General features: G+C 60.0%; 52 protein-coding genes and 1 pseudogene (2 of these 53 only partly in view). 22 read left to right on the top strand and 31 right to left on the bottom strand.

Translation table 11 applies throughout. The features are described from left to right. Window positions 1-124 carry the 5' end (the start) of an IclR family transcriptional regulator gene (locus tag I8E17_RS30810; protein WP_229002269.1) on the bottom strand. The gene continues 662 nt to the left of window position 1, outside the view, so 124 of the gene's 786 nt are visible here — the first part of the coding sequence; it begins with the start codon at window positions 122-124; the stop codon falls past the left edge of the window. A gap of 140 nt (window positions 125-264) precedes the next feature. On the opposite strand from I8E17_RS30810, the gene I8E17_RS30805 reads away from it, so the two are divergent. The 7 genes from I8E17_RS30805 (at window position 265) to I8E17_RS30775 (ending at window position 10,755) form a co-directional block, all read left to right on the top strand. Further along, window positions 265-1,461 (top strand): aminotransferase class V-fold PLP-dependent enzyme, encoded by a 1,197-nt coding sequence (locus I8E17_RS30805; RefSeq protein ID WP_069615299.1) that lies wholly within the window; start codon window positions 265-267, stop codon window positions 1,459-1,461. Between the two features lie 32 nt (window positions 1,462-1,493). Beyond that, complete coding sequence (locus tag I8E17_RS30800; protein ID WP_069615298.1) at window positions 1,494-3,326, top strand: ABC transporter ATP-binding protein; 1,833 nt, start codon at window positions 1,494-1,496, stop codon at window positions 3,324-3,326. 152 nt (window positions 3,327-3,478) lie between these two features. Continuing rightward, a complete protein-coding gene (locus I8E17_RS30795; protein WP_069615297.1) occupies window positions 3,479-4,480 on the top strand; it encodes a LacI family DNA-binding transcriptional regulator in 1,002 nt (333 codons plus the stop codon). Beyond that, a complete protein-coding gene (locus tag I8E17_RS30790; RefSeq protein ID WP_069615296.1) occupies window positions 4,470-6,248 on the top strand; it encodes an adenine deaminase C-terminal domain-containing protein in 1,779 nt (592 codons plus the stop codon). Before I8E17_RS30795 ends, I8E17_RS30790 begins: the two co-directional genes overlap by 11 nt. A gap of 116 nt (window positions 6,249-6,364) precedes the next feature. Next, window positions 6,365-7,648 carry an NCS2 family permease gene (locus I8E17_RS30785; RefSeq protein ID WP_069615295.1) on the top strand — a complete coding sequence of 428 codons (1,284 nt, stop codon included), beginning with the start codon at window positions 6,365-6,367 and terminating at the stop codon, window positions 7,646-7,648. 166 nt (window positions 7,649-7,814) lie between these two features. Next, window positions 7,815-10,172, top strand: coding sequence for an Orn/Lys/Arg decarboxylase N-terminal domain-containing protein (locus tag I8E17_RS30780; protein WP_069615294.1), 2,358 nt, complete (start codon window positions 7,815-7,817; stop codon window positions 10,170-10,172). Between the two features lie 22 nt (window positions 10,173-10,194). After that, on the top strand, window positions 10,195-10,755 hold the full coding sequence (locus I8E17_RS30775; protein ID WP_069615293.1) for a GNAT family N-acetyltransferase: 561 nt from the start codon (window positions 10,195-10,197) through the stop codon (window positions 10,753-10,755). Window positions 10,756-10,784: 29 nt separating this feature from the next. Here I8E17_RS30775 and I8E17_RS30770 read toward each other — a convergent pair whose 3' ends face one another. After that, window positions 10,785-11,108 carry a hypothetical protein gene (locus I8E17_RS30770; RefSeq protein ID WP_069615292.1) on the bottom strand — a complete coding sequence of 108 codons (324 nt, stop codon included), beginning with the start codon at window positions 11,106-11,108 and terminating at the stop codon, window positions 10,785-10,787. A 383-nt stretch (window positions 11,109-11,491) separates the two neighbouring features. On the opposite strand from I8E17_RS30770, the gene dinB reads away from it, so the two are divergent. Then, a complete protein-coding gene (gene dinB, locus I8E17_RS30765) occupies window positions 11,492-12,589 on the top strand; it encodes a DNA polymerase IV (protein ID WP_069615317.1) in 1,098 nt (365 codons plus the stop codon). A gap of 92 nt (window positions 12,590-12,681) precedes the next feature. Here dinB and I8E17_RS30760 read toward each other — a convergent pair whose 3' ends face one another. Together I8E17_RS30760 and I8E17_RS30755 are read right to left on the bottom strand one after the other, a co-directional pair. Beyond that, window positions 12,682-13,326: a pyridoxal 5'-phosphate synthase gene (locus I8E17_RS30760; RefSeq protein ID WP_069615291.1), complete on the bottom strand. Its 645-nt coding sequence runs from the start codon at window positions 13,324-13,326 to the stop codon at window positions 12,682-12,684. 10 nt (window positions 13,327-13,336) lie between these two features. Continuing rightward, window positions 13,337-14,113 carry a class I SAM-dependent methyltransferase gene (locus I8E17_RS30755; RefSeq protein WP_069615316.1) on the bottom strand — a complete coding sequence of 259 codons (777 nt, stop codon included), beginning with the start codon at window positions 14,111-14,113 and terminating at the stop codon, window positions 13,337-13,339. 172 nt (window positions 14,114-14,285) lie between these two features. On the opposite strand from I8E17_RS30755, the gene I8E17_RS30750 reads away from it, so the two are divergent. Further along, window positions 14,286-15,176: a LysR family transcriptional regulator gene (locus I8E17_RS30750; protein WP_069615290.1), complete on the top strand. Its 891-nt coding sequence runs from the start codon at window positions 14,286-14,288 to the stop codon at window positions 15,174-15,176. A 111-nt stretch (window positions 15,177-15,287) separates the two neighbouring features. Here I8E17_RS30750 and I8E17_RS35415 read toward each other — a convergent pair. From I8E17_RS35415 to I8E17_RS30740, 3 genes and pseudogenes are all read right to left on the bottom strand, one after another. After that, a pseudogene (locus tag I8E17_RS35415) lies at window positions 15,288-15,419 on the bottom strand (molybdate ABC transporter substrate-binding protein); the annotation flags it as partial. Between the two features lie 302 nt (window positions 15,420-15,721). Then, window positions 15,722-16,012 (bottom strand): hypothetical protein, encoded by a 291-nt coding sequence (locus I8E17_RS30745; protein ID WP_069615288.1) that lies wholly within the window; start codon window positions 16,010-16,012, stop codon window positions 15,722-15,724. A 327-nt stretch (window positions 16,013-16,339) separates the two neighbouring features. Further along, window positions 16,340-17,182: a helix-turn-helix transcriptional regulator gene (locus I8E17_RS30740; RefSeq protein WP_229002268.1), complete on the bottom strand. Its 843-nt coding sequence runs from the start codon at window positions 17,180-17,182 to the stop codon at window positions 16,340-16,342. Between the two features lie 146 nt (window positions 17,183-17,328). On the opposite strand from I8E17_RS30740, the gene I8E17_RS30735 reads away from it, so the two are divergent. Next, a complete protein-coding gene (locus I8E17_RS30735; protein ID WP_176728050.1) occupies window positions 17,329-18,783 on the top strand; it encodes an MFS transporter in 1,455 nt (484 codons plus the stop codon). 93 nt (window positions 18,784-18,876) lie between these two features. Here the strand turns inward: I8E17_RS30735 and I8E17_RS30730 are convergent, their stop codons facing one another. Further along, window positions 18,877-20,661, bottom strand: coding sequence for an APC family permease (locus I8E17_RS30730; protein WP_069615285.1), 1,785 nt, complete (start codon window positions 20,659-20,661; stop codon window positions 18,877-18,879). A gap of 241 nt (window positions 20,662-20,902) precedes the next feature. Here I8E17_RS30730 and I8E17_RS30725 point away from each other — a divergent pair, with 241 nt between their 5' ends. Then, window positions 20,903-23,272 (top strand): DUF1989 domain-containing protein, encoded by a 2,370-nt coding sequence (locus I8E17_RS30725; RefSeq protein WP_069615284.1) that lies wholly within the window; start codon window positions 20,903-20,905, stop codon window positions 23,270-23,272. Here the strand turns inward: I8E17_RS30725 and I8E17_RS35370 are convergent. From I8E17_RS35370 to I8E17_RS30650, 14 genes are all read right to left on the bottom strand, one after another. Further along, window positions 23,269-23,868, bottom strand: coding sequence for a PAS domain-containing protein (locus tag I8E17_RS35370; protein WP_069615283.1), 600 nt, complete (start codon window positions 23,866-23,868; stop codon window positions 23,269-23,271). The genes I8E17_RS30725 and I8E17_RS35370 overlap by 4 nt on opposite strands. A 116-nt stretch (window positions 23,869-23,984) precedes the next feature. Beyond that, complete coding sequence (locus tag I8E17_RS30710) at window positions 23,985-25,322, bottom strand: NAD(P)/FAD-dependent oxidoreductase (RefSeq protein WP_069615282.1); 1,338 nt, start codon at window positions 25,320-25,322, stop codon at window positions 23,985-23,987. Window positions 25,323-25,389: 67 nt separating this feature from the next. Further along, window positions 25,390-26,430 (bottom strand): DUF3445 domain-containing protein, encoded by a 1,041-nt coding sequence (locus I8E17_RS30705; protein ID WP_069615281.1) that lies wholly within the window; start codon window positions 26,428-26,430, stop codon window positions 25,390-25,392. A gap of 29 nt (window positions 26,431-26,459) precedes the next feature. Continuing rightward, the gene (locus I8E17_RS30700) at window positions 26,460-27,425 is read right to left on the bottom strand and encodes a PDR/VanB family oxidoreductase (RefSeq protein WP_069615280.1); all 966 of its coding nucleotides are present in this window, start codon (window positions 27,423-27,425) and stop codon (window positions 26,460-26,462) included. Continuing rightward, on the bottom strand, window positions 27,422-28,027 hold the full coding sequence (locus I8E17_RS30695) for a dimethylamine monooxygenase subunit DmmA family protein (protein ID WP_069615279.1): 606 nt from the start codon (window positions 28,025-28,027) through the stop codon (window positions 27,422-27,424). Before I8E17_RS30695 ends, I8E17_RS30700 begins: the two co-directional genes overlap by 4 nt. A 10-nt stretch (window positions 28,028-28,037) precedes the next feature. Next, on the bottom strand, window positions 28,038-29,171 hold the full coding sequence (locus I8E17_RS30690) for an aminomethyltransferase family protein (protein WP_069615278.1): 1,134 nt from the start codon (window positions 29,169-29,171) through the stop codon (window positions 28,038-28,040). Between the two features lie 114 nt (window positions 29,172-29,285). Further along, a complete protein-coding gene (gene folD / locus I8E17_RS30685) occupies window positions 29,286-30,191 on the bottom strand; it encodes a bifunctional methylenetetrahydrofolate dehydrogenase/methenyltetrahydrofolate cyclohydrolase FolD (protein ID WP_229002239.1) in 906 nt (301 codons plus the stop codon). A 3-nt stretch (window positions 30,192-30,194) separates the two neighbouring features. After that, window positions 30,195-31,079: a formyltetrahydrofolate deformylase gene (gene purU, locus I8E17_RS30680; RefSeq protein ID WP_069614850.1), complete on the bottom strand. Its 885-nt coding sequence runs from the start codon at window positions 31,077-31,079 to the stop codon at window positions 30,195-30,197. Between the two features lie 99 nt (window positions 31,080-31,178). Beyond that, entirely contained in the window at window positions 31,179-32,486 is a 1,308-nt protein-coding gene (gene glnT / locus I8E17_RS30675) for a type III glutamate--ammonia ligase (protein ID WP_069614851.1), read from the bottom strand. A 77-nt stretch (window positions 32,487-32,563) separates the two neighbouring features. Further along, window positions 32,564-33,892 (bottom strand): FMN-binding glutamate synthase family protein, encoded by a 1,329-nt coding sequence (locus I8E17_RS30670; RefSeq protein ID WP_069614852.1) that lies wholly within the window; start codon window positions 33,890-33,892, stop codon window positions 32,564-32,566. Window positions 33,893-33,907: 15 nt separating this feature from the next. Continuing rightward, complete coding sequence (locus tag I8E17_RS30665; RefSeq protein ID WP_069614853.1) at window positions 33,908-34,594, bottom strand: GXGXG domain-containing protein; 687 nt, start codon at window positions 34,592-34,594, stop codon at window positions 33,908-33,910. A gap of 31 nt (window positions 34,595-34,625) precedes the next feature. Next, window positions 34,626-35,534 carry a glutamine amidotransferase family protein gene (locus I8E17_RS30660; RefSeq protein ID WP_069614854.1) on the bottom strand — a complete coding sequence of 303 codons (909 nt, stop codon included), beginning with the start codon at window positions 35,532-35,534 and terminating at the stop codon, window positions 34,626-34,628. Between the two features lie 93 nt (window positions 35,535-35,627). After that, complete coding sequence (locus I8E17_RS30655) at window positions 35,628-36,311, bottom strand: helix-turn-helix domain-containing protein (protein WP_069614855.1); 684 nt, start codon at window positions 36,309-36,311, stop codon at window positions 35,628-35,630. Between the two features lie 78 nt (window positions 36,312-36,389). After that, complete coding sequence (locus I8E17_RS30650) at window positions 36,390-37,349, bottom strand: GlxA family transcriptional regulator (protein WP_069614856.1); 960 nt, start codon at window positions 37,347-37,349, stop codon at window positions 36,390-36,392. 88 nt (window positions 37,350-37,437) lie between these two features. On the opposite strand from I8E17_RS30650, the gene I8E17_RS30645 reads away from it, so the two are divergent. The 5 genes from I8E17_RS30645 (at window position 37,438) to I8E17_RS30625 (ending at window position 44,373) form a co-directional block, all read left to right on the top strand. Beyond that, the gene (locus I8E17_RS30645; protein WP_069614857.1) at window positions 37,438-38,688 is read left to right on the top strand and encodes a sarcosine oxidase subunit beta family protein; all 1,251 of its coding nucleotides are present in this window, start codon (window positions 37,438-37,440) and stop codon (window positions 38,686-38,688) included. A 12-nt stretch (window positions 38,689-38,700) separates the two neighbouring features. Next, window positions 38,701-38,979, top strand: a complete 279-nt coding sequence (locus tag I8E17_RS30640; protein ID WP_069614858.1) for a sarcosine oxidase subunit delta — start codon at window positions 38,701-38,703, stop codon at window positions 38,977-38,979. Continuing rightward, a complete protein-coding gene (locus I8E17_RS30635; protein WP_069614859.1) occupies window positions 38,976-41,909 on the top strand; it encodes a sarcosine oxidase subunit alpha family protein in 2,934 nt (977 codons plus the stop codon). Before I8E17_RS30640 ends, I8E17_RS30635 begins: the two co-directional genes overlap by 4 nt. Next, window positions 41,902-42,447 carry a sarcosine oxidase subunit gamma family protein gene (locus I8E17_RS30630; RefSeq protein WP_069614860.1) on the top strand — a complete coding sequence of 182 codons (546 nt, stop codon included), beginning with the start codon at window positions 41,902-41,904 and terminating at the stop codon, window positions 42,445-42,447. The genes I8E17_RS30635 and I8E17_RS30630 overlap by 8 nt, the downstream gene beginning before the upstream one ends. Window positions 42,448-42,651: 204 nt before the next feature. Beyond that, a complete protein-coding gene (locus I8E17_RS30625) occupies window positions 42,652-44,373 on the top strand; it encodes a penicillin-binding protein 2 (protein WP_069614861.1) in 1,722 nt (573 codons plus the stop codon). 3 nt (window positions 44,374-44,376) lie between these two features. Here the strand turns inward: I8E17_RS30625 and I8E17_RS30620 are convergent, their stop codons facing one another. From I8E17_RS30620 to I8E17_RS30590, 7 genes are all read right to left on the bottom strand, one after another. Then, window positions 44,377-44,595, bottom strand: coding sequence for a hypothetical protein (locus I8E17_RS30620; protein ID WP_141720094.1), 219 nt, complete (start codon window positions 44,593-44,595; stop codon window positions 44,377-44,379). 401 nt (window positions 44,596-44,996) lie between these two features. Continuing rightward, on the bottom strand, window positions 44,997-45,191 hold the full coding sequence (locus I8E17_RS30615; RefSeq protein WP_229002238.1) for an aldo/keto reductase: 195 nt from the start codon (window positions 45,189-45,191) through the stop codon (window positions 44,997-44,999). Between the two features lie 344 nt (window positions 45,192-45,535). After that, a complete protein-coding gene (locus tag I8E17_RS30610; protein ID WP_069614863.1) occupies window positions 45,536-46,363 on the bottom strand; it encodes a carbohydrate ABC transporter permease in 828 nt (275 codons plus the stop codon). Then, a complete protein-coding gene (locus I8E17_RS30605) occupies window positions 46,360-47,217 on the bottom strand; it encodes a sugar ABC transporter permease (RefSeq protein ID WP_069614864.1) in 858 nt (285 codons plus the stop codon). Before I8E17_RS30605 ends, I8E17_RS30610 begins: the two co-directional genes overlap by 4 nt. Window positions 47,218-47,252: 35 nt before the next feature. After that, a complete protein-coding gene (locus tag I8E17_RS30600; protein WP_069614865.1) occupies window positions 47,253-48,470 on the bottom strand; it encodes a sugar ABC transporter substrate-binding protein in 1,218 nt (405 codons plus the stop codon). Between the two features lie 207 nt (window positions 48,471-48,677). Continuing rightward, the gene (locus I8E17_RS30595; RefSeq protein ID WP_069614866.1) at window positions 48,678-49,847 is read right to left on the bottom strand and encodes a mandelate racemase/muconate lactonizing enzyme family protein; all 1,170 of its coding nucleotides are present in this window, start codon (window positions 49,845-49,847) and stop codon (window positions 48,678-48,680) included. Between the two features lie 27 nt (window positions 49,848-49,874). Further along, entirely contained in the window at window positions 49,875-50,570 is a 696-nt protein-coding gene (locus I8E17_RS30590; protein WP_069614867.1) for a dimethylmenaquinone methyltransferase, read from the bottom strand. Window positions 50,571-50,911: 341 nt separating this feature from the next. On the opposite strand from I8E17_RS30590, the gene I8E17_RS30585 reads away from it, so the two are divergent. The 5 genes from I8E17_RS30585 to I8E17_RS30565 all read left to right on the top strand — a co-directional run bounded on the left by I8E17_RS30585 (window position 50,912) and on the right by I8E17_RS30565 (window position 56,446). Then, the gene (locus I8E17_RS30585; protein ID WP_069614868.1) at window positions 50,912-52,108 is read left to right on the top strand and encodes a mandelate racemase/muconate lactonizing enzyme family protein; all 1,197 of its coding nucleotides are present in this window, start codon (window positions 50,912-50,914) and stop codon (window positions 52,106-52,108) included. 160 nt (window positions 52,109-52,268) lie between these two features. After that, window positions 52,269-53,144 carry a sugar ABC transporter permease gene (locus I8E17_RS30580; RefSeq protein WP_069614869.1) on the top strand — a complete coding sequence of 292 codons (876 nt, stop codon included), beginning with the start codon at window positions 52,269-52,271 and terminating at the stop codon, window positions 53,142-53,144. After that, window positions 53,141-54,049: a carbohydrate ABC transporter permease gene (locus I8E17_RS30575; protein ID WP_069614870.1), complete on the top strand. Its 909-nt coding sequence runs from the start codon at window positions 53,141-53,143 to the stop codon at window positions 54,047-54,049. The genes I8E17_RS30580 and I8E17_RS30575 overlap by 4 nt, the downstream gene beginning before the upstream one ends. A 4-nt stretch (window positions 54,050-54,053) precedes the next feature. Continuing rightward, window positions 54,054-55,157 carry an ABC transporter ATP-binding protein gene (locus tag I8E17_RS30570; protein WP_069614871.1) on the top strand — a complete coding sequence of 368 codons (1,104 nt, stop codon included), beginning with the start codon at window positions 54,054-54,056 and terminating at the stop codon, window positions 55,155-55,157. Between the two features lie 41 nt (window positions 55,158-55,198). Beyond that, window positions 55,199-56,446, top strand: coding sequence for an ABC transporter substrate-binding protein (locus tag I8E17_RS30565; protein WP_069614872.1), 1,248 nt, complete (start codon window positions 55,199-55,201; stop codon window positions 56,444-56,446). A 67-nt stretch (window positions 56,447-56,513) separates the two neighbouring features. Here the strand turns inward: I8E17_RS30565 and I8E17_RS30560 are convergent, their stop codons facing one another. After that, window positions 56,514-56,957 carry a VOC family protein gene (locus I8E17_RS30560; RefSeq protein WP_113367591.1) on the bottom strand — a complete coding sequence of 148 codons (444 nt, stop codon included), beginning with the start codon at window positions 56,955-56,957 and terminating at the stop codon, window positions 56,514-56,516. 3 nt (window positions 56,958-56,960) lie between these two features. After that, window positions 56,961-57,395, bottom strand: a complete 435-nt coding sequence (locus tag I8E17_RS30555) for a VOC family protein (RefSeq protein ID WP_069614874.1) — start codon at window positions 57,393-57,395, stop codon at window positions 56,961-56,963. A gap of 260 nt (window positions 57,396-57,655) precedes the next feature. On the opposite strand from I8E17_RS30555, the gene I8E17_RS30550 reads away from it, so the two are divergent. Further along, window positions 57,656-57,671, top strand: partial view of an IclR family transcriptional regulator gene (locus I8E17_RS30550; RefSeq protein ID WP_113367592.1) — the start only. Its footprint extends 782 nt past the window's final position; the window shows 16 of its 798 coding nt (coding positions 1-16); it begins with the start codon at window positions 57,656-57,658; its stop codon lies beyond the right edge, outside the window.

Genomic DNA, 57,671 nt, shown 5'->3' with positions numbered 1-57,671 from the left:
CCTTGGCGATCGCGTAGGCGCCAGCAGGCGCGCCGGTTTCATAGAGATAGTCAATGACCTGCAGCGCGCGGTCGATGCCGCTTACCCGCGAACGGCGCGCGCCTTTGATTTCCCCTTCTCCGATGGAATCGGCGTCTTCAGGGGGTGCGGCGGGTAGGGTCTTGGCGTCCAAGTCAACGCTCCTCGTGAGATTTCGAGAAGCTATTACATTACTATGGCATAGCTGTCGATGACAATCGGCAGTCGTCACTTTGGAGAGATAGAATGTCCGATGATATCCGTAGCAAGATCGGCCTGAGGCCCGTCATCAATGTATCAGGCACCATGACCAGCCTCGGCGCATCGATCGTCGTGCCCGAAGCCATTGCGGCGATGACGGCGATCCTCCCACAATTCGTCGAAATCAACGACCTCCAGCGCAAGGCCAGCGCCGTTATCGCCCGGCTGACGGGCGGGGAGGCGGGCTTCGTGACGGCATCCTGCTCCTCCGGCATCAGCCTCGCCGTCGCCGGCGCCATCACCGGCAACAACCTGCTTGCCATTGAGAAGCTGCCCGATGCCGCCCCGGACAAGAACGAAGTCCTCGTACAAACCGGCCATGTGGTGAGCTATGGCGCCCCCGTGGATCAGGCGATCCGCCTCGCCGGCGGCAAGGTCGTTCTGATCGGTCAAGCAACGTCGACACACCGCTTTCACATGGAAAATGCCATAAGCGAGAAGACGGCGGCAGCCGTCTATGTCGTATCCCATCATGTGGTCGATTACGGCTTGCTGCACCTGACCGAGTTCGTCGAGATCGCGCACGCCAAGGGCGTGCCCGTCATCGTCGATGCCGCTTCGGAGTACGACCTCAGGCTCTTCCTGGCGCAGGGCGCCGACATCGTGCTCTATTCCGGCCATAAGTTCCTCGGCGGCCCCACCTCCGGCATCGTCGCCGGCAAGAAGGAGCTGGTCCGCAACGCCTTCCTGCAGAACATGGGCATCGGCCGCGGCATGAAGGTCGGCAAGGAAAGCATCTATGGCGTGATGGCGGCACTGGAAGCCTGGGAAAAGCGCGACCATGCCGGCATCCGCGAACGCGAGACGGGCTATCTGAACCTGTGGAAGCGAACTCTCGACGGCCGCCCCGGCGTCACCGCCCTGATCGAGCCCGATCCCACCAACAACCCGCTCGACCGCATGCGGGTCATCATCTCGGCGCCGGAGGCGCATATCAGCGCCTGGGATCTTGCGGCAGCGCTTGCCCGCGGCAACCCGCCGGTAATCGTCCGCGACCATGAGGTGGAGCATCACTATTTCTATCTCGATCCATGCAACCTGCATCCCGGCCAGGAGACCATTGTCGCGACCCGGCTTGCCGAGGAGCTCGACAAGGCGCGCGCCTCCAACGAGATCATCGCGACGCCGATCGAGAACCGCAGCCGGCATCGCTTCGACGGCGTGCTGAACTGGCCGGACTGAGCTGTGACAGGGATCGCAAGAAGGGAACACGCATGAGCACGTCGCAGGCAAAGGCCGCGGAGGCCGCCGAACCCATCCTCTCCGTCGAAAACCTCACCACCTCGTTCCTGGTGGACGGCGCATGGAAACCCGTCGTGCGCAATGTTTCCTTCTCGGTCGCGCCAGGCGAGACGGTGGCGATCGTCGGCGAGAGCGGCTCGGGCAAGAGCGTCACCTCGCTCTCGATCATGCGGCTGCTACAGAGCGATTCGAGCCGCATCGAAGGCAAGATCCTGCTTGGCGGCCGCAACCTGCTTTCTCTTCCCGAACATGAGATGCGCAAGGTGCGCGGCAACGACGTGTCGATGATCTTCCAGGAGCCGATGACGTCGCTCAATCCGCTCTTCACCATCGGTAACCAGGTTTCGGAGGCCTTGCTCTGCCACAGGGACATGTCGGCTGCGGACGCCAAGGCCGAGACGATCCGGCTGCTCGAAAAGGTCCGCATTCCCTCGGCCGCCTCGCGCTTCGACGAATATCCGCACCGCTTTTCCGGCGGCATGCGCCAGCGCGTCATGATCGCCATGGCGCTCGCCTCGAAGCCGAGGCTGCTGATCGCCGACGAGCCGACGACGGCGCTCGACGTCACGATCCAGGGCCAGATCCTCGACCTCATCAAGATGCTGCAGGATGAAGAAGGAACTTCCGTCCTGTTCATCACGCATGACATGGGTGTGGTGGCGGAGATCGCCGATCGCACGGTCGTCATGTATCGCGGCGAGCAGGTGGAAACGGGCGCCACGGCCGATATCTTCCATCGCGGCCAGCATCCCTATACCCGCGCGCTGCTGTCGGCCGTGCCGGTGCTCGGTTCGATGCAATCCTATGAACGGCCGCTGCGCTTCCCCGTCGTCAATACGGCGACGGGAGAATCCGACACGCCCGCCGAGGTGCCCGATACGGTCGCAAAGGAAAAGCCGGTTCTGCAGGTGAAAAACCTCACCAAGCGCTTCGACATTCATTCGGGCCTCTTTGGAAAGCTCAAAGGCCGGGTGCATGCGGTCGAAAACGTCTCGTTCGATCTCTTTGCCGGCGAAACATTGTCGCTTGTCGGCGAATCCGGTTGCGGCAAGTCGACCACCGGACGCGCCATCATGCGGCTGATCGAACCGCAATCCGGTTCCGTCATCGTCGATGGCCACGACGTGCTCTCACTTGGCAAACGTGACATGCGCGAGATGCGCAAATCCGTGCAGATGATCTTCCAGGACCCCTTTGCCTCCCTTAACCCGCGCATGACCGTCGGGCAGGCGATCGCTGAGCCCTACCTCGAACACCGGATGGGAACGGCAAGGGAAGCGAAAGAGATCGTCGCCGATATGCTGCGCAAGGTGGGCCTGACCCCTGACATGGCAAGCCGCTATCCGCACGAATTCTCCGGCGGCCAGCGCCAGCGCATCTGCATCGCCCGCGCCCTGGCACTGCAGCCGAAAGTGATCGTCGCCGACGAAAGCGTGTCCGCGCTCGATGTGTCGATCAAGGCGCAGGTCATCAACCTGATGCTCGACCTGCAGCAGAGCCTCGACCTTTCCTTCCTGTTCATCTCCCACGACATGGCCGTGGTCGAGCGCGTCAGCCATCGCGTCGCCGTCATGTATCTCGGCGAAATCGTCGAGATCGGCCCGCGCGCGGCTGTTTTCGGCAATCCGCAGCACGACTACACGAAGAAGCTGATGGCGGCCGTTCCTGTGCCGGACCCCGATCGCCGACGCGAAAAACGCATGGCAGCCAGTGAGGAGTTGAAAAGCCCCATCCGGCCCGTCGATTATCTGGTCAAGCCGCGCGCGTATCGAACCGTCTCTTCCGGCCATCTGGTTGCCGTCTGATACCGCAAGCCGATCGACCGAAAGGTCCTTCGTCATCACCAACAGACGCCACCATCGGCGAAACCGCGTTTCATCCCCGCGCAGTTAAGGACGCTCTTGCAAAAGCGCGCCGCGTTGATTAAACGATTAATCAAGGAAACCGGAGCGCGCTCTTGGAGAGTCAGACCCGCCCTACCTCGATTCGGGAAATCGCAACCAAGCTGGGTGTCTCCACGGCAACGGTCTCGAATGCCCTGCGCGGTACGGGGCGGGTGTCATCAGCCCTTGCGGAGCAGATTCGCCTGGAAGCGGACAGGCTCGGCTATGTGCCTGACCATGCGGCCCGCGCTCTGCGCACCGGCAAGAGCAATACGGTCGGCCTGCTGGTTGCGAATATCGGCCAACCCTTGTTTCCCGCTTTTGCCCAGGCCATCGAGCGAGCCGCCAAGCGGCGCTGTCTTGCCGTTCTCATCGGCGACAGTCAGGGCGACCCGCAGCAGCAGGAATTCGAAATCAGGACCATGATCGCCCGCGGCATCGATGCACTGATTGTGATACCGACGCGCGGCACGACGATCGCGCCCACGGATGTGCCGGTGCCGGTCGCCGTCATCGACAGCGCCGCCACGGTCGGCAACATCGCTGCCAGCGATCATCGTGAAGGCGGGCGCCTGATCGCCCGCCATCTGCTCGAGCTTGGTCATGACAGCATCCTTATCCTCGCTGGTCCGGAAAATTCGCTGGTGGCGCGCGAGCGCGTCGAGGGAATGCGCGAAATCTTCCGCAAAGCCGGCGTCGAACTGGCATTACGACACAGCGATGCGACGTTCGAGGCCGGCAGCGCTCTCGGCCGCGAGCTCGATCTGCGGGATTTTACCGCCTGTGCCGCCGCCTATGACGCCATCGCCGTCGGCTTTGCCATTGCCGTCAAGGACAGGGGCTTCAGCATTCCGGAAGACATATCGCTCACCGGCTTCGATGATCTGATGTGGGCTCAAATCGTCTCTCCGCCGCTCACGACCGTCCGGCAGGATCTGGAAACCGTGGCGAACCATGCGCTCGCCTTCGTTGCCGGAGAAACCGACACCAGCGGAATATTCCCGACGGAACTCGTCTTGCGGCAATCCACCGCGCGCCCATCCGCTTTCGCCAAGGGAGGCAGACATGCCGAATGAACCCCACGACCTCCATTCATCCGAGCTGCGCGATCGCGCCGTCCGGGCGGCATTGGGCCTTGAGCCGTTCGATGTGCTGATCGGCGGCGGAACACTCGTCGATGTCGCGACCTCGGAAATGAGGCCGGCCGATATCGGCCTTGTCGGCCCCTTGATCGCAAGCGTCCATGCCTCGGGGACAAGGAACGACGCAAAGCAGACCATCGACGCTTCAGGGCGCTTCATCGCGCCCGGATTTATCGACACGCATATGCACGTCGAAAGCTCGATGGTGACGCCAAGGCGATACGCGGAAACTGTCGTCCCCCAGGGCACGACGACGGTCTGCTGGGACCCGCATGAAATCGGCAACGTCGCCGGCCTCGACGGTATTCGGTGGGCGCTCGAAGAAACACGGCAATCGCCGCTGCGCTTCCTGACCCTGGCGCCCTCCTGCGTCCCCTCGGCACCTGGCCTTGAGCTTGCCGGAGCGGAATTCCGCTCAGGCGAAATGACAACCATGCTGAGTTGGCCGGAGATTTCCGGTGTCGCCGAAGTGATGAACATGCGAGGGGTCCTTGAGCGCAGCGAGCCGATGCGCGGCATCCTCGATGCCGGACTTGCGAGCGGCAAGCGCGTCTGCGGCCATGCCCGCGGCCTCGAAGGCGCGGAACTGCAGGCCTTTGTTGCCGCAGGCATCCAATCCGATCACGAGCTCACCTCGGGCGAGGACTTGCTGGCGAAATTGCGGGCTGGCCTTACCATCGAGTTGCGCGGCTCCCATGACTATGTTCTGCCTGACGTCGTCGGCGTGCTGAAAAAGCTGCCGCATCTGCCGCAAACGCTGACGATCTGCACCGATGACGTCTTCCCCGACGACCTCGTGAATGAGGGAGCGATGTCATCCGTTCTCAGACGCCTGATCGGCTATGGAATGAAGCCGATCGATGCCATCCGCGCCGCCACGCTCAACGCCGCCATGTGGCTGAACCGCCATGATCTGGGATTGGTGGCACCCGGCCGCCGCGCTGACATCGTCATCCTCTCCGATCTCGAAAAGATTACGGTTGACCGCGTCTTTGCATCGGGACGCGAGGTCGCAGGAAGCGGCAGCCTCGTTGGAGCCAGCGAGTACACGCCCTCGGATGCCTATCGCGGCACCGTAAAGGTCGAAAGGCTTTCCGCCACGGATTTCGAGATCAAGCTGCCGGGCATGACTGATGCTCGCGTCAACACGATTGTCAGCCCACGATTCACGAAATGGGGAGAGGCAATCGTCAAGGTCGAAAATGACAAGCTCGTTCTGCCTGACAATATGCTGCTGATGGCTGTTATTCACCGCCACGGAAGAAAAGAGTCGACACCCGTCATCGGCATCCTGGAAGACTGGGGCCATTGGCGTGGTGCTTTGGCGACGACGATATCGCATGACAGCCATAATCTCACCGCCTTCGGCCGCGACCCCACGGATATGGCTGCGGCGGCCAATGCCGTCATCGACGCCGGCGGCGGCATGGCGACGGCGGCCGATGGCGAGGTGACGGCGGTGCTTCCCCTGCCCGTCTGCGGCTTGCTGTCGGATGCGCCCGCAAAGGAGGTGGCCGACGATTTTGCCAGGCTGCGCGCCGCGGCCGATGCGATAGCTGACTGGATGCCGCCCATTCGCACCTTCAAGGCGGTCGTCGGAGCAAGCCTTGCCTGTAACCCCGGCCCGCATGTCACCGATCTCGGGCTGACCGACGGAACCACCCAGGACATCAGACCGCTTCTGGCTGCAAGCCAAAACTGAGGTCACCAGCCAAACGGCGGTATTTGCCGACTTAGGAGATATAGCCAATGACCTCAACTACGAATGTCGGGCAGTCGGGTGATACGTCAGAGCCGCGGTGGAAGACCTACTTTCGCATGGGCGAGCGTAAGACCAACACGAAGACGGAAATCATTGCCGGGATGACGTCCTTCCTGGCAGCGGCCTATCTCCTCGTCGTGATCCCTTCCCTGCTTTCCGCCGGTGGCATCGACCGCGCCGCCGCAACGACGGCAACGATCCTCGTCATCATCGGCGCGACCCTGTTCATGGCGTTTTATGCCAATATGCCCTTCGTGGTGGGGCCGGGCATTGGCGGCTCGGTTCTGGTGGGGCCGACGATGGCAGCCGTGGAGCATATTCCCTGGCAGACTGGCCTTGCCATCTCCTTCTGGTCGAGTGTCGTCTTCGTTCTGCTGACCGTCCTCGGTGTACGCCAGGTCATCGCCCGCATGGTTCCGGCCCAGATCAAGCTCGGACTGGGCGCGGCGATCGGATTGTTCATCGCGCTTCTCGGCTTCAAGAATGCAGGTCTCGTCGATGTCAACGCCAAGAGCCACGCGCTCATGCTCGGTTCGTTCAACTCGGGACAGGCGATCATCGCCGTCTTCGGCATCTTCCTCGCCGTCTTCCTGCGCGGGCGCAAAGTGCCGGGACCAATCCTCTGGGCGATCCTGGGGAGCACACTGCTCGGCATTCCGCTCGGCGTGACCAAGGTGCCCGCCGCATTCTTCGGAGCGCCGCACGGCATCTCTGAGATCGGCCTTCAGCTCGATTTCCTTGGTGCGCTGAAGATCGAATATTTCCCCTATCTCTTCGCCTTCTTCGCATCCGAATTCTTCTCGACCCTGGGCACGACGCTCGCCGTCGGCGCCAAGGCCGGCCTGGTCGATGAAGAAGGCAACATGGCGGACCTGGGCAAGCCGTTCCTCGTCGATTCGATTGCCGCCACCATCAGTCCGCTGCTCGGCATTCCCTCCGCCACGGCGCTCGTCGAGAGCGCGACAGGCGCGGAAGCCGGCGGACGCACCGGTTTTGCTTCACTTGCAACCGCAGCCCTTTTCGCGCTCACTTTGCTTTTTACGCCGATCGCGCTGATGATCCCGGCGGCCGCCACGGCACCCGCCCTGATCCTCGTCGGCATGTCGATGTTCAGCGCGCTGAAGCGTGTCGACCTGGAGAATTTCTCCGACGGTCTCTCCGCCCTGATGATGGTCCTTCTGACCCTGGTCTCCAACAGCTTTGGAACCGGCATCGCCGGAGGACTGCTGTTCTACGTCATCGTCAAGGTCTTATCGGGAGAAGCAAGGCAGGTGTCCATCGGCATGTATCTTCTCGCCATCCCGCTTGCCTATTATTTCTGGACCGTGGCCGCTCACTGAGCGGCCACAAATCCATAAGTTGCGCACCCGCGATCCGGCATGAAACGGCGGGCCGGCGACGTGACCGGCGGTGGCCATCAATACGGTTTGGAACGTCCTCTATTCTGTCACATCCATGTCATGAAATGCGCCGACACCTCATCCCAGATCAAGAGCGGGTATCGACATGGATTATTTCAGACGTTTCAACTTTCTGTTCGCGACGCCAACCTTCGACAATGAGGACCTGGAAGGCGCCCGCTATAATCAGATCGTCGAGGAGATCGAACGCTCAGGTTTCGAGGTGGTGCGCGCGCGCAATCTCGAAGATGCCGAGATCGCCGTGCAGACCGACGCGGCGATCGGCTGCATGCTAGTGGACTGGGGCAAGAAGGGCCTCGAAGGCAAGACGGCCGCCCTCATCAACCTCATGCGCCGGCGCGGCCTGGAATTCCCGATCATCCTCCTGATCCGCCGCAAGCGCTTCGAGGATGTGCCGGTCGAGGTCCTCGATTTCATCGACGGTTACGTCTTCCTCTCCGAGGAAACGCCCGCCTTCATCGCGAAAAGCCTCATCAGCCGGCTCAAGCAATATGCCGAAACCCTGAAGACGCCGTTCTTCGGCGCGCTGGTCGATTATGCCGAGGAGGGCAATCACCTCTGGACCTGCCCCGGGCACAATGGCGGCATCTTCTACAGCCGCAGCCCCATCGGCCGGGTCTTCATGGAGCATCTCGGCGAAGCGGTGTTCCGCGACGACCTCGACAACTCCGTGCTCGATCTCGGCGACCTTCTGACCCACGAGGGACCGGCTCTCGCCGCGCAGAAGGAGGCGGCCAAGATCTTCGGCGCCGAAAAGACCTATTTCGTGCTGAACGGCACCTCCACGTCCAACAAGGTCGCGCTCTCGGCCCTCGTCACCGACGGCGATCTCGTGCTGTTCGATCGCAACAACCACAAGGCCGCCCATCACGGCGCCCTGATGATCTCGGGCGGCATTCCGATCTACCTGCCGACCAGACGCAATCTCTATGGCCTGATCGGTCCCATGGATTTCGCCACCATGGACGAGGACGCGCTGCGCGAGCGTATCCGCACCCATCCGCTGGTAAAAGATCCGGAAGCCTACAAGAAGCCGCGTCCGTTCCGCGTCGCGGTCGTGGAGCAATGCACCTATGACGGCACCATCCACAATGCCGAGATGATCCTCAAGCGCATCGGACATCTGTGCGACTACATCCTCTTCGACGAGGCATGGGCGGGCTTCATGAAGTTTCACCCGCTTTATGCCGGGCGCTTTGCCATGGGCCTTTCGGACCTCGGCCCCGATGCGCCCGGGATCATCGCCACGCAATCGACCCACAAGCAACTCGCAAGCTTCTCGCAGGCCTCGCAGATCCACATGAAGGATAGGCACATCACCGGCCAGAAACGCCGCGTGGAACATCGTCGCTTCAACGAAAGCTTCATGCAGCACGCCTCGACCTCGCCCTTCTATCCGTTGTTTGCCTCGCTCGACGTCGGCGCGCAGATGATGAAGGGCCGTTCGGGCGAAGTGCTTTGGGACGACACGATCCGCCTCGGCATCGAACTGCGCAAGAAAATCCGCGCCGTACGGCGTGAATTCGAGGAGAAGGAGCATCGTCCCGAACGCCGCTGGTTCTTCGAGCCCTTCGTGCCGGATCGGGTCGCGATTCCTGATGTGGCAAGCCCCGGCGCTGTGCACGATGTGCCTTGGGAGAGCGTCGCGACCGATCAGCTCGCCACCAATCCCGCCTTCTGGCACCTGACACCCGATGCGGCATGGCATGGCTTTTCCGGCATGGAGCCGGGTTTCGCCATGACCGACCCGAACAAGCTCACCCTGCTTACCCCCGGCTTTGATCGAGCAAGTGGAAAATATACGGAACACGGCATTCCAGCGCCTATCGTTGCGCAATATCTGCGCGAAAACCGGATCGTCGCGGAAAAGAACGACCTCAATTCGCTGCTCTTCCTGCTCACACCCGGTGTCGAAGCCAGCAAGGCCGGCACCCTGATCAGCGGCCTTGTCGCCTTTAAAAAGCTTCATGACGACAACGCGCTGCTGGAAGAGGCCATTCCGGAATTCTACCGCCGCCGCCCCGGTCGCTATGCGGGCGTGCGCCTGCGGGATCTTTGCGCTGACATGCACAATTTCTTCCGCCAGGCCGATGTGAGCGCCCTGCAGACGAAGCAGTTTTCCGCCGAACACCTGCCGCCGATCGCCATGTCGCCGCACGATGCCGCGCGCTGCCTGGTGCGCAACGATGTCGACTATCTGCCGATCGACGCCATTGCCGGCCGCATCGCGACCACACCCTTCGTCGTCTATCCCCCGGGGATTGCGACCATCGTGCCCGGCGAGCGCCTGACCGAACAGGCAAAGCCCATGATCGACTATCTCAAGATGTTCGAAACCTGCTTCAACACCTTCCCCGGCTTCGAGGTGGAGATCCAAGGCCTCTATCGCGAGGTCGATGCATCCGGCAAGATCCGCCTCTATACCTACGTTGTCGCGGAATAGGCTTGGAAATTCAGGTTCGGACATGAAGCAGGATAAAACAATCATCGTTCGCCCATCCCGGGAGAGCGACGTCGATGCCATGCTGGCTATCTATCGCCGCCATATTCACCGCGGAGTCGAAGCCGGTGTCGATGATGGCGATACGCCGCAGCCGGATGATCTGCGCGAACGGCGCAAGAATTTGAAGGACCGCCGCTTCCCGCATGTCGTTGCGATCGAGGGTGAGAAGGTCGTCGGCTATGCCTATGTGGTGCTTTTTCGCAAGCGCCCCGCCTATCGTTATACCGTCAAGCATTCGATCTATGTGCATCACGACCATGTCGGCCAGGGTGTCGGAAGCCTGCTCATGCGCGGACTGATCGACGCCTGCGCGGCGGCCGGCTTCCGGCAGATGATCGGCTATATCGACGCGGACAACGTCGCTTCGCTCGCCTTGCACGAACGCTTCGGCTTTATTCGGGTCGGTCTGCTGCCGGCTGTTGCCTATCGCTACGGCCGCTGGGCCGATACCGTAATGGTCCAGCGCTCGCTCGGTCCCGGCTCCACCACGCAGCCGCCTCCACCGCCGCTCTCCACCCGCTGAAGCAGAGCCGCTTATTGGCTGCCGCGCGCTTAGGCCGGATGCTGCGTTTGAGCTGGCCTGAAGCCCAAGACGAAATTCACAACCTTCGACGAGGACATTTCGCAGGGCTTGAGGGAGAGGTTTGCTCCGGAGAGCATGTACAGATTAAAGCTGACGACATCGGTCCCGCCAAGCTCTTCGCCATAGAGCCAGATCCGTTTCCCGTCGGCCGATCGCTTGACCGTCACACCCCAGGGGCGACCTTGAAAATGCCCCTCCGAATAGCCGTCAGGCAGCTTCGCGAGCGCATGTTCGAAGCCCGACAATTCAGCGGGCAGCAGTTGCGGCGCGCCGTCGATCATGGTGCCAGGCATTCGTCACATATGCCGCAGCCGTCTTCGTCCATCTTCCTTGCCGACCGCAGCCTGCGGCAGCACAGACATGCGGTGCCATCGGCTCGGGACTCCTCGTCATGCTCGGGCGGGAGGATCTCCATAAGCAGGTCGGAAAGCGGATCGGTGGCGATTTGGCCCATCTTGAGGCTCCGTATTGGGGGACGGACAAGAGATAAGAAGCCTTGCGCGCATCTCAAGGTAGCGTTTGCGGCATGCCTGGCATGCGGCAATTTCCTCACCTCTTCCTAGCAAGACAACCGAGCCGGTTTGATATCGTCATCGAGGATGATATGTTCCGCATTTGTTTCAGCTTCCGCAATAACGGACCGCTCTGAAGCTACTGTGTAATGACCGAGACCGCCATGAACGACACCAGCTCGACCACTGTCCGGAAGATCATCCATGTCGATATGGATGCATTCTATGCATCGGTCGAGCAGCGGGACAATCCGGAGCTGCGCGGCAAGCCGCTTGCGGTCGGCGGGTCGGCTGCACGCGGCGTCGTGGCGGCCGCAAGCTACGAGGCCCGCGCCTTCGGCGTTCATTCGGCGATGCCTTCGGTTACCGCAAAACGCAAATGTCCGGACCTGATTTTCGTGCCGCCGCGCTTTGATGTCTACAGGGCGGTGTCGCAGCAGATCCGCGAGATCTTTGCCGAATATACTTCGATGATCGAGCCGTTGTCGCTCGACGAAGCCTACCTCGACGTCACCCAGAACCACAAGGGCATGGAAATCGCCACCGAGATCGCGCTGGAGATCCGGGCCAAGATCAAGCAGGTCACCGGCCTCAATGCTTCGGCCGGCATTTCCTACAATAAGTTCCTCGCCAAAATGGCAAGCGACCTCAACAAGCCGAACGGCCAGGCTGTCATTACACCAAGGAATGGCCCGGCCTTCGTCGAAACGCTTCCCGTCAAGAAATTCCACGGCGTCGGGCCGGCGACCGCCGAGCGGATGCATAAATATGGCATCGAAACCGGGCTGGATCTGAAATCGAAATCGCTCGCCTTCCTGCAGGAGCATTTTGGAAAGGCAGGCCCTTATTTCTACGGTATCGCCCGCGGCATCGACGAGCGCCAGGTAAAGCCGGACCGGGTTCGCAAATCCATAGGCGCGGAAGACACATTCGTTGAGGATATCGACCATCTAGAGCTGGCAACGGCGGAACTGCGGCCGCTTGCGCAGAAGGTTTGGCGCTACTGCGAAGCAGGCGGTTTCAACGCCAAGACGGTGACCGTGAAGATCAAATATTCGGACTTTACCCAGGCGACACGCAGTCGGACAAGCTCCTCGCCGATCGCAGACGTCGGCGCTGTCCTCGAGACAGCGTCGGCGCTTCTGGCAAGCGTCTACCCGTTTGCGCGGCCGATCCGGCTGCTCGGTATCACGCTTTCGTCTTTGACGAACGAAAAGGCCGACGATGGGAGCTTACAGCCCCAGCTCGATCTCGGCATCTGAGGGATGCTGATCCTCAGCGGTCACAGTGGCGGTCTAATCTTTCCACCGAAAGCAACGGAAACGGACAACCGCGGCCATCAAAGCGAAAATCATCAAGGCCAGAGCCGCTCCTTCAGCCAGCGCGCCTTTTCACGCCGATATCGCAAGCGATGGTGGCGGCGCTCTGAATCGCCCTGCCAGAATTCGACCTCATGCGGCATGACGATGAAAAGCGCCCAATCTGCAGCGACAAGATCGGGCTCGTCCCGCAACCGCCGATGCTGCAGTGCCAATGCATCATCGAGCTCCTGCGACGAACCCAGAACCTCGCTCTGCCGCTCGGTCAGGGCAATGGCCTTGGCGCCCGGCGCGCGTCCACGGAAATCGGCATGGCACTCATGCGCCTCGGCCTGAAACGCCATGCCGCGCAATCGCACCTGCCGCCCGAGCCGCGGCCAATAGAAGGTGAGTGACACAGAGGGATTGGCGGCAATCTGCCGGCCCTTCGGCCCCCTGCCTGATGTTGCGAAGTGCCAGCCACGCTGGTCGAGGTTCTTCAGGATGAGAACACGAGCATCCGGTGCGCCATTCTCGTCGATCGTGGAAAGCACCATTGCATGCGGCTCCTTGATATCAGCCTCGATGGCATCGCGCAGCCAGTCGGAAAACAGGTCTCGCGGATTGTCAGGTGTCAGATCCGCCTCGAACGAGGGAAACGGTCCGGCCAAGGACTTGAGTATACGCAATTCGTCTCTCACGGCGCTCTCCTCATGGTCTGGCGATAATGAGACGCAGCGAGCCTTCGAAGAATGGCTGCGTGCGGAGGGCGCCATAACGACGATCCCAGGATCCGTCGGTGAGATCGCGGCCGAGCTCGGCGACAAAACGCTCGCCAACGGAGGCATCGACAAAGCTCCATGCCGAATTGGCAAGCCGCGCGCCAGGATCAAGCATTCGCTCCGGCCTGCCATAATAGGCCTCGCCGAAACCATCGACGCAATTCAGCGGGATCGGCACCGCCTTGATCTCCACATTGCCGCCGAGTGCGGTCGCGATCCTATCCATCTCCGGATAACGTCGTGCCTCGACCGCAATCATTTCAGGCCCATAGGTGTGTAGCCACGACCGTTCCAGCAGATGCGGATCGCAGCTCAACACCAGGACAGGGCCGCGGGTAACGCGCCGCATCTCGGCAAGCCCTCGGTCGAGATCAGACCATTGATGCACCGTGAAGGTCGCCATTGCCGCATCGAAACTCCGGTCGGCAAAAGGAAGATGTTCCGCCGTTCCGTCGATCGCGACCGGGAGATGCGCCGGCCGTTGGGCGCGCATGGACGCAGACGGCTCGACGGCCGTCACCTGCCGGTCGACCGGCTCATAGGAGCCTGCGCCGGCACCGACATTCAACACGGTTTTCGCATCGCCGAGAGCGGCGCGGATCAATTCGGCTATATGGGGGTCCGGCTGACGATAATTGGTATAGCCCGATCCGATCACGCCGTAATTCGCATCGCCCGCACTGCCGTCCTGATATCTGCCTTGCACTTCATGTCTCCATTGCTTCGTCGGACAAGGCTTCGCCGGACGTGAAAATGCCATTGCATCGTCGCGTCGTTGTTCGATGAATACGATGTCCATTTCTCTCGGCATCAAAAAACATGTTATTTTCTCGGAAGAAAAACGATATGTTCGAACAGCCAATGTTCGGAAAATGCACATGACTAGACGATTGCCCTCCCTGAATGCGCTGCGCGCCTTCGAAGCGGCCGGCCGGCTCGGCCGCATGACGCTTGCGGCAGACGAGCTCAATGTGACGCACAGCGCCGTCAGCAGGCAGATTCAGCATCTGGAGGAGGCACTTGGCGTTCACTTGTTCGAAGGACCGAAAAACCGGCTGAGATTGACTGAAGGCGGGATGACCCTGTTGACCGGCCTGACGGGCGCATTCGACCAGATGGATCTATCGGTGCGAGCCGTAGCCGATACGGAAGACGGTCAGCTCGACGTCTCCTGCCCCGGCACCTTTACGATGCGCTGGCTCATTCCCCGCCTCTATCGGTTTCAGGCGAAATACCCCAACATAGAAGTGCGCCTGTCCGCCTCTTCAAAGCCCGTCGATTTCAGCCGCGACGGCTTCGATGTGGCGATCCGGGTCGGAAGCGCGCCATGGCCGTCTGGCGCCGATGTGATTTTCCTGTTTCCGGAGCAAACCGGCGCGGTGCTCGCGCCATCGCTCTTTGACGCGTCGACACCAGAGTTCGATGGCCTTCCCCAGCTTCATACGCGCACAAGGCTGCGCGCATGGGGCGACTGGCTTGCCCGATCGGAAAGATCGGTCGCAACGGGACCGCGCGTCGAATACGAGCATTTCTACTTCATGCTGGAGGCTGCGAGCGCCGGCCTCGGTGTCTGCGTCGCCCCCTGGCCCTATGTCAGCGACGACATCCGTTTCGGCCGGCTGATGGCGCCATATGGCTTTCTGGAAAGCGGCCACGAATATATAGCGCTGCGCCGCGCCCGTCGGAACCGAAAATCCGTTCTCTTCTGTGAATGGCTGCAGAATGAGGCGGAGGTCTACACGCGCTCCAACAGGCCGCCGACTGGCTGATACTTGAAAAGACCGTGACCACCATCTGCCTTGGAGACTAACCGACCGGAGAAAACCGGCTTTGTTGAGAATCTCCCGCCCGGTCTCCGATAGCGGGAAGTCCCGCAGAGACCTTGTTTCATCATCAACGCCCTTACGAATTGCCATGCCGTATTCGATAAGCGGCTGAAACTCGTCGGGTATGTCGATGACGCTGAAAGCCGGATCCCCTGCCAGCAAACGCGCGTTCGAAGAATAGCTCATCATCAGATCGACGCCGTCGGCAATCAGATAGCCGCCGCGCTTGCCCGATAATCAGTTGCGCGGAACGGCTCCCTATCCCGTCGTTGGAGATGCGTCGCACCTTGCGCCGCGCGGGAGGCGATCCGCCACCGAGGTCGAAAGGCCGATCGGTTCGAGAAGATCGCCGACGCGATCCTTTGCCTGCGAGGCGCTTGCCAGCCCATGGGCAATCATCGATTCGGCGATGCCTGACCGATATGCAGGCGTGGATTGAGGCTTTCGAACGAGGCCTGGAAGATCAGGCCGGACTCGGGATGCAAACATTACCGGTAATCCTCAAGTCGAAGCTGCTCGGCCTTTCCTATTCCCATCATCTCGACCGGCTTCCTTCGATTCGTTTTCATCACATCGCGGTTGAAATCATTAACCGCCCAGCAAACACCTGTGGTTTGGAGATGCGCGGTGTTTTCTATTCCAATTTTTATGAGAAAAGTCAGCCGCCCGGCCAGCGCGTTACGGCAATGCTCGCTGTTATCGAACCAGGGCCGACTGGTGACGTTGTCCAGCACCTTCTGGAGTGTGGCGACTTGCTTTGGCGACAGGCTGCCTCCCATAAAGGTGGCGAAAACGTTCCATCATGCCTCCTTCGAGGACCACTGCTACTGCGACATCACAGATGGACTCGCTCTTGCAAGTGAAACTACTCTGATACTTTGCAGTCCGTTACTTCAACTCTGCGCGATGGGCCATCCTTGACGGGAAGCCGCCAGCCAAACCGGCCATTGCTTATGTCCGCTGCCGGCACGTTAGGCAGGCTGCCGTTTAAAGCCTACGTCCATTTTTGACAGTGCCGGGACGCGCAATGCCCGACGAACGGGCGGAAGTTGCCGGCCAGTCCATTCGTGGTGATCGATCCTTTGGGGTTCCGCCGGCTTTACCGCTCAGCAAGCCCGCCTGCGCTTCATCATCGCGTTCAGCTTCTCCGCCCCGGCTTCGTCGACGGGTGTGTAGACGATCATGCGATCCTCGTTGCTGGGCCTTGCCCACCAATTGTTGGATTGCAGCGGCAGGATCGTGCCATCAGCCAGCCGGAAACGCTTCACGGTATTCTCGATGCCTTTGAGCTGATAGCGATCCCACACGATGCGGAATTGATCCGAGGCGCTCATATAGCGTTCCAATTGCCGCTCCCAGCTCGGATCGTCGAGATGCTCCGCCATGGAGGCACGAAACAGCGCCGCCATATTGGCCAGCATCTCGTCGGGATCGGCCTGGCTTGCCCGCCAGGCAGGATTGACGAGGGACAGATAGATGCAGTTCCGGTCCTCGGGCGGAAGGGCATCGAGATCGACGCCGACGAGGCGACGATAGGCCTCGTTGAAGCCGCGTATATTGTAGCGTTTCGTCTGGATAAGAGCCGGATAGGGACAGAGATGATCGAGAATGCGCTGGCTTGCCTCGGTGAGCGGCTCGCAAACGCGCGGATTTTCGAGGCGAGGGGGAAGCGGCAGATTGGCCAGTCTGAAAAGGTGCTCCGTCTCCACTTCGTTGAATTCCAAAGCATGGGCGACGGAGAGAAGCACGCGCGGCGACACGCGGATCGGGCGCCCCTGCTCCAGCTTGGTGTACCAGGTGATGCCGATATCGGCACGTGACGCCACTTCTTCCCGCCGCAATCCGGGTGTACGAATCCGCCCTGCCCGACCGATTCCCAATCTTTGCGGGTCAAGGGACTCCCGCCGTCTTCGTAACATTTCGCCGAGTTCCTGCGCCCGCGAAAGCATTTGATTGGGAACAATATCGAGCGTGCCGTGCATTTCCATTCTCCAGCCTGACACTTCTTATACCAGTCTAAACAGGTATCTTGTACCAGTTTAACATGGGTGTAGAACGCTGTGGACTCAGTTTTGAAAATACTTTGAGGTCCCCCATGTCATCCGCACCAATCCGGCTTGGCCAGTTCGGCCTGCTGATCCTGCTGGCCGGGCAATTGCTGCTGCAGCTCGATTTTTCCATCATCAATGTCGGCCTCGCAGCCATCTCCGCATCCCTGCATGCCGGCGAGACCGAACTTGAACTTTTCGTTGCCGCCTATGGCGTGGCCTTTGCCGTCTGCCTGGCAATGGGTGCGCGCCTCGGCGACAATTTCGGCCGCCGGCGAATGTTCGGCCTGGCCGTCCTATTGTTCTGCCTCGCCTCTCTGCTCTGCGGGGTAGCGACATCGGTCGCCTTTCTCATCGTTGCGCGCGCGCTGCAGGGAATTGCGGCGGCACTCATGGTGCCGCAGGTGCTGGCGACCATCCATGTCAGCTTGACCGGACGCGATCACGCCCGCGCCGTCTCGCTCTATAGCGCGATCGGCGGCATCGCCTTCATCGTCGGCCAGGTTCTCGGCGGCTTCCTGATCTCGGCTGATATTGCCGGCTCCGGCTGGCGTAGCATCTTCCTCATCAATCTGCCTGTTTGCATCCTGATCCTGCTCTGCGTGTGGCGCCATGTTCCAGAAACGCGTGGGCAAGGCAGGGTTCCGGTCGACTGGTCGGGCATGATCACGCTGGCGCTGCTGACGCTCTCGGTCCTGCTGCCGACCGCGCTTGGCCCATCGCTCCACTGGAACTGGCTTTGCCTGCTCGGCTTCGTGCCAATCCTGCCGCTGGTGGCACTTCTTTGGCGCATCGAGCGCGCCAAGGAGGCGCGTGGCGCCTTCCCGATCCTGCCGCCGTCGCTCACGCGCATCTCCAGCATGCGCTTCGGAGGGCTGATCGCCATACTCTTCTTCACCTGCTGGAGCGGCTTCATGTTCGTCTTCGCCCTTACCTTGCAGGCGGGCGCCGGGCTGACGCCGCTGCAGTCAGGCAATGCCTTGATCGCGCTCGGCGGCTCCTATTTCGTCTCGGCCGCTTTCGTTACACCTCGCCTATCGAATATACGCCGGGAACTGATGCTGGCGATGGGCTGCGTGATTCAGATGAGCGGGCTTACGCTCCTCATCGTGACGCTCGAAACGGTCTGGCCGCGGCCGGGAGTCATCAACCTTATCCCATCCACGATCCTGATCGGCTTCGGTCAGGCGCTGATCGTCAACACCTTCTATCGGCTGGGGCTGGCGGACGTGCCGCATGAACATGCCGGCGCCGGCAGCGCGATGCTCGCAACAATGCAGCAGGTGTCGTTGGGTCTTGGGCCGGCGATCCTCGGGGCCGTATTTGCCCAGGTGCTGCAATATTCCAGTGCCTATCTCTCCGCCGGGGTCACGGCGATCGCCGTCGAGCTCGGGCTGATGGCCATCCTGCTGGCGGCCACGCTTCTGCGGCTGGCACGGCAGCGTAGCCGACCCGACGAGGACGCGGAGATCGACGACGCGCTCATCGTGGCGCCCGAATGATCGGAAGGTCCGGATCAGTCGATCCCATAGCAAAGTCCGGCCTGTGACCAGGCCGGACTTTCGAGCATGAATCTCGTCTTCGACCAGATGCCGTTATGCCGGCAGCTGGAAGAACCAATTGGCGATCAGCACGATGGCAAGACCGCCGGCAAGCGCCAGATAGGGTAGAATACCCGCCTTCCTGACACCCAGATCCTGGCCGACCAGACCAAGATCATCCATGGCGCCGACCGGGAACTTGCCGCCATCGCGAACATAATGCCTGTAGGCAAAGACCGGCAGGATGAGAGCCGCAAAGGCAAAGCCGATCCAGAGCGCATTGGCATAACCCCAGACCTTGGCACCGGCGCCAAGGAAGAGCGCATTGACGAAAGCAAGGACGGTATTGAGGCCGATGAGCCAGGACGGCGCCTTCCACGGACGCTCGACATGGCCGGAGTCCATGCGGTGGATCCAGCCCGAATTGAGGTTGAGGAAATTGAAGATGATATATCCGACATTGGAGACGGCGAGCACGAAGAAATAGCCGCTCGTGTCAGACGCGATGGCGAGAAGAAAGAGATTGAAGGCAAAGTCCGTCCACATCGCCCTCGTTGGTGCGCCGTTCTCGTTCACATGGTCGAGATATTTCGGCAGCCAACCGTCCTTTGAGCCCTGATAGAGGGTGCGCGAGGAGCCGGCCATCGCCGTCATGATCGCCAGGAACAGCGCCAGGATCATCAGGATGACGAGCAATTGCGTGACGATCCGGCCAGCGCCGATCAGGCCGCCGAGCGCTTCAGCGACGCCGGTGCCATCAACGATGCCGGGCGCCAGCATGCCGGCATGCCCGAGCACGCCCTGGAAAGCAAAGGGCACCAGGAAGAAGAAGATGCAGCAGGCAAGGCCCGAGTAGAAGATTGCCTTGAACGTATCCGTCTTCGGGTTCTTCAGTTCGCGCGTGTAGCACACCGCCGTTTCGAAGCCATAGGTCGACCAGGCGGCAATATAGAGGCCTCCGAGGAAAAGCGTCCAGCCGCCATTGCTCCAGGTTCCGTCGGTCGCGGCATAGGCAGCCGTCGGCGGCAGCAGGCCGGTGACGTTGGCCGAAAGGATTTGGCCGCTGACGATCGGATAGACACCGATGATGAGCAGCGGCACCAGCACGATGATCGCCAGCCACTTCTGCACGCTGGCCGTCTCGGAAATGCCGCGATGCTGGATCGCGAAAATGATCAGCATCAGGATACCGCCGATGAAGAAGGTGGCGTTGATATTAGCAGTCGCGAGGAAAGGAATGTTGAAGCTGACGAGGGACCAGTTGCGGATGGCCGGCGTAAAAGCTGCAACGCCATCGGCGCTGAGCAGCGCCTTTACCGCATCGTCGGGAGATGTACCGGCATCGGCCGCGATGTATTCTGCGACACGCGGGCTGTCGGCGGTGATCGATGTCGCATGGGCACTGATCCAGCTCAGCACAGCCTGCGAATCCGCCGCCGGAATGGGGAAGAAGGCATTGAGGATATAGCCAGCCGCGATGGCGCAGCCGAGAGACAGCACCGGCGACCAGGCGAACCAATTGCACCAGACCGAAAGCGGCGCGATGAATTTCGAATAGCGTAGCCAGGCGGTCGCGCCATAGACCGAGGCGCCGCCAGACTTGTTGCCGAACATGCCGGCAATCTCGGCATAGGTGAAGGATTGCAGGAAACCCATGATCATCGAGATGATCCACACGACGAAGGCAAGCTTGCCCGTCGTGCCGGCGATGCCGCCGATGGAGAAGAGAACAAGTGGCGGCACGCCCGCAGCCACCCAGAACGCGCCCTTCCAGTCCAGCGCGCGTATAAGCTTACCTTCGGTGCCGGCGGGAGCGCCGGCGTCCACGAAATCAGTCATTGGTGATATTCCCCATTTTGTTCCGGACGTATCTCTCGTACGTCTCCCTGAACGTGCCTCCCATGGCATTGCGGGGCTTGCTGGAGGTTTTCATGAGCCGAGTCTGCGCGCGGTTTCCAGATACATGCCCTTTATGCATAGTGAAGATATTTTCTTTTTAGTCAATATCCCTTTACTTTCGGATGGCATTTTGTCAGCATGATTCCCGTGTTTGACACGCCTCATTTCCCGAGAGGGTTTAATGCGAGAACTCCATCCGCCGACCGCCGGAATACGGCCGATCTCGGCGAGCGTCATCCGCTATCCAGGCATTCCAGCCTTACCGCAAGATACAGAACGCTATCGCTGCAAGGGCGGTGGGTCGCTGGTCGTGCGCGTCGAGCCCGGCGATCGGGTTTCGGTGACGGATAGCGAAGGTGGTCAGGTCTGCGAGCTCACCTTCCTCGACGAGAAGGGCCGCTTTCAATCCGCGGGATTGGGGTCGGCATTCACCGGCGAAGCGACCGGTCTGAAAGGCATTCTTTCCTCGGGAAATGAAAGTGCGGCTCGCGTCAGGACAGCGCTGGAGCGTCGCGGGGCCGATCTGGCCTCTGCGGCAGCGCTTCGCCTCTTCGGCGCATCGTCACCAGCCGGCAGCACCGCGGATTTCACCATCGCGACCAAAGGCCTGCTGATCGCCTGTGCGCCGGGAACGGCCATGTCGCCGGAGGCGCAGGATACGGCAACGCCCATCGAGCTCAGAATACGCCGCACGACCATCCTGCGAGACTATGCCTCCGCGTTACCCGAACCGCTTGCCGACCCGATCGAGGACATCCGCATCCAGGCGGCGACCGCTTCGGCCTATTTCGTCCGCGCCGGCGAATATATTCAGATCATCGACGTCCATGGCCGGCAATGCACCGATTTCCAGGCCTTTTCCGCCCGCAAGGTCGACAAGGGCCTCGACCTTGCGCTCGATTCAACCGTAACCCGCACCCTCCTCGGCCGCAGCTATCCAGCGCCCGGCCTTCCCTCCAAGGCCTTCGACCGTGATTTCGAGCCGTTGGTGGAGATCGTGCAGGACACGGTTGGCCGCCACGACGCCTTCGCAACGGCCTGCAACTCCCGCTACTACGACGACATGGGTTATCCCGGTCACGTGAACTGTACCGACAATTTCAACGCGGCGCTCGCGCCCTACGGTATTGCCGGCCGAAAGGGCTGGGAGGCGCTCAACTACTTCTACAACACCAATGTCGATCACAATAACCAGCTCTATCTCGACGAGCCCTGGTCCAGGCCCGGCGATTACGTCCTGATGCGCGCCCTGACGGATCTTGTCTGCGTCTCCTCATCCTGCCCCGATGACATCGACGCGGCCAATGGATGGGACCCGACCGACATTCATGTCCGCACCTTTTCCGGCAAAGAAAAATTCACACGAGCGGTGGCCTATCGCATGACCCCTGACGCCGACCCCGAACTGACGCGCGAAACCGCGTTCCACCCGCGCCTTTCCACCCTGACGCGCGACTACACCGAATATCGCGGCTTCTGGCTGCCGAACCGCTTCTCGTCGGAAGGACCGGTCGAGGAATACTGGGCCTGCCGCGAACGAGCCGTGGTGATGGACCTCTCACCGCTGCGCAAGTTCGAGGTGACGGGGCCGGATGCCGAGGAATTGCTGCAATATTGCCTGACGCGCGATGTGCGGAAGCTCTCGACCGGCCAGGTCGTCTATTCCGCCATGTGCTACGAACATGGCGGCATGATCGACGATGGCACGCTGTTCCGTCTTGGCGACAAGAACTTCCGCTGGATCGGCGGCGATGACTATAGCGGCATTTGGCTGCGCGAGCAGGCGGAGAAGAAAGGCTTCAAAGCCTGGGTCCGCTCATCCACCGACCAGATGCACAACATCGCCCTGCAAGGCCCGACGAGCCGCGATATCCTCAAGGAGATCATCTGGACGGCACCGCGCCAGCCGACGATCGGCGAGCTGGAATGGTTCCGCTTTACCGTCGGCCGCATCGGCCATTTCGAGGGAGCACCGATCGTCGTCTCACGCACCGGCTATACCGGCGAGCTCGGCTACGAAATCTTCTGCCACCCGAAGGATGCGGTAACAGTCTTTGACGCTGTCTGGAAAGCCGGTGAACCCCATGGTCTGAAGCCGATGGGCCTGGAGGCGCTTGATATGGTGCGCATCGAGGCGGGCTTGGTCTTCGCCCATCATGAATTCGACGACCAGACCGATCCCTTCGAGGCCGGCATCGGCTTCACCGTTCCGCTGAAATCCAAGCAGGATGATTTCATCGGGCGCGAAGCATTGGTGCGGCGAAAGGAAAATCCTCGCCATCTGATGGTCGGTCTGGACATTGAGGCCAATGAAGCCGTCGGACACGGCGATTGCATCCATATCGGCCGCGCGCAGATCGGCGTGATCACCAGCGCCACGCGGTCGCCAATCCTCGGCAAGACCATCGCTCTTGCCCGGGTCGACGTCACGCATGCCGCTGTCGGGACCAGGGTCGAGATCGGGAAGCTGGATGGCCAGCAGAAACGGCTTCCGGCTGTCATCGTGCCCCTCTCGCATTACGACCCGCAGAAGACGCGGCCGCGATCTTAATCCGACTTCTTCTGCGCGGCCGAGATCGCACGCGCCGCCTCTTCCGAGGAGTTGGCAAGCGTGCGCATCTCTGCCGCCAGCACCGCAAAACCCGATCCGGCCGTGCCTGCTCTCGCCGCCTCGATGCCGGCATTGACGGCTAGCAGCTTCAAGTAGCGCAGCGACTGCAGAATTTCGTTGGTCTTCGATGCCGTGACCCGCATGTCCGCGGTCTGCTCGTCGAGGCGCTGGTAGAGCGATTCGATATTCAGGATACTGCCTTCGAGATAAAGAAGCTCCCCGGCCTCGTCCCATACGCCGCCGCCCGTTTCCGTTACCCAGAGGAAATGGCCGTCGCGATGACGTATGCGATACTCCATCGTCCAGTCGGTGCGGCTCTCCAAAGCCTTGCCGACAAGCTCATCCATGAGCGGGATATCATCTTCGCACATGATCGAAGTGAAGGTTCGCGCGCGGTTGCCGATAATCTCGTCAGCGGGATAGCCGAAGATGCGCTCGATGCCGTCGGTCATCTCAAGCATCGTATAATTTTCGTCCGCCCTACAGCGATAAAGGAAACCGGCCATACGGCCGAGAACGCTTGTCTGAAAATCCATGGAAGCCATGCCCGAAAAGAAAGTTGCGGATGAACGCGTTTCGTCTCAACACATAAAAATCCGGCAAGGGCTGCTCGACGCCTCCCTTGCCGGTCAGGTGGGGAAGTGAGCGCGGATCAATTGCGCAGATATTCCTCCATGGAATCATCGAGCGCGTCGACCCAGGGCGTATGATGTGTCGGCGACATGGTGCCGGTCATCAGCGAGCGGTAGGCATTGTCGCGGAAGCCCATGATGTTTTCCGCCTTGTGATGCTCCCATTCCATGAAGGTCCTGTTCGTGCCTTCGATATCGAAGCTCGGATAATCGGTTTCGGAAAGCAGTTCCTTCACATAGTCGCCCTGATACCAGATCATTTGCTCGGCATCCTCGAGCGTTTCCTCACGGGCCCGCCACTTGTCGAAATTCGCCTGCAGTTCTTCCTCCGGTGGCAGCTTGATGCGGCCCATGATGACGTCGCGCGCCCACCAGGCCTGAACGTCGAACATGTTGAAGGTATAGAACTGGTCCTGCATGCCGATATAGAAGAGCTGCGGATTCCTGTCGAAGATCACGCCCTTGTAGAGGTGGTCGGCCCAGAGCCGGTTTGCCGTCTTCAGCCGCAGGTCATCCGGCAGGAAGGGGAAATGATGCTGATAGCCGGTGCAGAGGATCAGTGCGTCGACATCCTTCGATGAGCCGTCGAGGAAATAGGCCGTCTTGTTTTCAAGACGCGTCAGCAACGGCCGCTCCTCGAAATTCTCGGGCCATTTGAAGCCCATCGGCTTGGAGCGATAGCTCGTCGTGACCGACTTTGCCCCATATTTCCAGCATTGCGAGCCGATATCCTCGGCCGAATAGCTGCGGCCGACGATCAGCACGTCCTTGCCCTTGAACTCCAGCGCATCGCGAAAATCGTGGGCATGCAGCACGCGGCCGTTGAAGGTCTTCACCCCTTCGAAATAGGGCACGTTCGGTGTCGAGAAGTGGCCTGAGGCCACGACGACATAGTCGAACACCTCGTCATACATCCGGTCCTGGGGGCGATCATGCGCGGTTACCGTGAACTTCTTCGTCTCTTCATCGAAGCGCACCATGCGCACCGGCGTGCTGAAGCGCACCCATTTGCGCACGTCGGCCTTTTCGACGCGGCCCTTGATATAGTCCCAGAGCACGGCGCGCGGCGGATAGGAGGCGATCGGCTTGCCGAAATGCTCCTCGAAGGAATAATCGGCGAACTCCAGGCATTCCTTCGGGCCGTTCGACCAGAGATAACGATACATGCTGCCATGGACGGGCTCGCCATATTCATCGAGGCCCGTGCGCCAGGTATAGTTCCAAAGGCCGCCCCAATCCGCCTGCTTTTCGAAGCAGACGACTTCCGGGATATCAGCACCCTTCTTTGCGGCCGATTGAAAGGCCCTTAGCTGGGCAAGGCCCGAAGGGCCGGCACCGATAACGGCAACTCGTGTCATGTGGCATTCCCCTTCTCGATTATGTCGAAGTTCTTATCGCATGCAGTCGTTTCGCGCCGTGTCGGCATCAATCCGGAAAAATGCCGGGACCGGTCGGGGCGCCGTCGTCATATTTCGATAGCCAGTCGATCGTGGTCTGGCGGAAGCGCGTCAGGCCCTTGTAGTCGATGAGCTCCGGCGGCAGGGTTTTCAGCACGCGCGGGAAACGGCGCGCCCATTTCGGCACGGTCACGAGCTCATTCATGTTCATCAGATAGCAGCGTATGACGAAGAGAATGGCGTTCGAGCGCGGCAGGCGCCACAGGCTCTGCAATTCCACGCGCAGGTGCACCTTCTCGCCGACATTCTCGGGCGTCACGGTGGTGCGATCCGGACCCCATTTCGGGTAGTTTTCGGGGCTGGTATCGAGGCGCGGATTGATTGTCATCGTCCAGTTGAACCGGCGCGTCGGCTTGCCCTGCTGCAGGTTCAAAAGGAATTTCAGCGCGCGGTCGAAGACGCCGATCTGGTGGGCGAGCGGCACCGGCCCATGCCATTCCATGAAATTCATGCCGATATCGAAATCGAGCGACCAATCGGCCTGGGTCGTCACCATGCCGGCATCCATCCAGAGATTGTTGTCACGCTGGTCGACGATGCAGAAATCGCCCTGTGCCTGCCGGGTGATGTATTCGAAGGGTTCGTAAGGCAGCGTCGACGCATCTCCGAAGGTGAAGGTGTCGTCTATGCCCAGAGGACGGTTTATCCAGCGCCATTGGTCGCCATTCCTGGTGAGCGTGAAATGCTCGGGATAGCCGGCGGCCTGCTCTTCCATCAGCAGCTCCAGCGTATCCCATTGCGCCGTCATCATGTGCGGCAGCGCCTGATAGCGTAAGGGATCCTCTTTCAGCACCAGAGCCCGGTCGTGCATTTCGGCGACATAATGCTCATCGACATCGATAAGGTTTTCAAAGACCGTATTCTTCTGTCCCTTCACATGCGGTTCCATATTGACGGAATACATGTATTCGTCGCGATCGAAGGGGAATGGGAAACGCCTGATATTTTCGGGACTATTGCGATAGCTGAAATCGTCCCGGAATGTTTCGTGCTTGAAGGCGATTGCCATGTCCGTTCTCCTGGATATCGGCCGGATGCCTAAAGGTCGAGATGCAGCGCGCTTCCTTCGAACCGGGAGACGCAGATCATCACCTTGCGGCCGGAGGCCTTTTCTTCGTCCGTCAGATAGACGTCATTATGCAGAAGCTTGCCGTCGCAGACGGCAACAGCCGTCTCGCACTGCCCGCAGGCGCCGCCGCGACAGAGGAAAGGCGCATCGATGCCGGCAGCCTCGATCGCTTCCAGCATGCTTTCGTGATGGCCGACGTGAACGGTCTTGCCCGACCGCGTCAACATGATGGAGAAGGGCTTGCCGGGCTGCGACGACAGGAACCGTTCGGAATGCAGGTTCTGTTCCGGCCAGCCGGCCTCGATGCCCGTTTTCAACACGCCGTCGATCATGCCGGCCGGGCCGCACACATAGAGATGCGTGCCGAGCGGCTGGCTTTCGAGCAGACGGGCGACGGGGATGAAATTGCGATCGGCATTGCAATAGATCTTAACCCGCTGCGATCCATATTGCTCGACAAGCTCGCGGCAATAGGCGCCGCGATCGAGCGAACGCACGGCATAATGCAGCTCGAAATTCGCGCCCTCGCGCGCGAACTGCCGCATCATCGCGATGAAGGGCGTGATACCGATACCGCCGGCGATCAAAAGGTGCTTGCGCCCGCGCCAGTCCGGCTGAAAGAGATTGACGGGATAGCTGACCTTGAGCTCGTCACCCTCCCTCACCTTCTCATGCATGAAGGCGGAACCGCCACGCGAGTCCTCGACGCGCAGCACGCTGATCTCATAGGCCGAGCAATCATGCGGCGGCGACATCAGCGAATAGGCGTTGCGGCGAACATGACCCCCGTCGTTCATCGAGACGATGACATGGGCGCCGCCGGAAAAATAAGGCATCGGCGCGCCGTCGAGACGCTCGAAGCGGAAACGCTTGATGCGATCGGCGACCGGCGTCACCTTCGCGACACGAACCGGAATTTCCGTACCACCGCTCACAGGAACAACTCCTCGGGATCAGGAGCAGTGCCGGGCTCCTCTGCATCGATGTTGACGCCCTGAAAGGCGCCGAGGCGGCGCGAATAGTGGTCGCGCACCAATAGCGGAAGCCCGCAATGGCTGCAGGTAAAGGGACTGTGCGTGACATCGTCGGTGATGCCCTTGCAGTGGACGCATTGCACGCGACGAGCCAGCGAACCGCGATGCTCCGTGATGATCGAGGCATGATCCATGCCGTAGTCGAGCGCCACCATCATCGCCTGGCCGATAAAGCCCTCGGTGCCGGCGATATAGAGCCGCGTGCCCATATGCGCCGTTGCAAGGGAGCCCTTCAGACGGAAAAGCAATGTCGCGATCGTCGGCGCCGTGAAGAACATATCGGCGCCGAGCCCGCGCAGGGCTTCGTCATGACCCCTGCCTTGCGAGCCGCGCGCGACATAGAGGATTTCGCTGCGCGACAGGATGGTATCGTCAAGCCCGGCCATCTGGTCGAGGAGGGCATTGGCCCCCTCGCCTTCCAGCGCGAACAGATGCCGCCGGGCATGCGGCTGGATAGAGAGGCCCTTGTAGACCGGTCGGCTCTTGATGCCTTCGACAAGCATGAGCGCCTCCTTAACCGATAGCCGTCCTCTTCTTCTTTTCCGGATCGTCAAACGGCAGCGTATGGGCAATCGCGCTTGCCTTCAGGCTCTTGCCGCGTACTTCCAGCTTCGTGCCCTGCACGGCCTTGTCGACATCGAGGCGGGCGATCGCCATGGATTTCTTCGTCAGGGTCGAATAGCAGGGGCAGGTGATGACACCGACCTTTTTGCCCTCGGCATAGACCTCATCGCCGAGGTCGGCCGGACCGTCCGCATCGATCAGCATACCGAAGATCTTGAAGCGTTCCTTGCCCTTGAGACGGGCATGTTCCTCGGCGCCACGGAAACCGGTCTTGCCGGGGCTGACGGTGAAATCGAGGCCGAGCTCCCAGAGGCTGTCGCCGGGCGGCTGGTCGGCGAAAGGATACATCTGCGAGTTATCGTAGGGATAAAAGAGCAGATAGCTTTCGACGCGCAGCATGTCGAGGACGCTGAAGCAGCAGGGGATGATCCCCATCTCCTCGCCTTCCGCGACGATGCGATCCCAGACCATCGGCGCATCCTGGCCGCGCACAAAGATCTCATAACCGCGCTCGCCGGTATAGCCGGTGCGCGAGATCATCACGGGCGCACCGAACAGCGTCGTCTGCATGTGATGGAAGTATTTGAGATCTCGGATGCCAGGGACGTATTTGGCAAGGTAGTCAACAGCGACGGGACCCTGCAGCGACAGATCATGCAGATCGTCATCGAAAAGGACGGCGCAGTTGCGGCCTGCGGCCTGCTTGAGAACCTCCTCGTGGCCGGAGCCCGAGCCATGCACCAGCATCCAGGAATTCGGACCGGTGCGGTAGACGATGCAGTCGTCGGTGAAGTAGCCGCGATCGTTGAGCATCGCGGCATAGACCGAGCGGCCGGGATAGATCTTCGACATGTCGCGGGTGGTGATATAGTCGAGCACGGCAATGGCGTGCGGTCCAACTAGATGCACCTTCTTGAGGCCGGAAACGTCCATAATGCCGGCCTTGGTGCGGATCGCGACATGCTCCTGCGACATGTCCTTCTCGTAGGTCCAGGCGGTTCCCATGCCGCTCCAGTCTTCGAGTTTCGATCCAAGAGCACGGTGCCGGTCCGCCAAGGCGGAGAAACGCCATGATAATGCCATTTCGTTCCCTCTTTTTCTTCTATGGAATATTTATTTCCTGACTATAATCGTCTTTCGCGCCTTGGCAAGCCGATCCGGAGGCTTTTTCTTGGCTGTCCGGATGGTATTTCGCTCTTAAAACCTCGGCGGCTTCTTACCCGCGGCGCGATGGGCTGCAATGACGGTATTGGCCATCAGCATTGCGATGGTCATCGGTCCGACACCGCCGGGAACCGGCGTGATCGCGGCGGCAACATTCGAGGCTTCCGCATAGGCGACATCGCCCACCAGCCGGCTCTTGCCTTCGCCACGCTCCGGTGCCGCGACCCGGTTGATGCCGACATCGATGACAGTGGCGCCGGGCTTGATCCAGTCGGCCTTGACCATCTCGGGACGGCCGACGGCCGCCACCAGAATATCGGCGCCTTTGGCGACCGAGGCGAGATCCTTCGTGCGCGAATGCGCCGTCGTGACCGTCGCATTGGCATTGAGCAGCAATTGCGCCATCGGCTTGCCGAACAGGTTGGAGCGGCCGATGACGACGGCATTCAGACCCGACAGGTCCTCGCCATGCACCTGTCGCACCAAAAGCATGGCGCCGGCCGGCGTGCACGAGATCAGCCCGGTTTCGAGATCGCCGGTGGCCAGCTTGCCGGCATTGACGACATGCAGGCCATCGACATCCTTCTCCGGCCGGATCGACTGAATGATCGCATCGGCATTCAGATGCTTCGGCAGCGGCAGCTGCACGAGAATGCCGTGGATGGACGGATCGTCGTTCAGCGAGGCCACGAGCCTTGCCAGCTCTTCCTGCGTCGTTTCCGCCGACAGCGTGTGCTGGATGGACTTGAAGCCGCACTCCTTGGCCATCTTGCTCTTGGAGTTCACATAGGCGTGGCTAGCCGGATCGTCGCCGACGATGACGACCGCAAGCCCGGTCTTCACGCCGGCCTCCGCCTCAAGTCCCGCTGATGCCGCCTTCACGGCCTCGATCACCGAAGCTGCCGCTTGTTTCCCGTCGATCACTGTCGCGAGCGCCATCACTTACCCCATGCGCTCGGAGGCGTAGGATCCCGGGCTTGCCGGGAAGACGACGGTGCGGTTGCCGTTCAAGAAGGTGCGATAGTGGATATGGGCATGGATGGCGCGCGCCAGCACCTGGCTCTCCACATCGCGGCCGATCGAGACATAATCCTCGGCCGACTGCGCATGCGTGATGCGCGCCGTGTCCTGCTCGATGATCGGACCCTCGTCGAGATCGGCCGTCACGTAATGCGCCGTCGCCCCGATCAGCTTCACGCCGCGCTCATAGGCCTGCTTGTAGGGGTTGGCCCCCTTGAAGGACGGCAGGAAGGAATGGTGGATGTTGATGATGCGGCCAGACATCTTCCGGCACAGCGCATCCGACAGCACCTGCATGTAGCGGGCGAGCACGACGAGCTCGGTGCCGGTCTGCTCGACGATCTCCATCAGCTGGGCTTCGGCCTGCGGCTTGTTGTCCTTCGTCACCTTGATGTGGTGGAAGGGGATGTCGTGATTGACGACCACCTTCTGGTAATCGAAATGGTTGGAGACGACGCCGACGATGTCGATCGGCAATGCGCCGATCTTCCAGCGATAGAGCAGGTCGTTCAGGCAATGGCCGAAGCGCGACACCATCAACAGCACCTTCATGCGCTTCTTCTCGTCATGGATCTCCGCATCCATGGCGAACTTTTCGGCGATCGGCTTGAAGCCTTCGACGAGCGCTGCCTGGCCCACGCCTTCTTCCGAGATGAAGGAGACGCGCATGAAGAACTTGCCGGTATCGAGATCGTCGAACTGGCTGGAATCGACGATGTTGCAGCCCTGCCCGGCCAGATAGTTCGAGATCGCCGCAACGATCCCACGCGTCGATTGGCACGTCACTGTCAATACATAGGTTTTCATGCTGATCTTCCTCCGCCGTCCGCGGCCCAAATTCCGCCGTCGTGCCGGAGGAACGCACTCCGGCACCTGAGCCCTTAAGGGCCTCTTCTCACTCTGCACTCAGATATCGAGCGTGCTGTCGCGCTCCCATTGCGTGAAGTGCGAGCAGTAGGCGTTCCACTCCTGATGCTTGAGCTTCAGATAGGCTTCGGAGAATTCCGAACCGATCGCCTGCTTCAGCCCCTCGTCCTCGTCATAGGCACGCAGCGCATCGAGCAGATTGAGCGGCAGGCGCGGCGCATTCTTCACGAGATGACCCTCCGCATACATGTCGATATCGTGATGAGGCCCGGGATCGGCCATGCTGCGCAGGCCGTCGAGGCCGGCGGCGATGATGACCGCCTGCAGCAGGTAGGGATTGACGGCACCATCGGGCAGGCGCAACTCGAAACGGCCTGGACCCGGCACGCGCACCATATGGGTGCGGTTGTTGCCGGTCCATGTCACGGTATTGGGAGACCAGGTGGCACCCGATGTGGTGCGCGGCGCATTGATGCGCTTGTAGGAATTGACGGTCGGATTTGTGATCGCCGCCAGCGACGAGGCATGCTTCATGATGCCGCCGAGGAAATGCTTGCCCTCGGCCGACAGGCCGAATTCGGCCTCCCTGTCGGCAAAGACATTGATCCTGCCGTCATTATCCCATACGGAGATGTGGCAATGGCAGCCGTTGCCCGTCAGCCCCTTGAAAGGCTTCGGCATGAATGTCGCCCTGAGGCCATGCTTTTCGGCGATCGACTTGACCATGAATTTGAAGAAAGAGTGCTTGTCCGCCGTCTTCAGGGCATCGTCGAATTCCCAATTCATCTCGAATTGGCCGTTGGCATCCTCATGGTCGTTCTGATAGGCGCCCCAGCCAAGCTCCAGCATATAGTCGCAGATCTCGGAGATGACGTCATATCGCCGCATGACAGCCTGCTGGTCATAGCAGGGCTTTTCAGCCGTGTCGTATTCGTCCGATATCTTGGCGCCATCGGCGGTGATCAGGAAGAATTCGGCTTCGACGCCGGTCTTGACGCGCTTGCCCGCGGCTTCCGCTTCCTTCACGAGCTTCTTCAGCACGTTGCGCGGCGCCTGGGCGACCAGCTCACCCTCCATCATGCAATCGGCCGCGACCCAGGCAACATCCTTCTTCCACGGGAGCTGGATAACGGAGGAGGCATCGGGTACGGCAAAAAGATCGGGATGGGCGGGCGTCATGTCGAGCCAGGTGGCAAAACCGGCAAAGCCGGCGCCCTCCTCTTGCATCCCGGCAATCGCCTGCGCCGGCACCAGCTTGGCACGCTGGCCGGAAAAAAGATCCGTATAACTGATCATGAAATATTTGATGCCTTTGTCCTTTGCAAAGGCAGCAAGATCCAGTGTCATTCTCGTTCCCCTTTGGATTTCTTCGAGACACTTCGATGATGCATGCAGCGGCCGGACCTCTCAGCCCGGCCGGTATCTTAAAAGCCTCCCTTGCCCGGGTACCAGTTGGTGCCGGCGAGCGGAATCTGCGCCATGGCGGCGGCTTCCATCGTCAGCGCACAGAGATCCTCCGGCTCCAGGTTGTGCAGGTGATTCTTGCCGCAAGCACGTGCGATCGTCTGCGCTTCCAGCGTCATCACCTTGAGATAATTGGCGAGCCGCCGGCCGGCTGCAATCGGGTCGAGCCGGCTTGCGAGCTCAGGATCCTGGGTCGTGATACCGGCTGGGTCCTTGCCCTCGTGCCAGTCGTCATAGGCGCCGGCCGTCGTGCCGAGCTTCTGATATTCTTCTTCCCATTTGGGATCGTTGTCGCCGATCGCGACCAGCGCCGCCGTACCGATGGCAACTGCATCCGCGCCCAGCGCCAGTGCCTTCGCCACATCGGCCCCGGAACGAATTCCGCCTGAAATGATGAGCTGCACTTTGCGATGCATGCCGAGATCCTGCAGCGCCTGGACCGCAGGGCGGATACAGGCAAGCGTCGGCATGCCGACATTCTCGATGAAGACATCCTGCGTCGCGGCCGTGCCGCCCTGCATACCATCAAGCACGACGACGTCGGCACCGGCCTTGACCGCAAGAGCCGTATCGTAATAAGGGCGTGCACCGCCGACCTTCACATAGATGGGCTTTTCCCAATCGGTGATCTCGCGCAGCTCCATGATCTTGATTTCGAGATCGTCCGGACCGGTCCAATCCGGATGGCGGCAGGCCGAACGCTGATCGATACCTTTGGGAAGATTGCGCATATTGGCGACGCGATCGGAAATCTTCTGGCCGAGCAGCATGCCGCCGCCGCCGGGCTTGGCGCCTTGGCCCACAACGACTTCGATCGCATCGGCGCGGCGCAGATCCCTAGGGTTCATACCGTAGCGCGAGGGGAGGTACTGATAGACCAGCGTCTGCGAATGGCCGCGCTCCTCGTCCGTCATGCCGCCGTCGCCTGTCGTCGTCGACGTGCCTGCGATCGTCGCGCCGCGGCCGAGGGCTTCCTTGGCGTTGCCGGAAAGCGCACCAAAGCTCATGCCGGCAATGGTGATCGGGGTCTTCAGCGTGATCGGCTTCTTGGCGAAGCGGTTGCCGAGGACGACGGTCGTATCGCACTTCTCGCGATAGCCTTCGAGCGGATAGCGCGAGATCGAGGCACCGAGGAACAACAGGTCGTCGAAATGTGGCACCTTGCGCTTGGTGCCGGCGCCGCGAATGTCGTAAATGCCCGTCGCCGCCGCGCGACGGATTTCGGCGAGCGTATGATCGTCGAAGGTAGCGGACTTGCGAGGCGGCGTGTGCGGATTGTGGTAGCTCATGAGGTCCCCTTCGCCTTAGTACGCGTCGGCATTGTCGATATTGAAATTATAGAGCTTGCGCGCCGATCCATAGCGCTTGAATTCCTCCGGCCTGACGCCGCGCACGCCGGCCTTTTCCAGAAGCTCGGAGAGCTTCTGCAGGTGTTCCGGGCGCATCTCCTTTTCGATGCAATCGGAGCCGAGGCTTTTCACCGAACCGCGGACGAAGAGCTTGGCCTCATAGAGGCTGTCCCCCAGCGCATCGCCGGCGTCACCGAGCACGACCAGATGGCCGGATTGGCCCATGAAGGCCGACATATGGCCGATATCGCCGTAGACGACGATATCGATGCCCTTCATCGAGATGCCGCAGCGCGAGGCCGCATTGCCCTTGATGACAAGCAGGCCACCCTGCCCGGTCGCCCCGGCATACTGGCTGGCATCTCCTTCGATGACGACGGTGCCGGACATCATGTTTTCCGCAACGCCTGGGCCGGCCGAACCGTGGATGGTGACGTTGCCGCCATCATTCATGCCGGCGCAGTAATAGCCGACGGAGCCCTTGATATCGACGGTGACGGGCGCGTCGATACCTGCGGCAACAGCATGATGGCCGCGCGGATTGACGACTTCGAAAGCTGTATCGTTGGTGCCGGCGGCGAGGCCATGAAGGGCGCTGTTGAGTTCGCGCAGCGGCGTGACGGATAGGTCGAAAACTGGCATGTAAGATCTCTCTCGATTACGGCGCTTCTGATCAGGCAGCCTTTTCGTGATCCCAGAAATAGACGGTCGCCGGCTCCGGCTCCCAAATGCGGGCATCCTCGATGCCCGGTAGATTGACGAGCGCACGATATTCGGAGCCGAAGGCGACATACTGGTCCGTTTCGGCCATGACCGCCGGCTTGCAGGCGATGGGGTCGCGAACGACGCCGAAGCCGGACTTCGTGCCGACGACGAAGGTGAAGAAGCCGTCGAGATCGTCGACCGCGCTTTCGAGCGCCGCACCGAGATCCTTGCCCTTGGCCATCTCGGCCGTCAGATAGGCGGCCGCGACCTCGGTATCGTTTTCCGTCTCGAAGTTCATGCCCTCGCGCTTCAGCTCACGACGCAGATTGTTGTGGTTCGAGAGCGAACCGTTGTGAACCAGGCACTGATCCGAACCGGTGGAGAAGGGATGGGCGCCGAGCGTGGTCACGGCCGATTCCGTCGCCATACGGGTATGGCCGATGCCGTGCGTGCCTGACATGGCGGTGACGCCGAAGCGCGAGACCACATCCTTCGGCAGGCCGACCTCCTTGTAGATCTCGACGGTATCGCCGCTGCTCATGACCCGGATATTCGGGCGCAGACCCGCCAGTGCCACCCTGCCCTCTTCAAGCTTGTCCTTGGCAAGGGTGATGACCGCATGCGTGCTCTTGACCGCCACGGCCACGGGAATGTCGAGCGCCCGCCTCAGCTCATATTCCAATCCGTCGAAATCCTTGACCGGATCAGGTGACTGAACGGTGATCTTGGCCGAGCTGCCATTATCGTTGCCGTAAATCGCGATACCCGCACTATCAGGTCCGCGATCGGTCATCGTGATCAACATGGAAGACAGAAGCGCGCCGAGTTTCGGCTCCAGCGCCTTATCCTTCAAGAAAAGACCGACAATTCCGCACATGCCCAAAGCCTCCGTTTTCGCATCTGCAAAAATGGCTATCAGGTCCGTTGCGGTTTTTCAACTCAAAAGAATAAATTTTTCTTTTAAGGCAAGTCAGTCGGTCTTGCCGCGCTGTGGGTAACTGATGATCGAAAGGTATTTTGCCGGCAGTTTCACCAGCACCTCCGGGCCATGCGGCGCATCGGCATCGAAGAAGAGGCTATCGCCGGGCTGCATGGGATAAAGCTGGTCCCCATGGCGGTACATGACCTCGCCCTCGAGCATATAGAGGAACTCCATGCCCTCATGCTGGAACGTCGGGAAGACATCGGAATCCGCCGTCAGCGTGATGAGATAGGGCTCGACGATGACGCCGCTGGAATTGTTGTCGATATGGCCGAGCAAATTGTACTGATGGCCGGCGCGCGTGCCACGGCGTTCCAGCTCGACGCCCTGGCCGGCCTTGACGAAGACGGCGTTGCGCGGCTCTTCATAGCGGCGGAAGAAGGCGGTCAGCGGCACGCCGAGCGCGCGCGACAGCGATTGCAGCGTCGTCAGCGACGGCGAGATATTGCCGTTTTCGATCTTCGACAGCATGCCGAGCGAGATCCCCGTCGCGGCGGCGAGATCCGTCACAGTGATACCGAGCTTCTTGCGATAGGCGCGAACCTCGTGGCCGATCGCCATTTCGAGATTGTTTTCCTTCGGCTCGCGCACCGCATGCGGATTTTGGGAGAAGGCCGACCGTCCAGCATGGGATTGGTCGTCGGCCGATACAGTGTCTGCCTTGTTTTTCATTCCGTATCCTTTTTACCGGCAGGGCTTGCTGGAAAGAACTCTATCCTCTCAGTGAAATTTTCTCAACTATGACGAAAATCAGTCGCGGCGGGTTTCGCCGGGTGCCATGCCATAAAGCGAGCGATAGGCTCTGGAGAAATGCGCGCCGCTGGAAAAGCCGGTGGCGATGGCGATTTCGGAAATCGAAAGCGGGCTTTGCTCCAGAAGCCGCCGGGCATGCCGCAGGCGTATCAGCCGATATTGATCTAGGAATGTCGAGCCGAGATGACTAGCAAACAGCCGGTCAAGATGACGCGGCGTGACACCTGCAATCCGCGCCATGGCCGTGCGGTCGAGCGGCATCTCGATCGTTTCCTCCATTTTTGCAAGAACGCTGAGCAGACCCGGATGGTGAACGCCGTAGCGTTCTGCCAGCGAACCGCGTTGCGGCGCCGCTGGCTCGCCGACTTCGGTGTGCAGATACCAGTCGCTGACGCGCCGGGCGAAATCGGCGCCCATGTGCTCTGATATTAGCACATGCATCATGTCCAGCGGCGCGATGCCACCGCCGCAGGTGATGCGATTGCCATCGATGACGAAGCGCGCCTGGCGCGGCGTAAGCGCTGGAAAGGCTTCGAGCAGGGCGGGTGCATGTTCCCAGTGGATGGTAAAGTCGCGCTCGGCCAACAGACCGGCGGCGGCTAATAGATAGGGACCGCCGGAAATGCCGCCGATGCGCACGCCCTCGCGTGCGAGCTGGCGAAGGCAGGCGAGAACCGTGGGGTAGTGCCAATCGCGCGGTGAGCCGCCGGCGCAGACGAAAACCGTGCCAAGACCCGAGCCTCGACCGGGAAGAGGCCCGGCCGGCACCGGTACACCACCAGAGGATACCGCTGGGGTGCCGTCCGGCGAAAAGATCGACAATCGATAGATCTCGCGCCCGGCCAGAAGATTGGCCGCCCGCAGCGGCTCGCTCGCGGAAGCATAGGACATCAGCGCGAATCCCGGAATCAGGACGAAGCCGATGGACTGACTATTTCTTGCATCGATTGGCGCCATGTCCCTTTTCTATCGAAAGAGGTCCTAATTGGGCAAGTCGACATTTGCCACTCTGTCATCATGAGCGCAATTCACAGCGGATCGAACCATGCGCTATTCGGCTTTTTCTGTTTTCCTCAACGGCCTTCGCGGCAATACCGGCTGGGCGGCTGCCTGGCGCCAGCCGCAACCGAAACCGCATTATGACGTCATCATCGTCGGTGGCGGCGGCCATGGGCTGGCAACCGCCTATTATCTGGCCAAGACCTTCGGCATCACCAACGTCGCCGTTCTGGAAAAGGGCTATCTCGGCTCGGGCAATATCGGCCGCAACACCACGATCATCCGCTCGAACTACCTGTTGCCCGGCAACAATCCCTTCTACGAGCTGTCGATGAAGCTCTGGGAAGGGCTGGAGCAGGATTTCAATTTCAACGCCATGGTCTCGCAGCGCGGCGTCCTCAATCTATTTCATTCGGATGCTCAACGCGACGCCTATACCCGCCGCGGCAACGCCATGCGCCTGCACGGCGTCGACGCGGAATTGCTCGATCGCGAAGCCGTTCGCAAAAAGCTGCCCTTCCTGGATTTCGAAAACGCGCGCTTCCCGATCATGGGTGGCCTGTTGCAGGCGCGCGGCGGCACCGTGCGTCATGACGCAGTCGCCTGGGGCTATGCCCGCGGCGCCGACAGCCGTGGCGTTGACATCATCACCGGTTGTGAAGTCACGGGCATCCGCACGGATCAAGGCCGTGTGATGGGCGTCGAAACCACCAAGGGATTCATCGGCTGCGGCAAGCTGGCGCTGGCGGCAGCCGGCAATTCCACCGTCGTAGCCGACATGGCGGGCCTGCGGCTGCCGATCGAAAGCCATGTGCTTCAGGCCTTCGTCTCGGAGGGCTTGAAGCCGTTCATCGATTGCGTCGTCACCTTCGGCGCCGGCCATTTCTATGTCTCGCAGTCCGACAAGGGCGGTCTTGTCTTCGGCGGCGATATCGACGGATACAATTCCTACGCCCAGCGTGGCAATCTCGCGACCGTCGAACATGTCGCCGAAGCCGGCGTCGCGATGATCCCGGCGCTGACGCGCGTGCGCTACCTGCGCACATGGGGCGGCGTCATGGACATGAGTATGGACGGCTCCCCGATCATCGACCGGACCCACATCGACAATCTCTATCTGAACGCCGGCTGGTGCTATGGCGGCTTCAAGGCGACGCCGGCGTCGGGCTATTGCTACGCGCATTTGATCGCCCGCAACGAGCCGCATGAGACGGCGACGCAGCTGCGCCTCGATCGCTTTCGGCGCGGTTATCAGATCGATGAAAAAGGCGTCGGCGCCCAACCGAACCTGCATTGAGGACATGACGACATGGCAAGCCTGATTTCCTGCCCTCACTGCGGCGCCCGTCCCAAGGAAGAGTTCACCATAAAGGGGGATGCGAGCCTCGCCCGCCCGAAAGCCGACGCCAGCGCGGAAGACTGGTACGACTACGTCTATCTGCGCGACAATCCGAAGGGGCTTCACAAGGAGTATTGGCATCACTCATCCGGTTGCCGTCGCTGGCTGATCGTCGAGCGTGATACCGTCACCCATAAGGTTCATGGCGTCAGCGACGCGGCACTTGCCAAGCTTGGAGGCGGCGCATGAGCAGCTATCGTCTTTCCTCCGGCGGCCTGATCGATCGTTCGAAGACCGTCGCCTTCAGCTTCGATGGCCGGGATTTGAATGGTCATCCCGGCGACACGCTTGCCTCCGCCCTGCTCGCCAACGGCATCCAGCTTGTCGGCCGCAGCTTCAAATATCATCGCCCGCGCGGCATCCTGACGGCGGGTGCCGCCGAACCCAATGCGCTTGTCACGACCGGCACAGGCGGTCGTACCGAGGCAAACAGCCGCGCAACGATGATCGAACTTTATGATGGGCTCTCGGCGCGCAGCCAGAACCGCTGGCCGTCGCTCGGCTTCGATATCAGCGCCGTCAACGGCCTGCTGTCGCCTTTCCTCAGCGCCGGCTTCTACTACAAGACCTTCATGTGGCCCGCCGCCTTCTGGGAGAAGGTCTACGAACCGCTGATCCGCAAGGCCGCCGGTCTCGGCAAGGCGTCCTATGAGGCGGATCCCGATTCCTATGAGAAATGCTGGGCGCATTGCGATCTGCTCGTGATCGGCGCCGGGCCTGCAGGTCTTGCCGCGGCGCTGACGGCGGGACGCGCCGGCGCGCGCGTCATTCTCGCTGACGAAGGCTTCCTTCTCGGCGGCAGCTTACTCTTGGAGAGCAGCTCGTCCCTCAAGGACATGTTGGACGAACTGGACAGCCTGCCGAACGTTCAATGTCTGCCGCGAACGACAGTTATCGGCTGGTACGACGATAATGTCTTCGGGGCGGTCGAACGCGTTCAGAAGCATGTGGCGACGCCTGATCCGCGACGGCCGGTCGAGCGCCTGTGGCGTATCATCGCCAAGCAGGCGATCCTCGCGACCGGAGCGGAAGAGCGGCCAATCGTCTTCGGCGGCAACGACATTCCGGGCGTGATAATATCAAGCGCAATGCGCAGCTATCTGAATCGGCAGGCGGTTGCGCCTGGCAAGCGCGCGATAGTCTTCACGACCAACAGTTCCGGCTACCGCACCGCCGCCGAGCTCGAGGCAGCGGGCGTCGAGGTTACCGCCATCGTCGATAGTCGCACCGATGGCAACGATCTCTGGAACGGCAAGGCACAGGTCTTGGCCGGCGCTCGCGTCATCGACGCGCATGGCCGCAAGCAGCTGCGCCGGGTGACCGTCGCGAGCTCCTCCGGTGGCCGGGAAATCGAAGTCGACGCGCTTGCCATGTCCGGCGGCTGGAGCCCGATCATTCACCTTGCCTGCCATCGCGGCGCCAAGCCGGTCTGGTCGGAAAAGCACGGAGCCTTCCTCGCGCCCGAAAGACAGGAGGGCTTGTTGGTTGCTGGCGGCGCCGCCGGCCTTGCCTCCACGGATAGCTGCCTTGGCGATGGAGCGATCAAAGCCGCCGAAGCGCTGGAAGCAATCGGCTTTGGCAAGATCGTCCCGGCCTTTGCGTCAATGGAGGAAGCAACGCCTGCTGCCAAGCCGCTCTGGTTTGTCAAAGGTGGCAGGGGCAAGGCCTTCGTTGACTATCAGAACGACGTGCACATCAAGGATCTCGGCCTTGCCGTTCGCGAGGGTTATGGCGATGTGGAGCTTGCCAAGCGCTATACGACAAACGGCATGGCGACCGACCAGGGCAAGCTTTCCAACATCAATGCCATCGGCATCCTGGCCGAGGCCCGCGGCGTATCGCCGGCCGAGGTCGGCACCACGACATTCAGGCCCTACTACACGCCGGTTTCCTTCGGTGCTTTGACAGGTAATTCGCGGGCTAAGCATTTTCAGCCGGCGCGAAAATCCCCCTTGCACGAATGGGCGAAGAAGAATGGTGCAGTCTTCGTCGAGACCGGCCTCTGGTACCGCTCATCCTGGTTTCCGCGTGACGGCGAAAAGACCTGGCGTGAAAGCGTCGATCGCGAAGTGCTGAACATCCGCAGGAATGCCGGCATCTGCGATGTCTCCACGCTCGGCAAGATCGAGATCTTCGGCAAGGATGCCGCCACCTTCCTCGACCGTATCTATTGCAACGGTTTCGCCAAGCTTTCCGTCGGCAAGGCGCGCTACGGCATCATGCTGCGCGAAGACGGCATGATCTATGATGACGGCACCACCAGCCGGTTGAGCGAAGACCATTTTTTCATGACCACGACGACAGCGCTTGCCGCCGGCGTGCTCACCCACTTGGAGTTCTGTGCCCAGACGCTCTGGCCCGAGCTGGAGGTCTATTTCGCGTCGTCAACCGATCAGTGGGCGCAGATGGCGGTCGCCGGACCGAAGTCGCGGTCGATCCTCTCCGAGATCGTCGACGAGGACATTTCCAACACCGCCTTCCCGTTCATGAGCGCGCGCGCAGTCTCATTGTTCGGCGGCAAGCTTGAGGGTCGCCTCTTCCGCATATCTTTTTCCGGCGAGCTCGCCTACGAGCTCGGCGTGCCGGCGGCCTATGGCGAATTCGTCGCCGACGCCATCATGGAGGCGGGTCAAAAACATGAAATTTGCGCCTATGGCGCCGAGGCGCTTGGCGTCATGCGTATCGAGAAGGGTCATGTCACCCATGCCGAGATCAACGGCACGGTAACACCAGGCGATCTTGGCTTTGCCCGTATGGTTTCGGGGGCGAAGCCTGATTTCATCGGCAAGGCGATGCTCGCGCGCGAGGGTCTCCAGGCCGCCGATCGGCCTCGCCTCGTCGGTGTCAAACCGGTGAACCCGGCAACAAGCTTCCGTACCGGCGCCCATATCCTTGCGGACGGTGCGGCGACGACACTCGAAAACGACCAAGGCTATGTGACATCGAGCGCCTTTTCCCCCAGTCTCGGCCATACGATCGGGCTCGCTCTCATTAAGAACGGTCCGGAGCGCATCGGCGAGAAGGTCGTCGTCTGGAACGGGCTTAGAAACGAATACACGGATGCAATGATCTGCAGCCCGGTCTTCTTCGACCCTCAGAATGAGAAACTCCATGCCTGATTTGCCGATATCAAAGCCGGTCCTTGCCGGAAAGGCCGTCCTGCGAGGCGAGACCATCCGGCTTGAAGCCCTGCCCGAGGGGCATCTTCTGCATGTGCTGGGCACGACCACGAGCGAAGAGCTTTTGGCCCATCTTCCTGTGGCCGGCCTCAAGCGGAGTTCCGTACGCCCGTCGGGATACCGGCAATGGTTCATCGCCGGTAACGAGCAGCTCGTTCAATCCCAAAAGCGGGCTCTCGCCGATGCCCTCGCCGACCGCGCCTTCATCTGCGACCAAAGCCATGGCCGTATCCGCATCCTCGTTTCGGGCCAGGACGCGCCCCGGATACTCAACAAAGGTACGGCCGTCGATCTGCATCCATCGAGCTTCCCGGAGGGGCGCAGTGCCATGACGCTTTTCGGTCATATCTCGGTGCAGCTTACGCGCACCGGCATGAACGATTTCGAGCTGACTGTGCTGCGCAGCTTTGCGGAATCGCTTTATGAGGAACTCGAGGCTCTGGCTCGAGCTCAGGGTGCCGAACAGCTCTCGCTCTGAACCACATCCAAAGAGTTTTGGCACGGACATAGTTGGGCAAGGCTATCTTGCCCGCAACTGTCATGCGCGCAGGGCGCGAGGTGCGCCTCAAACACAACGTTAGTAAGAAAAACTTATAATTAGGCCCCTGTTAACCATCTTGAGCTTAGAGATTGTTGATCCAGAGGCACGTCCGCCTTCCCCTGTTTTGCGAATAAATCGTTCATGTCGATCATCCACGCCCTCGGCGCAAATAGCGGTCGCCTCATCAGAATCACCTTTGGTCCGGGCGGACGCGAACGCCCGCCAGTACGCGCAACGGGCAAAGCCAAACTCGCCAAAGCTCGCATCATGATGCTCGCAGGTGGGCTGCTCGTCTGTTATGTGGCGATCTTTGCCAGGCTTGCCTATTTCGATATGGAGCCGAGGACCGACACGTCGGCGATTCCGCCGGATCATGTCAGCGCCGCGCGCCCGGATATCGTCGACAGAAACGGCGAATTGCTCGCAACCGATATTCGCACAGTCTCGATGTTTGCCGAGCCCAACCGCGTGATCGATCCGGACGAGGCAGTGGAAAAAATCGCCTCGATCTTTCCCGATATCGACCGCAAATCACTTTATAGGAAGCTTGCCGACCGCCGCTCGCATTTTGCGTGGCTGCGTCGGCAGCTGACGCCGAAGGAACAGAGCGAAATCCTGGCGCTCGGCATTCCGGCGATCGGCTTTCGGCCTGAGGTCAAGCGTTTCTATCCGGGCGGGCGAACCGCCGCGCATATTCTCGGCTATGTGGATATCGATAATCATGGCGTTGCCGGCATGGAGAAATACCTCGACATGCAGGGTCTGTCGGATCTCGCGTCCACGGGCCTGACGAGCCGCGACCAATTGGAGCCAGTGCGACTTTCGATCGACCTGCGCGTCCAGAACATCGTCCATGACGTGGTGTCGGATGCAATCGGTCGATACCAGAGTCAGGCAGCCGGCGCAGTCATTCTCGACATTCACACCGGTGAAGTCCTGGCTATGGCCTCCGCCCCCGATTTCGATCCGAACGATCCGCAGGCTGATGTCAAAGGCTGGCTGAACCGCATGTCGAACGGCACCGACGAGATGGGCTCGGTGTTCAAGACCTTCTCGATCGCGATGGCCATCGACACGGGCATGGTCAAGCTGACGGATACTTTCGACGCCAGCGCCCCTCTGCATTACGGCGGCTTCACCATCCATGACGATCGCGACGTGCCGCGGCGTGTCCTCTCGATCCCGGAAATCTTCCGCTATTCCTCCAACATCGGCACGGCCAAGATGATGGACAAGGTGGGCATGACCATCCAGAAGAGCTATCTGACCCGCTTCGGGCTGTTGACGAAGATGCAGACCGAACTGCCCGAGGTGAAGGCGCCCAGTCAGCCAAAGGTGTGGAAGAAGCTCAACTCCATGACCATTGCCTTCGGCCACGGCGTTGCCACCACGCCGATGCAGACGGCCGTCGCTGGTGCAGCCCTCATTGACGGCGGCAAGCTGATCGAACCCTCCTTTCTTCCGCGCACGCAGGAAGAGGCGGAGAAGACCGAGACGATGATCGTCAAGAAGAGCACCAGCGACACGATCCGCTACCTCTTCCAATTGAACGGTGAGCAAGGGTCTGGCAAACCTGCCGACGTCCCCGGCTATCATGTCGGCGGAAAGACGGGCACCGCAAACAAGGTCATTCACGGCGTTTATTCGCACAAGCTCAGCTTCAACTCGTTCCTGGCGGCGTTCCCAATGAATAACCCGAAATACGTAGTGCTGGCCTTCGTCGACCAGCCTCTGACGGGCGAACACAATCTGACCTTCGCGACCAACACGGCGGCACCCATGGTCCATGACATCATCAGTCACGCCGCGCCGCTGCTCGGCGTCGAGCCCGATTTCGGGTCGAACTTGCTCGCCGCCTACTGAAGATTAGAGCAGTTCCAGAAAGGTGCGCGGCGGATTTCCGTCCTGAATTGCTTGAAAACAAAGAGCTGGAACGGATTCGAAGAATTCGTCAAACGCCGCTGTAGCCGCAACCGCGTAAGAAAAAGTGGTGGCCTCGCGTGCATGATCCTCCATCTGGGACTTCACGGGCGTCAGATCGGCGTGAAACAGCGAGAGCATTGGTGCGTGGATCGTTGCTGGCACCGGGCCCCCTAAATCCGCGCAGCTTCATCGACCAAAGACAAACGGCTTCGGGCGCCGGCCGAAAGCGCGGGCGCCTCAATCTACCCGTCAACTTGACTAACTGGATCCTCACGTCAGTACTGCCCGTATCAATCATCCCAAGCCGGTGATTTTTCCGGGTTTATCCGGCGATAGCCGCGATCCAGCTGACGCAGCTCCAGCACGTCCTAATTGCTAAGCAGTACTTGCAACGCCTTCATATTGGCGCGCAAATTGGCCGAATTGCCCGAAGCAGGCATAACGATGTGACCCTCAGCCATAGGAAGGCCAACGCTACGGCGGATATCGGGCCATGGGCAATGGCGATCCGCTTCAAAACATTGTCGGAACGAACTTCTCTTTGGCTAAGGGCTGATAAGCAGTCAATTGCAGGCCGACCTTCGGGAATAGTTGCGCAAGTTCGGCGCCTGCAAATACGGATGAATCTCGACCTGATTGGTGGCAATGGCACCTGCGCCCAGGAGCACCCTTGTCTTTTCCAGTAGCGCAATTGGAAAATTGGAGACGCCAATCAGCCGAGCATACCCTTCCTGCTGTGCTTCTGCCAATGCAGTCATATAGTCATCGAATGAGACCGCGTTGCCAAATGAGGGCCAGTGGGTCAACGCAAGTCCACGTGATCGAGGCCGATCGCCTTTAGGCTCTTTCTCACCGAAGGCATGAACTTTGCCTTGCCGAGATTGAAATCGGCGACCTTGGTGGTGACAAAAAATCGGTCCTCGCCAGACCGGACCGGCGCATCGCTTCGCCAACCGCGCTTTCGGTATCGTAGGTCTGAACGGTATCCAAATGTCGGTAGCCTATCTCGATCGCTTCGATCATCGCTGAGATACCGTCGCTGCCTCTCCTGCCATAAGTACCAAGGCCGAGCGGGGGAATAGATCTATCATTCGTCATGTCATCATCCCTTGGTTGCGCCGGCCGTCAGACCGCCGACGAACAGGTTTTGGAAGAAGAGAAAAAGCACGGCGATCGGAACGGTCATCACCATGGATGCCGCCATGACGCCGCCCCAATCGGTGTTGAATTCGGTCGAGAACTCTGCAAGCCCAATCGGCAGAGTTTTGACCGACGAGTCGGTTGCAAAGCACAGTGCGAAGATAAATTCGTTCCAGGTTGTGACAAAGGCATAGACTACGACGGCGACCAGCCCGGGGGTCGACAATGGCAGCGTGATCCGGAACAGAATGCCGAGGCGCGAGGCGCCATCGATTGTCGCTGCCTCTTCAAGCTCGACCGGCAGCGCCTTGAAATAGCTGGTCAGCATCCACACGCTGAGCGGCAGTGTAATGATCATATAGACCAGGATCAGTCCCCAATAGGTGTTGACGAGATGCAGATATCGCAGCGTGATGAATAGTGGCACGATGATCGCCGCCGTCGGCAGCAATTGTCCAATCAGGACCAATGACTGCAGCAGGCGCTTGCCGCGGAAATCGAAGCGCGCAAATCCATAAGATGCGAAGATCGCCAGGATCAACGCCAGCCCGGTCGAACCGACCGAGATGATGACGCTGTTCAAGAAATAGCGGGGAATATTCGAGTTGAAAACAACGTTGATATAGTTGCCGATCGTAGGAACCGAGGGCAGCCAGTGCGGCGGCACGGTGTAGAGTTCCGGCAGCGTCTTGATGGAAGACAGCGCCATCCAGGCGAAGGGAAACAGGCAGATAAAGGCCAGCACGAGGCAGGAGGAAGCGATTGCCAGGGAGCTGAAGCGGATTTTCATCGTGCCTCGCCCTCAGCGGCCGAGGACACTCTCAGATAAAGCGCGACCACAGTTCCGGCGACGACGACGAAGATTACGGAAAGCGCGGCTGCCTGATTGAACTGAAAGCTCTCAAAGGCGAGGCGGAAGATCTGGATCGGCGTAATCAGCGTCTTATTGGCGGGCCCGCCCTTGGTAATCGCATAGATCAGCGTGATGGAGTTCAGCCCCCATATGACGAGAAGCAACGTCACCGCCACGATGACGGAGCGCACTTGCGGCAGCGTGATGTACCAGACCTCCTCGCAAAACCCCGCTCCATCCACCTTTGCAGCCTCATAAAGCTCTCTCGGGATCGCCTGCAATCCCGCGAGCACCATGATTGCGACAAAGGGGAAGAGCTTCCAGACATTGATTGCGATCAGCACCGGCATGACAGTGTTGCCGTTCGTCAGCCAGCTGATCGGCGCAGGAAAGAACCCAGTACCCGTCATCATATAATTGATGATGCCGAATTCAGTGTGGAACATCCACGCCCAGGTCGTGGCGGCAACGATGCCCGGCACGACCCAGGGGATGAGCGTAATCGAGCGCAACAGGGCGCGGCCCGTGAAATGCTGGTTCAGCAGGATCGCTACAGCCGTGCCCAGCATGACCTGAAAGATGATGGATCCGCCGACAAAATAGATGAGATTGACGAAGGCCTGCCGCGTGACCGGCGCGCGCAACACGTTGGTAAAGTTTCGCACCGTCAGCGCGCCGTGCACATCGGTCGCGCTGAGAAATACTGTATAGGCGACGGGATAGGCGATCAACATGGCCAGCACGATCATGGCGGGAAGAACGAACAAAAGACCGGTAGACTGGCGATCCATTAATCACCTTTTTCTCTCATCCGACCACGGCAAGCTCAATTATCGAGCAGGGCTTCAATCTCATTATTGGCCTGATCCATCGAGGCTCTTGGATCCTGATCGCCAGACAATATGCGCTGAACGCCATCAAACAGCGTCTGTGAGATCTCCACCCAATGAGGCGTATTCGGCGCGGGCCGGCCATAGGGCAGCATTGCGGCGAATTGTTTCAGCATCGGGTCCTGGAAGCGCGGCAAGTTCAGCGCCGATGCTCTGGCAGGGAAGGTGTCGGTGAAGAAACCCTGATTGTCCGATCTATTCAGAAATTGAATGAGCTTTTTCGCATCGTCCGAGTTTTTAGCGTCCTTGGGGACGACATAGCTCCAGCCGCCGATGACGGCCGCCGTCTGCCGGCCATCGGGATGGGGCGTTGCCATAGCGCCAAGCTTCAGATCGGGCCTCCCCTTCATGATCGGCGCGATATCAAACTGTCCCGTCTGGTACATGGATATCTTGCCGGCAATGAACAGTTGCCGATTGGCGATGCCATCGTTCTGGAGCGTCGAGTCCGGCGAATACTTGTTCTTGTAGAAATCCGTATAGAACTTAACGGCCGCGACTGCTTCCGGCGAGTTGACGACAGCACGTTTGCCATCGGTGCTGATAATGTCGCCACCGTTCATCCAGATCAGCGGCAGCAGGCGCGTGATCGTGTTTCCGACCTCCCCGCCTCCGGTGATCGCCATGCCGAATTTGCCGCCCGTCGTCATCCTCCCGGCGGCGTCCATCCATTGATCCCAGGTCTGCGGTGGATTGGCGGGATCGAGACCGGCGGCCTTGAAGTCGTCGAGATTATAAAGAAGACCAACGCATTCGATGCGGTAGGGAATTCCGTAAAGCTTGCCTTCATAGGTGTCGTAGTTAATCGACGCCTTGTTGTAGTCGTCCTTATCCTGGATGACGTCGTCGAGCGGCTGCACCAGATCGGATTGAGCATAGCCCTGGACCCAGGGGTGCTGCACCTCGATAACATCGGGTGTGGCTCCCGATTGCAATGCTGTCAGGATGCGTTGCGGCAGACCGTTGGCGGTGGTGATCTCCATTTTGATGGTAATGCCGGGGTTGGCCTTCTGGAAGTCCGCCGCTAACTTCTCGGCGCGAGCCTGACCCCAGTTGGGCGTCCACCAGACAACTTCGCCGGCAAAGGCGCCGCTGGCCGTCAATGCAAATACCAAGACCGTGGCGGGCGCGGCCGCTATCCTCGAACTCTTCATCGCTTGCTCCTCCGTCGCGCGGTTTCAACGCCGCGCCTGTCTCCTTAATTCACCTCTATCCTGCGCAAGGATCGGGCGGCTCCTCTTTTCGGCCCAGGCGCGGTGAGCTCCGTTGGTCGCGACATCAGATCGCCGCTTGCGTCACCCCCCTTATTCACATGCGAATTACACAATTTCCCATATAACTTCGCGCGGTGCCCGCCGCTGTCAATCGCGGGGAAAGGTCGCCGCGCCCGTCGCAACACCGCTGTTATTCAGGCTGCCGTCGAAAAGTGGCACATTAAGAGGTTTATAGGGATAGCGGGCGCAGGCCTCCTCAATGAGCTCCACACCGAGGCCAGGTGCTGTCGGCGCAAGAATCGAACCGTTCTCGAATTGCAGCGTTTCGCGGACAAGCTCCTTGCGCCACGCCACGTCGACGGAGACGGTTTCGAATATGGAGAAATTCGGGATCGCGACCGACATATGCAGCGTCATCGCATTCATAACCGGCCCAACGGGATTATGCGGAGCAACAGGGATCAGATGATGATGCGCCATGTGCGAGATGCGCTTTGTCTCGCCGAGACCGCCCGCATGCGAGACGTCTGGTTGGAGAACATCGACGGCTTTCTTGCTGAGCGCTTCCAGAAATTTTACCGGTTCGAACCAGCGCTCGCCGGCGGCGATCGGCACAGGGCTTGCGGCGCGGACATCGACCAACGCGTCGATGCTTTCGGGCGGCGTCGGCTCCTCGATCCAGCGCAGATCATAGGATGCGAGTTCACGACACATGGCAATCGCTGTCGGCACGTTCAGCCGGCCGTGGACGTCGAGCATGAGATCGACATCAGGGCCAACCGCATCGCGCACCGCGGCTACGATATCAATCGTCTGACGACGCTGTTGCCTGTCCATTTCCAAATCGGCGGTATCGAAGGGATCCCATTTCAGGGCGCGATAGCCCATCGCGACGGCCTTGCGGGCGTTTTCGGCATATTGTTCGGGCGTCACCGCGCCGAAGAACCAGTGATTGGCATAGCAGGCGACGTGGTCACGGTATTTCCCGCCAAGCAGTTCGAAGACCGGTATACCGAGCGCCTTGCCCTTGATGTCGAGCAGCGCCGCCTCGACGGCGCCGAGCGCGGTACGAAAGACGGCGCCCGTACGCCAGTAGGAGTCGCGATGCAACTGCTCGATCGTGGCGTCGATCGCGAAGGGATCGCGGCCGATCAGAACGCGCTCCAGCTCTTCCAGCGCCGAGACGATGGTTAGCGTCTTCCATTCAAGCGTCGCCTCGCCCACGCCCTCGTAGCCCTCGTCCGTATAAAGCTTCACGAAGACGAAGTTGGTGCGCGAGACATTGGCAGTGAAAACTTTCTGCGCCGTGATCTTCATGCGTCCTCCCAGCCGATCATGCCGTGCTCACAGCCGCCCATATTTCGCATAGATATCGGCGACATCACCCCCGGCAAGGATTTCGTTGCGGGAGCGATTCTCGATCGTCGTCACCTCTTCCGCCTTGGCCAGAACGATATCCACCTTATCGGCGGGAATGACGACCACGCCGTCCATGTCTCCGAACAACCAGTCGCCAGGATTGACCCGAATCTGCGTCGTCAGCGTACCCGCCACGGCAATCGGAACCTCAATGCCGCCGATGCGCGTGCGGCCGCGGGACTCGATCGGCGAGAGATAACGGGTAAAGACCGACCAGTCCTTCATGCCCATCAGAATATTGCCGTCGCGAATGCCGCCATCGACCACGACGCCGACGGCGCCGCGCGCCTTTGAGGCAGTACTCATCAGCTCGCCCCAATGCCCGGCCTTGCGCTCACCGGCCGTTGATATAAGCACAACACAGCCCTGATACATACGGCGGAAGAAGGTAAAGCTTTTAACTTCCTCGAGATCATATTCATCGTCGCTGCGCATATCCGCTGTCACGGCGACCGTGAAAGCGGGGCCGGCGATCCGCATCGAACGATCCAGTGCGCGAATGCCGAGATCCAGGCACTGATTGGGCAAGCCCATCTCATCCATGATGTCGTAGACTGCGGCCGTATAGAGTTTCTTGAACCGCTCGGCCCTGCCGGCGATTTCGCGAGCTTGCTTGTCCATGGCTTTCCTTCCGCTGGGCGGACCGCGCCGACAAGCCCGCCTGAATTAATCGATCTTTGTCAATCAATTCACATTTGAACATCATCTGTTCACATTTGCATGGTAGTGGGATAAATGGAGGATTGTCAATCTCCTTCGGCAGATGGGACGGAATGAGTGTACCGTGGACGAAGCCGCGCCCGTCTTCGATCGCCCGGTCCCGATGGTCTCGGCTGCCAGCATGCTTTCGTCGCAGGCACGGATACCGCGCGCCTGCAGGAATTCCGCACCGCGGCGATCGAACCTCCCGCCCAGCCAGCGAAGCGACGCCGATCTAAAACCGCTTTTAGGGAGGATTAGGAATGAAGATCGTTGATCTCAAATGTGCCGTCATCGGCAAGAGCCCGGTCGTGCGTGTCATCACCGACGAGGGCATTTGCGGCTATGGCCAGGCGGAAACCTGGAAACCCTACCTGAAGACCCATATCCTCGCATTTCGCGAGGCGCTGGTGGGCGAGGATCCGACAGACATTGAGCGCATCATGTTGAAGATCCGCCAGCGCGGCGGCTTCAAGCCTTGGGGATCGGCGGTCAGCGTCATCGAGATGGCGCTCTGGGATACGGCCGGTAAGGCCGCCGGACTCCCGGTCTACAAGCTGCTTGGCGGCAAGGTTCGCGACCGCATTCGCGTCTATAACGGCGCGATCCGCTTTCCGCTGGTCGGCTATCGCCCGGAGGATTATGCCGACGATCTTAAGAAGATGATGGCCCTGCCTGAGGGCTTCACCATCATCAAGCAGCCGATCGGCTTTCATTCGCCCATGAAACGCGAAGTTCCGAACTTCTATTACGGCGAACCATCGGACGGTCCTTTTCACGGCGCCTTGGATCGCGGTCCGATCACCGAAAAAGGGCTTCGCCATCTTGTGGATTGCGTGGCCGCGATGAAGCAGGTCGCGGGCGACGCGATAGGACTCGCCCTCGACTGCGGGCCGGGTTGGCTACTGCCGGACGCCATTCGTCTGGCGCGGATGGTGGAACCCTATCACCTGATGTGGCTGGAGGATCTCATCTCCGGTGACTATACGCCCTGGGTCAATGCCGGCGTCTATCGCGAATTAACACGCATCAGCACGACACCGATCCATACCGGCGAGCAGATCTATCTGCGGCAGAATTTCAAGGAGCTGATCGAGACCCATGCGGTCAATATTATCGGGCCGGATCCCGCCGATGTCGGCGGCATCGCCGAGCTGAAATGGATCTGCGAATACGCCGACCTCCACTCGATCCTGATGGCGCCACATGGCACCGCCAACGGTCTGCTCGGCCTTGGCGCGCTGATCCAGGTCTGTGCCACGCTACCGAACAATTTCATCGCTTTCGAATACACGACCGGAGACCCGGACTGGTGGTATGACATCGTGGAGGGCCTGCCGCGGACCATTGTCCGCGATGGCGTCGTCGACGTCTTGGAGCGTCCCGGCATGGGAATCGATCTCGTGCCGGAGAAGGCAAAGCGCTATTTGGGACCGGATGATCTGAGCTTCTTCGATTGAAGTCATGCAACACCCAAGGAGGCACGGCTAGCCGAAACCGTTTGACATCGGAAGTTTTCGATTCCTATATTTGGTCCGTTATGAACAAGATATAGTTCATATAAAAACTGATTGTGACGTTTCAGAGGAGTGAAGCGCTTGCAGTCGTAGGAGGAGGCTCATGGGAATCCGATGGAGCCGCGCCACCCCGCATCTGGCCGTTGCGCCGGCGGTGCTGTTGACGCTTGTCTTTTTCATTGGTTCGATCGGCTGGACCGTTTATCTCTCGTTCACCGCGAGCCGGCGTTTTCCAGACTACGAACTGGTCGGTTGGAAACAATATTGGCGGCTGTTTCACGACGCCTCTTGGCTGCTGTCGCTGCAAAACCTTCTCATCTTCGCGCTCGGCAGCCTGCTTTCAATCGTCGTGGGCTTCGTACTGGCGGCACTGATCGATAAAGAAGTCCATGGAGAAGGCATCTTCCGTACGGTCTTTCTCTACCCTCTCGCCGTTTCGTTGATCGTGACGGGCCTCGTCTGGCGCTGGCTTTTCAACCCCGGTCTCGGCGTGGAAAACGTGCTTCATTCGCTCGGCTGGCAGAGCGCATCATTCAACTGGCTTGCGAGCCAGGATACGGTCATGTTCGGCGTCATTCTCGCCGCCATCTGGCAATCGACGGGCTTCTTCATGGCACTCATGTTGTCAGGCCTCAAATCCATCAACACGGAAATCTGGCAGGCGGCGAGACTCGATGGCGTACCTTTCTGGCGGCTCTATATCGAGGTCATCATCCCCACGATGAAGCTCACCTTCCTGACCTGTATCATTCTGCTCTGCATCGGAGTCGTGAAAGCCTATGACATCATTGTCGCCATGACCAATGCGGGACCAGGCGGCGCCTCCATCATGCCTGCCTATTTCGTTATCGACGCCTACTGGCAAAAGCAGAATCTCGGCTTCGCCTCGGCGGGCGCCACCGTCATGCTCCTGACGACGCTCGTCCTCTTTCTGCCCCTCGTCATCATCACCGTTATCCGACAGAGGAACGCGACATGACGGCCATTTCCGTGGAATCGCAGTCTGACCGCCAGGCGAAGGCACGGCGCCGTCCACTCGTCCGGCCGCATCGCATCGTCATCTTCGTCTTCCTGCTGATGGCCGCAGCCTTCTTTGCAGTGCCGCTCTACGTCATCGTCGTCACGTCCTTCAAGACCATGGACCAGATCCGCGAAGGCCAGATCTTCTCCTGGCCGCACCCCTGGGCGGTGGACGCCTGGGTCTATGCCTGGACACAGGCCTGCTCCGGCATGAATTGTAACGGGGTGCGCGTCGGCTTCGTCAATTCGCTCTATATTCTCACGCCGAGCCTGGTGCTGACGATCTCGCTTTCGGTCATCACTGGCTACGGACTCGCGCTCTGGAACGTCAAATGGGCGAACGGCTTCCTGTTTGTGCTCTTCATCTGCGCCTTTGTGCCCTTCCAGATCATCATGTATCCGCTGATCAAGATCGCCGGCATGCTGCACATCTATGGCACGACCTTTGGCATCGCCGTCATCCATAGCGTCCTGTCACTCCCCTTCTTGACGCTGATCTTCCGCAATTATTTCCGCGGAATGCCACCGCAGATCATCGCAGCGGCGATGATTGATTCCGGCTCCTTCTGGCGAATCTTCTTCGAAATCGTGCTGCCCATGTCCGGCAACATCATGATCGTCGTTTTGATCTTGATGATCACGGGCATTTGGAACGACTTCCTGGTGGGCCTGACTTTTGGGGCGCAGGATGCGCAGCCGATGACAGTCGTGCTCAACAACATCACGGTCACGACAACAGGCGCCAAAAACTATGCGGTAGACATGGCCTCGGCTCTGCTGACGGCCCTGCCGCCACTGGCCATCTATTTCGTTCTCGGCAAGTTTTTCGTGCAGGGCATCACGGCCGGCGCCATCAAGGGATGAAAGCATGCCATCCATCTCATTCAACAATATCGTCAAGAAGTTTGGCGCACTCACAGTCGTCGAGAATCTCAACCTCAGTATCGGCGACGGGGATTTTCTCGTGCTTCTTGGACCGTCCGGCTGCGGCAAGACCACACTTCTCAATCTGCTGGCCGGCCTGCTCGAAATCGACAGCGGTCAGATATTCATCGGCGAACGCGATGTCAGCCATCTGGACCCGAAAGACCGGGGCCTTGCCATGGTTTTTCAGTCCTACGCGCTCTATCCGACCAAGACGGTCCGCGGAAACATGAACTTCGGTCTTTCCTCGCGCGGCATCACGAGGGCGGAAGCGGATCAGCGCATCGCCTGGGCGGCCGAGCTTTTGCAGATCGAGCACCTTCTCGATCGCAAGCCCTCCCAGCTCTCCGGCGGTCAGCGCCAGCGCGTCGCAATCGGGCGGGCTCTCGTCAAGCAATACGGCGTTTGTTTGTTCGATGAACCACTCTCCAATCTCGACGCCAAGCTGCGCAACGAAATGCGGATCGAGATCAAGAAGCTGCACAACCAGCTTAAAAACACCGTTGTGTACGTGACGCATGATCAGGTCGAAGCTATGACCATGGCGACGAAAATCGCGGTGATGGATAAGGGCGTCATCCAGCAGTTCGGGACGCCGGACGAAATCTATAACGAACCCGCCAACTTATTTGTAGCCGATTTCGTCGGCTCGCCGGCTATGAACCTGCTCGACTGTACCATAAAAAACAACGGACGCGGTTTCGTGGCAGCCGATGAAACAAACACCGTCGAAATCGACCTTGGGCAATACAAATGGAAGAACCGGCCAATCGACGGCGCGACGGTCAAGATCGGCTTCCGCGCTGAGGACCTTCTGACCGAGGAGCGTGGCGATGCCGGCGATGCCATCCGCTTCGATTGTCCGGTCGAATATTTCGAAAAGTCCGGCCCCGACGCCTTCGTTTTCTTGACCTTTTCCGGCCGGAATATCGCCGTCCGCATCGACGGTCGCAGCGCCAACCGCTATCGCGCAAGCCAAGTACTGCCGATCTACCTGCCGCTCGACAAACTGAACGTTTTCGACGCACCGAGCGGCCAACGGCTTTAGTCAAAGTCCCGGCGCGGGAATTTCAAAGGGAGGAATGACGCATGAGAAGAATAAATTTTGTAGCGGGAGTGTCCCTGCTGATCACCGCCGCCGCTTTTGGGGGCACCGCGCGTGCGGATGAGGTCGTTGTCTATCATACCTGGTCGAAGCCTTCCGAGATCGCGGCACTCGGCGTGCTGCGCGATGCCTGGGCCAAGGACGGGCACCAATGGAAGGACCTTTCCATCGCGCATGATTCCGGCACCAATGTCAGCCTGATGAACATGATCGCCGGCGGCAATCCGCCGGCGATCTTCATGAATTCCGATCCAGGCATCTACCGTGATCTGAACAAGCAGAATCTCGGCGTGCCGCTGAACAAGCTCTTCGACAGCATCGGTGCGACGAAGAACTTCCCGCCTTCGGTGCTGAAGAACATCACTGTCGACGGGCAAATCATGAAAGCGCCGGCGACCGTGCACATCGATGGCATGATTTATTATAACAAGCATGTCGCCGATGCAGTCGGCATCGATCCGAAATCCTGGACGTCGCTCGATGATCTGTTCGCCGCCTTCGATAAGGTGAAGGCCGCCGGTTATATCCCAATCGCCCAAGGCGGAGACCAATTCCAGAAGGCCTATCTGCTCCAGGCATTGATCGCGGCTGAGGAGGGCCTCGATATCTATAATCGCTTCTACGGCGAAAAGCCCGACAAGAGCGTACTCGACACATCGGAAATGCGGGCCGCACTGAAGCGATTTCGCCAGATCGCCGATCATACCGATCCCGGTTCGCCAAACCGTCAGTGGAACGACACGACGAACCTCGTTATAACAGGCAAAGCGCTGCTACAGATCCACGGCGACTGGATGAAGGGCGAATTCTTGGCGGCGAACAAGAAGCTTGGCACCGATTTTGACTGCATGAACATTCCAGGCACCAAGGCTGTGGTCGTGACAGTCGACGCCTGGGGCTTCCTCAACACCAACAATGCGGAGACTGCCAAGGCGCAGGAAGATTTCGCCAAGCTTGATGTCGACCCTAAACTCAACGCAGAATTCGTTCTCAAGAAGGGCGCAAGCCCTGTGCGCATCGATGCCGATACCACCAATCTCGATGCGTGCAACAAACTCGTATTGGATACGCTGAAAGACCCTAACAAGCAGGTCTCTAATCCCTTCAATACAGCCGATGCCGATTGGTACCGGACGATATGGGAGCAGGCCGACAAATACTGGAGCGACCCGAAGCGTACGGACGAAGAATTCATCCACGCTCTGCAGGATGCCTATGATCAGATCTTCTGATCGTAAGCCTTCCCAGCTCTCGTCAGAAAAAGGCCGCCCGGCAAGGGCGGTCACTCCCCTATCATCGTCAAGCAGCTTCCGTGCGCAGTCTTTCGATCGCCCTCAATTGAATACAGTCAGGTGCCATTTCCATGATCTCGATCTGCGTGCCGTCGGGATCTTCGATCCACCCGCCGCGATTGCCATCGACGCCGCGGTTGGTCGATCGCGGCTGGCTCGGTTGGATGCCGGCCTTTGCAAGCTCCGCGAATGTCTTGTCGATGTCGCCGACCGTAAGGCAGATATGGAAAATGCCAATCATATCCGGGCCGGTTTGTGGCCGTTTCACGCCTTTTGGGAAAAGTTCAAGATACTGGTCGTCGTTGATCCTGAGATAGACGATCCACGCCTCTCCCTGCTCATTGAGCAGGCGTGTCATTTCGCGAAAGCCAAGCTTTTGGTAGAAGGAAAGCGACTTGTCGAGATCGCTCACGCGCAGGGCGATATGCCCGAGATGTCTGAACAGATCCATGGCTCATGCCTGTCCATTGATGCGGCGAATGGCCGCCGTCTGCATGGCGTTGGCGCCAAGTTGCATAAGCTCGATTCGATTGCCTTCAGGATCGGCGATCCAAGCCTGGTAGTTTTGGTCGACGCCGAGCTTCTTTTCGGCCGTGAGCGTCACTCCGCGCGCCGTGATTTCGGCTATCGCCGCATCAATATCGTCGACTTCGAGGCAGAGGTGATTGTAACCAACATTGGCGAAGGGCGGTGCGCTATCGCCCACGCCATCGGGAAAGAGTTCAATGAACTGCGTATCCGTAATGCGCAGATAGACAATCCAGAGGCGGCCGTCCCGCTCCAGCCGGAACATCTCCTCGAAACCGAGCTTGTTGACGTAAAAGTCCATCGAACGCTCGATGTTCTTTACGCTAACGGCAATATGACCAATCGCTTTCACATTCTTCATTTCACATCCTCCTCGTTGAAAACCTCTCCGCCTGCGACGGCTGCCATGTCGGCGAACAGCCGTGCGCTTACCCAACCAGGGCAAACAGAAAATCGAAAAGCGCCGACTGACTTGTTTATATTTGAACTGATACGAGTTCATTTGTGAATTTAGCGGGAATTTGTCGCGGGAGTCAACCGAGGCGAACCGCGATTGCGCGAAAAGCAAGCATTGCTTATTGAATTAGGAGCTTTACTCGAAGAGGCCGCCGAAGGTTGCGAATGAACAAGATCAGTG

Origin of the sequence: Rhizobium sp. AB2/73 (genome assembly GCF_020871915.1) — a bacterium.
GTDB classification, from domain to species: domain Bacteria; phylum Pseudomonadota; class Alphaproteobacteria; order Rhizobiales; family Rhizobiaceae; genus Rhizobium; species Rhizobium dioscoreae.
This window is presented reverse-complemented; position numbering and strand designations above follow the sequence as displayed.

Coding starts and splice junctions, on each gene's coding strand:
- I8E17_RS30805 (WP_069615299.1), top strand. CDS start 265: ATGTCCGATGATATCCGTAGCAAGATCGGCCTGAGGCCCGTCATCAAT.
- I8E17_RS30800 (WP_069615298.1), top strand. CDS start 1,494: ATGAGCACGTCGCAGGCAAAGGCCGCGGAGGCCGCCGAACCCATCCTC.
- I8E17_RS30790 (WP_069615296.1), top strand. CDS start 4,470: ATGCCGAATGAACCCCACGACCTCCATTCATCCGAGCTGCGCGATCGC.
- I8E17_RS30785 (WP_069615295.1), top strand. CDS start 6,365: ATGGGCGAGCGTAAGACCAACACGAAGACGGAAATCATTGCCGGGATG.
- I8E17_RS30780 (WP_069615294.1), top strand. CDS start 7,815: ATGGATTATTTCAGACGTTTCAACTTTCTGTTCGCGACGCCAACCTTC.
- I8E17_RS30775 (WP_069615293.1), top strand. CDS start 10,195: ATGAAGCAGGATAAAACAATCATCGTTCGCCCATCCCGGGAGAGCGAC.
- I8E17_RS30770 (WP_069615292.1), bottom strand. CDS start 11,108: ATGCCTGGCACCATGATCGACGGCGCGCCGCAACTGCTGCCCGCTGAA.
- dinB (WP_069615317.1), top strand. CDS start 11,492: ATGAACGACACCAGCTCGACCACTGTCCGGAAGATCATCCATGTCGAT.
- I8E17_RS30750 (WP_069615290.1), top strand. CDS start 14,286: ATGACTAGACGATTGCCCTCCCTGAATGCGCTGCGCGCCTTCGAAGCG.
- I8E17_RS30745 (WP_069615288.1), bottom strand. CDS start 16,012: ATGGGAGGCAGCCTGTCGCCAAAGCAAGTCGCCACACTCCAGAAGGTG.
- I8E17_RS30740 (WP_229002268.1), bottom strand. CDS start 17,182: ATGCTTTCGCGGGCGCAGGAACTCGGCGAAATGTTACGAAGACGGCGG.
- I8E17_RS30735 (WP_176728050.1), top strand. CDS start 17,329: ATGTCATCCGCACCAATCCGGCTTGGCCAGTTCGGCCTGCTGATCCTG.
- I8E17_RS30730 (WP_069615285.1), bottom strand. CDS start 20,661: ATGACTGATTTCGTGGACGCCGGCGCTCCCGCCGGCACCGAAGGTAAG.
- I8E17_RS30725 (WP_069615284.1), top strand. CDS start 20,903: ATGCGAGAACTCCATCCGCCGACCGCCGGAATACGGCCGATCTCGGCG.
- I8E17_RS35370 (WP_069615283.1), bottom strand. CDS start 23,868: ATGGATTTTCAGACAAGCGTTCTCGGCCGTATGGCCGGTTTCCTTTAT.
- I8E17_RS30710 (WP_069615282.1), bottom strand. CDS start 25,322: ATGACACGAGTTGCCGTTATCGGTGCCGGCCCTTCGGGCCTTGCCCAG.
- I8E17_RS30705 (WP_069615281.1), bottom strand. CDS start 26,430: ATGGCAATCGCCTTCAAGCACGAAACATTCCGGGACGATTTCAGCTAT.
- I8E17_RS30695 (WP_069615279.1), bottom strand. CDS start 28,027: ATGCTTGTCGAAGGCATCAAGAGCCGACCGGTCTACAAGGGCCTCTCT.
- I8E17_RS30690 (WP_069615278.1), bottom strand. CDS start 29,171: ATGGCATTATCATGGCGTTTCTCCGCCTTGGCGGACCGGCACCGTGCT.
- folD (WP_229002239.1), bottom strand. CDS start 30,191: ATGGCGCTCGCGACAGTGATCGACGGGAAACAAGCGGCAGCTTCGGTG.
- purU (WP_069614850.1), bottom strand. CDS start 31,079: ATGAAAACCTATGTATTGACAGTGACGTGCCAATCGACGCGTGGGATC.
- glnT (WP_069614851.1), bottom strand. CDS start 32,486: ATGACACTGGATCTTGCTGCCTTTGCAAAGGACAAAGGCATCAAATAT.
- I8E17_RS30670 (WP_069614852.1), bottom strand. CDS start 33,892: ATGAGCTACCACAATCCGCACACGCCGCCTCGCAAGTCCGCTACCTTC.
- I8E17_RS30665 (WP_069614853.1), bottom strand. CDS start 34,594: ATGCCAGTTTTCGACCTATCCGTCACGCCGCTGCGCGAACTCAACAGC.
- I8E17_RS30660 (WP_069614854.1), bottom strand. CDS start 35,534: ATGTGCGGAATTGTCGGTCTTTTCTTGAAGGATAAGGCGCTGGAGCCG.
- I8E17_RS30655 (WP_069614855.1), bottom strand. CDS start 36,311: ATGAAAAACAAGGCAGACACTGTATCGGCCGACGACCAATCCCATGCT.
- I8E17_RS30650 (WP_069614856.1), bottom strand. CDS start 37,349: ATGGCGCCAATCGATGCAAGAAATAGTCAGTCCATCGGCTTCGTCCTG.
- I8E17_RS30645 (WP_069614857.1), top strand. CDS start 37,438: ATGCGCTATTCGGCTTTTTCTGTTTTCCTCAACGGCCTTCGCGGCAAT.
- I8E17_RS30640 (WP_069614858.1), top strand. CDS start 38,701: ATGGCAAGCCTGATTTCCTGCCCTCACTGCGGCGCCCGTCCCAAGGAA.
- I8E17_RS30635 (WP_069614859.1), top strand. CDS start 38,976: ATGAGCAGCTATCGTCTTTCCTCCGGCGGCCTGATCGATCGTTCGAAG.
- I8E17_RS30630 (WP_069614860.1), top strand. CDS start 41,902: ATGCCTGATTTGCCGATATCAAAGCCGGTCCTTGCCGGAAAGGCCGTC.
- I8E17_RS30625 (WP_069614861.1), top strand. CDS start 42,652: ATGTCGATCATCCACGCCCTCGGCGCAAATAGCGGTCGCCTCATCAGA.
- I8E17_RS30615 (WP_229002238.1), bottom strand. CDS start 45,191: ATGACTGCATTGGCAGAAGCACAGCAGGAAGGGTATGCTCGGCTGATT.
- I8E17_RS30610 (WP_069614863.1), bottom strand. CDS start 46,363: ATGAAAATCCGCTTCAGCTCCCTGGCAATCGCTTCCTCCTGCCTCGTG.
- I8E17_RS30605 (WP_069614864.1), bottom strand. CDS start 47,217: ATGGATCGCCAGTCTACCGGTCTTTTGTTCGTTCTTCCCGCCATGATC.
- I8E17_RS30600 (WP_069614865.1), bottom strand. CDS start 48,470: ATGAAGAGTTCGAGGATAGCGGCCGCGCCCGCCACGGTCTTGGTATTT.
- I8E17_RS30595 (WP_069614866.1), bottom strand. CDS start 49,847: ATGAAGATCACGGCGCAGAAAGTTTTCACTGCCAATGTCTCGCGCACC.
- I8E17_RS30590 (WP_069614867.1), bottom strand. CDS start 50,570: ATGGACAAGCAAGCTCGCGAAATCGCCGGCAGGGCCGAGCGGTTCAAG.
- I8E17_RS30585 (WP_069614868.1), top strand. CDS start 50,912: ATGAAGATCGTTGATCTCAAATGTGCCGTCATCGGCAAGAGCCCGGTC.
- I8E17_RS30580 (WP_069614869.1), top strand. CDS start 52,269: ATGGGAATCCGATGGAGCCGCGCCACCCCGCATCTGGCCGTTGCGCCG.
- I8E17_RS30575 (WP_069614870.1), top strand. CDS start 53,141: ATGACGGCCATTTCCGTGGAATCGCAGTCTGACCGCCAGGCGAAGGCA.
- I8E17_RS30570 (WP_069614871.1), top strand. CDS start 54,054: ATGCCATCCATCTCATTCAACAATATCGTCAAGAAGTTTGGCGCACTC.
- I8E17_RS30565 (WP_069614872.1), top strand. CDS start 55,199: ATGAGAAGAATAAATTTTGTAGCGGGAGTGTCCCTGCTGATCACCGCC.
- I8E17_RS30560 (WP_113367591.1), bottom strand. CDS start 56,957: ATGGATCTGTTCAGACATCTCGGGCATATCGCCCTGCGCGTGAGCGAT.
- I8E17_RS30555 (WP_069614874.1), bottom strand. CDS start 57,395: ATGAAGAATGTGAAAGCGATTGGTCATATTGCCGTTAGCGTAAAGAAC.